At 60.6% G+C, this 57,671-nt stretch carries 51 protein-coding genes (2 of these 51 cut by a window edge); 19 read left to right on the forward strand and 32 right to left on the reverse strand.

The genetic code is table 11. The annotated features are described in order from the left end of the window. The 4 genes from thrC to xerD all read right to left on the reverse strand — a co-directional run. A protein-coding gene (gene thrC, locus A7D21_RS10735) for a threonine synthase (RefSeq protein ID WP_069551681.1) crosses the window boundary here: on the reverse strand, nt 1-1,101 show its 5' portion. It extends 309 nt beyond the left edge of the window; only the first 1,101 of its 1,410 coding nucleotides appear in the window; it begins with the start codon at nt 1,099-1,101; its stop codon lies beyond the left edge, outside the window. Between the two features lie 67 nt (nt 1,102-1,168). Then, on the reverse strand, nt 1,169-2,473 hold the full coding sequence (locus tag A7D21_RS10740) for a homoserine dehydrogenase (protein WP_069551682.1): 1,305 nt from the start codon (nt 2,471-2,473) through the stop codon (nt 1,169-1,171). A gap of 129 nt (nt 2,474-2,602) precedes the next feature. Continuing rightward, on the reverse strand, nt 2,603-3,334 hold the full coding sequence (locus A7D21_RS10745; RefSeq protein ID WP_053257833.1) for a thioredoxin fold domain-containing protein: 732 nt from the start codon (nt 3,332-3,334) through the stop codon (nt 2,603-2,605). Between the two features lie 169 nt (nt 3,335-3,503). Continuing rightward, nucleotides 3,504-4,400, reverse strand: a complete 897-nt coding sequence (xerD, locus tag A7D21_RS10750; protein WP_069551683.1) for a site-specific tyrosine recombinase XerD — start codon at nt 4,398-4,400, stop codon at nt 3,504-3,506. Between the two features lie 107 nt (nt 4,401-4,507). Between xerD and A7D21_RS10755 the strand changes: the two genes are divergently transcribed. Next, on the forward strand, nt 4,508-6,316 hold the full coding sequence (locus A7D21_RS10755) for a sodium:proton antiporter (RefSeq protein ID WP_069551684.1): 1,809 nt from the start codon (nt 4,508-4,510) through the stop codon (nt 6,314-6,316). 1 nt (nt 6,317) lies between these two features. On the opposite strand, the gene A7D21_RS10760 is transcribed toward A7D21_RS10755, so the two are convergent. The 6 genes from A7D21_RS10760 to ffh all read right to left on the reverse strand — a co-directional run bounded on the left by A7D21_RS10760 (nt 6,318) and on the right by ffh (nt 10,385). After that, on the reverse strand, nt 6,318-6,731 hold the full coding sequence (locus tag A7D21_RS10760; protein WP_016977715.1) for an acyl-CoA thioesterase: 414 nt from the start codon (nt 6,729-6,731) through the stop codon (nt 6,318-6,320). An 82-nt stretch (nt 6,732-6,813) separates the two neighbouring features. Beyond that, nucleotides 6,814-7,164, reverse strand: a complete 351-nt coding sequence (rplS, locus tag A7D21_RS10765; protein ID WP_003175895.1) for a 50S ribosomal protein L19 — start codon at nt 7,162-7,164, stop codon at nt 6,814-6,816. A 45-nt stretch (nt 7,165-7,209) separates the two neighbouring features. Beyond that, nucleotides 7,210-7,983: a tRNA (guanosine(37)-N1)-methyltransferase TrmD gene (gene trmD / locus A7D21_RS10770; protein WP_169875616.1), complete on the reverse strand. Its 774-nt coding sequence runs from the start codon at nt 7,981-7,983 to the stop codon at nt 7,210-7,212. Next, a complete protein-coding gene (gene rimM, locus A7D21_RS10775; RefSeq protein WP_003175898.1) occupies nt 7,965-8,501 on the reverse strand; it encodes a ribosome maturation factor RimM in 537 nt (178 codons plus the stop codon). The genes trmD and rimM overlap by 19 nt, the downstream gene beginning before the upstream one ends. Before the next feature lie 5 nt (nt 8,502-8,506). Further along, entirely contained in the window at nt 8,507-8,758 is a 252-nt protein-coding gene (gene rpsP / locus A7D21_RS10780; protein WP_003175899.1) for a 30S ribosomal protein S16, read from the reverse strand. A 250-nt stretch (nt 8,759-9,008) separates the two neighbouring features. Beyond that, nucleotides 9,009-10,385, reverse strand: coding sequence for a signal recognition particle protein (gene ffh, locus A7D21_RS10785; protein ID WP_010207982.1), 1,377 nt, complete (start codon nt 10,383-10,385; stop codon nt 9,009-9,011). A 233-nt stretch (nt 10,386-10,618) separates the two neighbouring features. Here ffh and A7D21_RS10790 point away from each other — a divergent pair, with 233 nt between their 5' ends. The 3 genes from A7D21_RS10790 (at nt 10,619) to A7D21_RS10800 (ending at nt 14,259) form a co-directional block, all read left to right on the forward strand. After that, nucleotides 10,619-11,431 carry an inner membrane protein YpjD gene (locus A7D21_RS10790; protein WP_069551685.1) on the forward strand — a complete coding sequence of 271 codons (813 nt, stop codon included), beginning with the start codon at nt 10,619-10,621 and terminating at the stop codon, nt 11,429-11,431. A gap of 12 nt (nt 11,432-11,443) precedes the next feature. Next, nucleotides 11,444-12,682 carry a transporter associated domain-containing protein gene (locus A7D21_RS10795; RefSeq protein WP_053257837.1) on the forward strand — a complete coding sequence of 413 codons (1,239 nt, stop codon included), beginning with the start codon at nt 11,444-11,446 and terminating at the stop codon, nt 12,680-12,682. A gap of 266 nt (nt 12,683-12,948) precedes the next feature. Then, nucleotides 12,949-14,259, forward strand: coding sequence for an MFS transporter (locus A7D21_RS10800; RefSeq protein ID WP_053257838.1), 1,311 nt, complete (start codon nt 12,949-12,951; stop codon nt 14,257-14,259). 120 nt (nt 14,260-14,379) lie between these two features. On the opposite strand, the gene purT is transcribed toward A7D21_RS10800, so the two are convergent. From purT to A7D21_RS10825, 5 genes are all read right to left on the reverse strand, one after another. Further along, complete coding sequence (purT, locus tag A7D21_RS10805) at nt 14,380-15,561, reverse strand: formate-dependent phosphoribosylglycinamide formyltransferase (RefSeq protein ID WP_014719785.1); 1,182 nt, start codon at nt 15,559-15,561, stop codon at nt 14,380-14,382. A gap of 69 nt (nt 15,562-15,630) precedes the next feature. Continuing rightward, nucleotides 15,631-16,098, reverse strand: coding sequence for a preQ0 transporter (locus tag A7D21_RS10810; protein ID WP_053257839.1), 468 nt, complete (start codon nt 16,096-16,098; stop codon nt 15,631-15,633). A 164-nt stretch (nt 16,099-16,262) separates the two neighbouring features. Then, a complete protein-coding gene (locus tag A7D21_RS10815) occupies nt 16,263-16,478 on the reverse strand; it encodes a DUF1289 domain-containing protein (RefSeq protein ID WP_053257840.1) in 216 nt (71 codons plus the stop codon). Continuing rightward, entirely contained in the window at nt 16,475-16,999 is a 525-nt protein-coding gene (locus A7D21_RS10820; RefSeq protein ID WP_053257841.1) for a gamma carbonic anhydrase family protein, read from the reverse strand. Before A7D21_RS10820 ends, A7D21_RS10815 begins: the two co-directional genes overlap by 4 nt. A gap of 35 nt (nt 17,000-17,034) precedes the next feature. Then, on the reverse strand, nt 17,035-17,637 hold the full coding sequence (locus A7D21_RS10825; protein ID WP_017736785.1) for a CoA pyrophosphatase: 603 nt from the start codon (nt 17,635-17,637) through the stop codon (nt 17,035-17,037). Nucleotides 17,638-17,783: 146 nt separating this feature from the next. On the opposite strand from A7D21_RS10825, the gene A7D21_RS10830 reads away from it, so the two are divergent. From A7D21_RS10830 to nagE, 7 genes are all read left to right on the forward strand, one after another. Then, nucleotides 17,784-18,332, forward strand: a complete 549-nt coding sequence (locus tag A7D21_RS10830) for an NUDIX hydrolase (RefSeq protein ID WP_069551686.1) — start codon at nt 17,784-17,786, stop codon at nt 18,330-18,332. A gap of 41 nt (nt 18,333-18,373) precedes the next feature. After that, nucleotides 18,374-18,877, forward strand: a complete 504-nt coding sequence (locus A7D21_RS10835) for a murein L,D-transpeptidase family protein (protein WP_053257843.1) — start codon at nt 18,374-18,376, stop codon at nt 18,875-18,877. Nucleotides 18,878-19,139: 262 nt separating this feature from the next. Further along, nucleotides 19,140-19,898, forward strand: coding sequence for a GntR family transcriptional regulator (locus tag A7D21_RS10840; protein WP_069551687.1), 759 nt, complete (start codon nt 19,140-19,142; stop codon nt 19,896-19,898). A 10-nt stretch (nt 19,899-19,908) separates the two neighbouring features. Then, nucleotides 19,909-21,015, forward strand: a complete 1,107-nt coding sequence (gene nagA / locus A7D21_RS10845; RefSeq protein WP_069551688.1) for an N-acetylglucosamine-6-phosphate deacetylase — start codon at nt 19,909-19,911, stop codon at nt 21,013-21,015. After that, nucleotides 21,008-22,018, forward strand: a complete 1,011-nt coding sequence (locus tag A7D21_RS10850) for an SIS domain-containing protein (protein WP_053257846.1) — start codon at nt 21,008-21,010, stop codon at nt 22,016-22,018. The genes nagA and A7D21_RS10850 overlap by 8 nt, the downstream gene beginning before the upstream one ends. 29 nt (nt 22,019-22,047) lie before the next feature. Beyond that, the gene (gene ptsP, locus A7D21_RS10855; RefSeq protein ID WP_069551689.1) at nt 22,048-24,558 is read left to right on the forward strand and encodes a phosphoenolpyruvate--protein phosphotransferase; all 2,511 of its coding nucleotides are present in this window, start codon (nt 22,048-22,050) and stop codon (nt 24,556-24,558) included. A gap of 26 nt (nt 24,559-24,584) precedes the next feature. Beyond that, nucleotides 24,585-26,291: an N-acetylglucosamine-specific PTS transporter subunit IIBC gene (gene nagE / locus A7D21_RS10860; protein WP_069551690.1), complete on the forward strand. Its 1,707-nt coding sequence runs from the start codon at nt 24,585-24,587 to the stop codon at nt 26,289-26,291. A 127-nt stretch (nt 26,292-26,418) separates the two neighbouring features. Here the strand turns inward: nagE and A7D21_RS10865 are convergent, their stop codons facing one another. The 5 genes from A7D21_RS10865 to purL all read right to left on the reverse strand — a co-directional run bounded on the left by A7D21_RS10865 (nt 26,419) and on the right by purL (nt 32,504). After that, nucleotides 26,419-26,679, reverse strand: coding sequence for a DUF6124 family protein (locus A7D21_RS10865; RefSeq protein ID WP_069551714.1), 261 nt, complete (start codon nt 26,677-26,679; stop codon nt 26,419-26,421). A gap of 237 nt (nt 26,680-26,916) precedes the next feature. Beyond that, nucleotides 26,917-27,369, reverse strand: a complete 453-nt coding sequence (locus A7D21_RS10870; protein ID WP_069551691.1) for a hypothetical protein — start codon at nt 27,367-27,369, stop codon at nt 26,917-26,919. Further along, nucleotides 27,353-27,991: a DUF6036 family nucleotidyltransferase gene (locus A7D21_RS10875; protein WP_069551692.1), complete on the reverse strand. Its 639-nt coding sequence runs from the start codon at nt 27,989-27,991 to the stop codon at nt 27,353-27,355. Before A7D21_RS10875 ends, A7D21_RS10870 begins: the two co-directional genes overlap by 17 nt. A 300-nt stretch (nt 27,992-28,291) precedes the next feature. Beyond that, nucleotides 28,292-28,603 carry an NGG1p interacting factor NIF3 gene (locus A7D21_RS10880; protein WP_065908663.1) on the reverse strand — a complete coding sequence of 104 codons (312 nt, stop codon included), beginning with the start codon at nt 28,601-28,603 and terminating at the stop codon, nt 28,292-28,294. A gap of 4 nt (nt 28,604-28,607) precedes the next feature. Continuing rightward, nucleotides 28,608-32,504: a phosphoribosylformylglycinamidine synthase gene (gene purL, locus A7D21_RS10885; protein WP_069551693.1), complete on the reverse strand. Its 3,897-nt coding sequence runs from the start codon at nt 32,502-32,504 to the stop codon at nt 28,608-28,610. Between the two features lie 287 nt (nt 32,505-32,791). On the opposite strand from purL, the gene mltF reads away from it, so the two are divergent. Then, a complete protein-coding gene (gene mltF / locus A7D21_RS10890) occupies nt 32,792-34,252 on the forward strand; it encodes a membrane-bound lytic murein transglycosylase MltF (protein WP_053257852.1) in 1,461 nt (486 codons plus the stop codon). Nucleotides 34,253-34,389: 137 nt separating this feature from the next. On the opposite strand, the gene A7D21_RS10895 is transcribed toward mltF, so the two are convergent. The 5 genes from A7D21_RS10895 to treP form a co-directional block, all read right to left on the reverse strand. Further along, complete coding sequence (locus A7D21_RS10895) at nt 34,390-34,668, reverse strand: PTS transporter subunit EIIB (RefSeq protein ID WP_069551694.1); 279 nt, start codon at nt 34,666-34,668, stop codon at nt 34,390-34,392. 2 nt (nt 34,669-34,670) lie between these two features. After that, nucleotides 34,671-37,202: a phosphoenolpyruvate--protein phosphotransferase gene (ptsP, locus tag A7D21_RS10900; protein ID WP_053257854.1), complete on the reverse strand. Its 2,532-nt coding sequence runs from the start codon at nt 37,200-37,202 to the stop codon at nt 34,671-34,673. Between the two features lie 184 nt (nt 37,203-37,386). Beyond that, nucleotides 37,387-38,607 carry a carbohydrate porin gene (locus A7D21_RS10905; protein ID WP_069551695.1) on the reverse strand — a complete coding sequence of 407 codons (1,221 nt, stop codon included), beginning with the start codon at nt 38,605-38,607 and terminating at the stop codon, nt 37,387-37,389. Between the two features lie 72 nt (nt 38,608-38,679). Beyond that, entirely contained in the window at nt 38,680-40,326 is a 1,647-nt protein-coding gene (treC, locus tag A7D21_RS10910; protein WP_069551696.1) for an alpha,alpha-phosphotrehalase, read from the reverse strand. Between the two features lie 124 nt (nt 40,327-40,450). Continuing rightward, a complete protein-coding gene (gene treP, locus A7D21_RS10915) occupies nt 40,451-41,893 on the reverse strand; it encodes a PTS system trehalose-specific EIIBC component (RefSeq protein ID WP_069551697.1) in 1,443 nt (480 codons plus the stop codon). Between the two features lie 251 nt (nt 41,894-42,144). On the opposite strand from treP, the gene treR reads away from it, so the two are divergent. The 3 genes from treR to A7D21_RS10930 are packed head-to-tail and all read left to right on the forward strand — an operon-like array spanning nt 42,145 to nt 44,008. Beyond that, nucleotides 42,145-42,849: a trehalose operon repressor gene (treR, locus tag A7D21_RS10920; RefSeq protein ID WP_069551698.1), complete on the forward strand. Its 705-nt coding sequence runs from the start codon at nt 42,145-42,147 to the stop codon at nt 42,847-42,849. Nucleotides 42,850-42,869: 20 nt separating this feature from the next. Beyond that, nucleotides 42,870-43,640: an APH(3')-II family aminoglycoside O-phosphotransferase gene (locus A7D21_RS10925; protein ID WP_053257859.1), complete on the forward strand. Its 771-nt coding sequence runs from the start codon at nt 42,870-42,872 to the stop codon at nt 43,638-43,640. Nucleotides 43,641-43,696: 56 nt separating this feature from the next. Beyond that, on the forward strand, nt 43,697-44,008 hold the full coding sequence (locus A7D21_RS10930) for a hypothetical protein (protein WP_053258041.1): 312 nt from the start codon (nt 43,697-43,699) through the stop codon (nt 44,006-44,008). 182 nt (nt 44,009-44,190) lie between these two features. Here A7D21_RS10930 and guaA read toward each other — a convergent pair whose 3' ends face one another. The 4 genes from guaA to A7D21_RS10950 all read right to left on the reverse strand — a co-directional run bounded on the left by guaA (nt 44,191) and on the right by A7D21_RS10950 (nt 48,900). Continuing rightward, nucleotides 44,191-45,768, reverse strand: coding sequence for a glutamine-hydrolyzing GMP synthase (guaA, locus tag A7D21_RS10935; protein ID WP_069551700.1), 1,578 nt, complete (start codon nt 45,766-45,768; stop codon nt 44,191-44,193). A gap of 96 nt (nt 45,769-45,864) precedes the next feature. Further along, a complete protein-coding gene (guaB, locus tag A7D21_RS10940; protein ID WP_053257861.1) occupies nt 45,865-47,334 on the reverse strand; it encodes an IMP dehydrogenase in 1,470 nt (489 codons plus the stop codon). Between the two features lie 104 nt (nt 47,335-47,438). Beyond that, the gene (locus A7D21_RS10945; RefSeq protein ID WP_015885727.1) at nt 47,439-47,987 is read right to left on the reverse strand and encodes a hypothetical protein; all 549 of its coding nucleotides are present in this window, start codon (nt 47,985-47,987) and stop codon (nt 47,439-47,441) included. Between the two features lie 145 nt (nt 47,988-48,132). Continuing rightward, on the reverse strand, nt 48,133-48,900 hold the full coding sequence (locus A7D21_RS10950; RefSeq protein WP_053257862.1) for a sulfite exporter TauE/SafE family protein: 768 nt from the start codon (nt 48,898-48,900) through the stop codon (nt 48,133-48,135). A gap of 100 nt (nt 48,901-49,000) precedes the next feature. Here A7D21_RS10950 and A7D21_RS10955 point away from each other — a divergent pair, with 100 nt between their 5' ends. From A7D21_RS10955 to leuA, 4 genes are all read left to right on the forward strand, one after another. Continuing rightward, nucleotides 49,001-49,891, forward strand: coding sequence for a LysR family transcriptional regulator (locus A7D21_RS10955; RefSeq protein ID WP_069551701.1), 891 nt, complete (start codon nt 49,001-49,003; stop codon nt 49,889-49,891). A gap of 10 nt (nt 49,892-49,901) precedes the next feature. Beyond that, nucleotides 49,902-51,281 carry an exodeoxyribonuclease VII large subunit gene (gene xseA, locus A7D21_RS10960; RefSeq protein ID WP_069551702.1) on the forward strand — a complete coding sequence of 460 codons (1,380 nt, stop codon included), beginning with the start codon at nt 49,902-49,904 and terminating at the stop codon, nt 51,279-51,281. A gap of 3 nt (nt 51,282-51,284) precedes the next feature. Continuing rightward, nucleotides 51,285-52,106 (forward strand): peptidoglycan DD-metalloendopeptidase family protein, encoded by an 822-nt coding sequence (locus A7D21_RS10965; RefSeq protein WP_069551703.1) that lies wholly within the window; start codon nt 51,285-51,287, stop codon nt 52,104-52,106. Between the two features lie 427 nt (nt 52,107-52,533). Next, nucleotides 52,534-54,213, forward strand: coding sequence for a 2-isopropylmalate synthase (gene leuA / locus A7D21_RS10975; RefSeq protein ID WP_053257867.1), 1,680 nt, complete (start codon nt 52,534-52,536; stop codon nt 54,211-54,213). Nucleotides 54,214-54,383: 170 nt separating this feature from the next. On the opposite strand, the gene A7D21_RS10980 is transcribed toward leuA, so the two are convergent. The 3 genes from A7D21_RS10980 to der form a co-directional block, all read right to left on the reverse strand. Continuing rightward, nucleotides 54,384-55,175, reverse strand: coding sequence for an amidohydrolase (locus A7D21_RS10980; protein WP_053257868.1), 792 nt, complete (start codon nt 55,173-55,175; stop codon nt 54,384-54,386). Then, nucleotides 55,163-56,311: a pyridoxal phosphate-dependent aminotransferase gene (locus tag A7D21_RS10985; protein WP_069551704.1), complete on the reverse strand. Its 1,149-nt coding sequence runs from the start codon at nt 56,309-56,311 to the stop codon at nt 55,163-55,165. Before A7D21_RS10985 ends, A7D21_RS10980 begins: the two co-directional genes overlap by 13 nt. A 134-nt stretch (nt 56,312-56,445) precedes the next feature. Further along, nucleotides 56,446-57,671: the 3' portion of a ribosome biogenesis GTPase Der gene (der, locus tag A7D21_RS10990; protein ID WP_053257870.1), read on the reverse strand. It continues 244 nt past the right edge of the window; 1,226 of the gene's 1,470 nt are visible here — the last part of the coding sequence; its start codon lies off the right edge, out of view; the stop codon is at nt 56,446-56,448.

Genomic DNA, 57,671 nt, shown 5'->3' on the forward strand with positions numbered 1-57,671 from the left:
CTGTGCATCGTCCACGGCCAGGGAGTCGAACAGCTTGCGGGTTTCGGTCCAGCGTTCTTGCTCGACGCTGAAACCACCACCTTGCTTGAAGCTGTTCATCAGCTCGGCAAGGGCTGCGCCATTGCGACCGTGCATGTCGAACAGCAGGCGTTCGAAGTTCGACGACACCATGATGTCCATGGACGGCGACAGTGTCGCGTGCAGGGTTTCCTTGACGTACTGGTTGCCGCTCATGAAGCGGTGCAGGATGTCGTTGCGGTTGGTGGCGACGATCAACTGGTTGATCGGCAGGCCCATGTTGCGCGCCAGGTAACCGGCAAAGATGTCGCCGAAGTTGCCGGTCGGCACCGAGAACGACACCGAGCGCGCCGGGCCGCCCAACTGCAGGGACGCGTGGAAGTAGTAAACGATCTGGGCCATGATCCGTGCCCAGTTGATCGAGTTCACCGCCACCAGGCGCGTACCTTTGAGGAAGCTCTGGTCAGCGAAGCTGTTCTTGACCATTTCCTGGCAGTCATCGAAGTTGCCTTCGATGGCGATGTTGTGGATGTTTTCACCGAAAATGGTCGTCATCTGGCGACGCTGCACTTCCGACACGCGCTTGTGCGGGTGCAGGATGAAGATGTCGACGTTTTCGCAGTGCTTGCAACCTTCGATGGCGGCCGAACCGGTATCACCGGACGTAGCACCGATGATCACCACACGCTCGCCACGTTTTTCCAGCACGTAATCGAGCAGGCGACCCAGCAATTGCAGGGCGAAGTCCTTGAACGCCAGGGTCGGACCGTGGAACAGCTCCAGCACCCATTCGTTGCCGTTCAGCTGACGCAGAGGCGCAATGGCGCTGTGGGAAAACACGCCGTACGTCTCTTCCAGAATCTTTTTGAAATCCGCATCCGGAATGCTGCCGGTGACGAACGGGCGCATCACCCGGAACGCCAGCTCGTGGTACGGCAGGCCCGCCCAGGAGGCGATTTCTTCCTGAGTAAAACGTGGCAGGTTTTCCGGCACGTACAGGCCGCCGTCAGTGGCAAGGCCTGCCAGCAAAACGTCTTCGAAATTCAGGGCCGGTGCCTGGCCGCGGGTGCTGATATAACGCATGACTGGCTCCTCTAAAACATTCTCGAACAGAGGCCGCCGAACACACGGGGCCCCTGGATCAAATCGGTTAGTTCAAGTGTTCGACGCGAATCCGCACCACCGGGCCCACCACGCCTTGCAGGGCTTCGAGGGCGGCGATGGCATCGTTCATGCGTTGTTCGAGCACGCGGTGGGTCAACAGGATCATCGGCACCTGGCCGTTTTGCTCCTCGACTTCCTTCTGCATGATCGACTCGATATTGATGCCGCGCTCCGACAGGATGCTGGCAACCTGGGCCAACACGCCTGGATGATCCTGAGCCTGGATGCGCAGGTAGTAGGCGCTCTCGCAGGCTTCAATCGGCAGGATCGGGTGGGCCGACAGCGAGTCCGGCTGGAAGGCCAGGTGCGGCACACGGTTTTCCGGGTCGCTGGTCATGGCGCGAACCACGTCCACCAGGTCGGCGATCACCGACGAAGCGGTTGGCTCCATACCGGCCCCGGCGCCGTAGAACAGCGTGGAGCCGGCAGCATCACCGTTGACCATCACGGCGTTCATCACGCCGTTGACGTTGGCGATCAGGCGGTCGGCCGGGATCAACGTCGGGTGCACACGCAACTCGATACCGGCCGGAGTGCTACGCGCCACACCGAGATGCTTGATGCGGTAGCCGAGGGCTTCGGCGTAGTTCACGTCGGCAGTGGTCAGCTGGGTGATGCCTTCGGTGTAGGCCTTGTCGAACTGCAGCGGAATACCAAAGGCGATGGAGGCCAGGATGGTCAGCTTGTGCGCCGCGTCGATACCTTCCACGTCAAACGTCGGGTCGGCTTCGGCGTAACCCAGCGCCTGGGCTTCGGCCAACACGTCTTCGAAGGTACGGCCCTTCTCGCGCATTTCGGTGAGGATGAAGTTGCCGGTGCCGTTGATGATGCCGGCCACCCAGTTGATACGGTTGGCGGACAGGCCTTCACGGATCGCCTTGATCACCGGGATGCCACCGGCCACAGCCGCTTCGAACGCAACAATCACGCCCTTTTCGCGCGCCTTGGCGAAGATCTCGTTACCGTGCACGGCGATCAGCGCCTTGTTGGCGGTGACCACGTGCTTGCCGTTCTCGATGGCCTTGAGCACCAGCGCACGGGCTACGGTGTAACCGCCAACCAGCTCGATGACGATATCGATTTCAGGGTTGGTGGCCACAGCGAAGACATCGTTGGTAATCGCAATACCGGTCGTTTGGAACTGAGGCTTTGGCGTACGCGTGGCAATTTGCGCCACTTCAATTCCACGCCCTGCACGGCGGGAAATTTCTTCAGCATTACGCTGAAGTACGTTCAAGGTGCCGCCACCGACGGTCCCTAACCCACAGATGCCTACTTTGACCGGTTTCACTGAAGAACTCCCCATGAAACGGCCGACTCAAGGTCGGCCGTGGTAAACAGCCGCACAACTGCGGCTCTCAATTAATGCCCCGTCGACTGTTCGACGGGGCATGATCGTCAAAGGCTCGACGATGACTGCTTACTTCGCACCCAGCGCCAGTTTGGCAACTTGTGGCGCAGGCTGGTAGCCCGGAATGACCTGGCCATCAGCCAAAACGATGGCCGGTGTACCGTTCACACCAATCGACTGGCCCAGGGCGAACTGCTTGGAAACCGGGTTGGCGCATTTGGCCGATTTGATTTCCTTGCCATCGACCATTTTGTCCATGGCCGCTTTCTTATCGGCCGAGCACCATACGGCTTGCAGCTGTTCGTCACCCGGCGAGCCCAGGCCCTGGCGCGGGAACGCGACGTAGCGCACTTCGATCCCCATTTTGTTCAGCGCAGGCACTTCGGCGTGCAGCTTGTGGCAGTACGGGCAGGTGGTATCGGTGAACACCGTGATATGAGTCTTGGTCTCGCCGATGGCTGGGTAAACCACGGTTTCAGCCACTGGAATACCGTTGATCAACTTGGACACGCCCAGGCGTTCGGCTTTCTCGGTCAGGTTGACCGGCTTGCCGTCTTTCAACTGGAACAGGTAGCCCTGGACGATGTACTGGCCATCGGCACTGGCGTACAGCACACGGCTGCCTTTGAGCTTGACCTCATACAGCCCGGCCATCGGGCTGGCACTGATGCTTTCAATCGGCGTGTCGAGTTGCAGGTTGGCCAAGCTCTTGCGAATAGTCTGCTCGGCAGCGTCATCGGCGACAACAAAGGTGGAAACCAACGCAATGGCTGCGGCGGCAATAATCTGGGTCAAGCGCATGGGAACTCCTGAAGGCAGATGCAGGGACGGGCGCATGAACACCGATCTGAAAACACGGGGCTGTCAATACGAGCCTGGGCGCCGTCCCCTTTGCGAACCGGCAAAGCCTACCACAGTTGGGCCGGGGGGCAGACTGCGGCAGGTAAATTGGGCCTTTTCCGACGTAATTTTATCCGCGAGGGTGATGCTTGGCGTGCATCTCCTGCAGACGTGCGCGCGCGACGTGGGTGTAAATCTGGGTGGTGGATAAATCACTGTGCCCCAGCAGCATTTGCACCACGCGCAAATCCGCACCGTGGTTGAGCAAATGGGTGGCAAACGCATGGCGCAACGTATGTGGCGAAAGTGTCTTGCCGATTCCGGCCACTTTGGCCTGGTGCTTGATACGGTGCCAGAAGGTCTGGCGGGTCATCTGCTCACCGCGCAGGCTGGGAAACAGCACGTCGCTGGGCCGCCCGCCGAGCAATTCGCCACGGGCATCACACATATAGCGCTCAACCCACACAATCGCCTCCTCGCCCATCGGCACCAGTCGCTCCTTGCTGCCTTTGCCCATGACGCGCAGCACGCCCTGACGCAAATTGACTTGCTCCAGGGTCAGGCTGATCAGCTCAGTCACCCGCAGGCCACAGGCGTAGAGCACTTCGAGCATGGCGCGGTCACGCTGGCCGATGGCTTCACTCAGGTCGGGCGCAGCAAGCAAGGCATCGACGTCAGCTTCCGACAGGGATTTGGGCAATGGCCTGCCGAGTTGCGGCATATCGATTTGCAGGGTCGGGTCGACTGCAATCAGCTTTTCCCGCAGCAGGTGGCGATAAAAGCCACGCACGCCCGATAGAAATCGCGCAGTGGAACGGGGTTTGTAGTTCTGCTCCAACCGCCAGGCCAGGTGATCGAGGATCAACTCACGTCCAGCATTGATCAGCTCGAGGTTTTTCTCCTGCAGCCAGCCGTTGAACAGGGCCAAATCACTGCGATAAGCCTGGCGGGTGTTGTCCGACAGGCCTTTTTCCAGCCACAGGGCGTCGAGGAAACGGTCGATCAGGGGATGGTCAATGGCGGGCATGGGCACTCAAGCAGCGCAGCACAGGGCTTTGCGCAAATTATTTAGTGAACTGTGACAACGGCCACTAGTCTTTCATAGCCCGCTATTTCAAGGAACAGGGAGCTTCAATGAGCGAACAACAGATTCTGCTGGCGTTTGGTGGCATTGGCGTGGCCGCGTTGGCCTGCCAATGGCTCGCATGGCGCCTGAAACTTCCCGCCATTCTTTTTCTGTTGGTCAGCGGAATCCTGGCAGGGCCGGTGCTGGGCTGGCTGAACCCTCAGGAAATGTTCGGTCCGTTGCTGATGCCATTGGTATCCCTGGCCGTGGCACTGATCCTGTTTGAAGGCAGCCTCACGCTGCACCTGTCGGAATGGAAGGAGATCGGCAGCGTCGTGCATCGCCTTGTCACGGTCGGCGCCCTGTCGACATGGGCCGTCATTACCCTGGCTACCCACTGGCTGCTGGGTTTTGACTGGATGCTCGCGCTGCTTTTCGGCACCTTGACCCTGGTGACTGGGCCTACCGTGATTGTGCCCATGTTACGTGTCGTGCGGCCAAAAGCCTCGATCGCCAATATCTTACGCTGGGAAGGCATTGTCATTGACCCGATTGGTGCGCTGCTCGCCGTGGTGGTCTACAGCTTTATCATCGCTCGCGCGTCAGGCGACGGTTTGAGTCACAGCCTGCTGACCTTTGGCGGCGTGATCCTGTGCGGCAGCCTGTTCGGAGTCGCCGGTGGTTGGGTGTTGGGGCAGATCATGCGCCGGCAATGGCTGCCGGAATACCTGCATAACCTGGCTACGCTGGCTGGCGTTCTGGGAATCTTTATCGCCTCTAACGAGGTGATGCATGAGTCCGGACTGCTGGCCGTGACGCTGATGGGCATGTGGATGGCCAATATGAAGGGCGTTGACGTACGTCACATCCTGCACTTCAAGGAAAATCTCAGCGTCCTGCTGATTTCCGGGTTATTCATTCTGCTGGCCGCGCGCCTGGACCTGAACGCCCTGATTGCCCTGGGGCCGTTCGTACTGATCCTGTTACTGATCATTCAGTTTATTGCGCGACCTTTGAACGTCGCCCTTTCGACCTTCGGGTCCGGCCTGAACTGGCGTGAACGTGCCCTGCTGTCTTGGATTGCACCACGCGGGATCGTGGCGGCAGCCGTGTCGGCGATTTTCGCCATTCGCCTGGATGAGGCCGGTCATGAAGGTGCACTGTTACTGGTGCCGCTGACATTCGCCGTGATTATCGGCACCGTCGTCCTGCAAAGCGCCACTGCCCGCCCGTTGGCACGCCTGCTGAAAGTCGCCGAGCCTGCGCCCAGCGGCTTCCTGATCGTCGGCGCGAACGGCCCGGCGCGGATCCTGGGCAAAGCCTTGCAACAACTGGGCAGCCGTGTGCTGCTGACCGACTCCAGCTGGGAAAACATCCGCGCCAGCCGAATGGAAGGGCTACCCACCTACTTCGGCAACCCGGCATCACAACATGCCGAATCGCATCTGGATCTGGTCGGCCTCGGGCATTTGCTGGCGCTCTCACCTTCAGGCGAACTGAACACCCTGGCCGCCATGCGTTTTCGCCACGATTTTGGGCATCGTCTGTTCGCCCTGGCCAGCAGCCAGGAAAGCCGTCGCACCGATAAACACCGGGCCAGCCACGAGCACCGTGGCCATTTGCTGGGCAGCCAACCCCTGAGTTACACCAAACTTGCCAGCCTGCTGGGCCAAGGCGCAGAGCTGTATAGCACCAACCTGACCGAAGGCTTCAGCTGGGAACAGTACCAGGCGCTCCATGGCGACCGCGCGACGCTGCTGTTTGCCCGCGATACCGGCGGCTGGGTACACGTGGTGACCCCGGACAGCAGCTTGAAGCCCGTGGCTGGCTGGACCTTGCTGGCCATGATTCAACCAGAAAACAACACAGCCGAATAAGTCAGTCGGCAAAACCCGGTAAGACCGGCACAGGGCGTTTGTCAGCATCAATTGCCACGAAACTGAACACGCCCTGGATCGCCTTTTCGCGGCCATCGGCACTCATGCTCTCGACGAACACTTCGACTTCGACCTTGAGGCTGGTGTTACCCACTTTGATTACGCGACCGATCAGTTCAACGATGGAGCCGGCTGGAATCGCATGATTGAAATCGATTCGATCAGTGGAAACCGTCACCAGCGGCAAGCGGCAAAAACGCGTGGCGGTGATGAACGACACTTCATCCATCCACGCCAGCGCTGTGCCGCCGAACAGGGTGTTGTGGTGGTTGGTGGTCGGCGGGAACACGGCCTTGGTCACGTGGGTCACGGACAGGTCGGTGCGACGCTGGATTTCTTCGAGGCGGGTGGTCATGGGGAAATACCGGCAAATTGACAAATTTCAGGCACAAAAAAGCAGCCCGTAGGCTGCTTTTTTCTGCATCGGGAAGCTGGACTTAAGCCAGTTTTTCCTTGATGCGAGCTGCTTTACCGGACAGGTCACGCAGGTAGTACAGCTTGGCTTTACGTACGTCACCGCGACGCTTAACGGCCATGCTGTCGATTTGCGGGCTGTAGGTCTGGAAAGTACGCTCTACGCCAACACCGTTGGAGATTTTACGAACAGTGAAAGCACTGTTCACACCACGGTTACGCTTGGCGATTACCACGCCTTCGAACGCTTGCAGACGCGAACGGTCGCCTTCCTTCACTTTCACCTGAACGACAATGGTGTCGCCCGGGGCAAAGGTAGGGATCTCTTTGGTCATCTGCTCTGCTTCGAGTGCAAGGATGATTTTGTTAGTCATGCTGTGCTCCTAAGGTAAGTCGTCGGACCTACCATCGATACGTTGTTAACTATCGTCCCGCGCGAGGATGTATTCCTCGAGCAGCTTCTTCTCTTCTCCAGAAAGCGAGCGGCTTTCCAGAAGATCGGCGCGTCGTTCATAGGTCCGACCAAGGGACTGCTGTAAACGCCAACGCCGGATGTGTGCGTGATTGCCACTTAGCAATACGTCGGGAACACGCTGATCCGCATACACCTCCGGTCGGGTGTAGTGCGGGCAATCCAGCAAACCATCCGTGAAGGAATCTTCCTCCGCGGAGTCCGCATGCCCTAAAGCTCCAGGCAGCAGTCGTGTAACCGCATCTATCAGGACCATCGCCGGCAGCTCGCCGCCAGACAGGACATAGTCCCCAATCGACCACTCTTCATCGACATGAGCGTCAATAAACCGCTCGTCAATGCCTTCATAGCGACCGGCAATCAGGATTAATGCTTCCTCATTCGCCAGTTCGCGAACCCCAGCCTGTTTCAGCTGACGGCCTTGAGGAGACAGGTAAATCACCTTCGCCCTCTCCCCGGCAGCGGCCTTGGCCTGAGCCAACGCGTCTTCCAGGGGCTTGATCTTCATCACCATGCCCGGGCCACCGCCAAATGGGCGATCGTCCACAGTGTGATGTCGATCCGTCGTGTAGTCTCGCGGGTTCCAACAGGTAAGCTGCAAGAGCCCCTGTTTCACCGCCCGACTGGTGATGCCGTACTCGCTGATGGCGGAAAACATCTCGGGAAACAAACTGATCACTTCAATGCGCAAATTAGCCACGCTTAGAAGTCCGCGTCCCATTCCACCTTCATCTCGCCCGCTGCCAGGTCGACGGCCAACACACATTGCTCGGTATACGGCAACAGGCGTTCGCGATCATCCAGGCTGCCAGCGCAAGGCTTGACCACCATTACATCATTGGCGCCGGTTTCCAGAAGATGATCGATTTTCCCGAGCAATTGCCCCAGTTGATCAATAACCTTCAGACCTTCCAGCTGGTACCAGTAGTACTCGCCGTCGGTCAATTCAGGGAACAGGTTACGCGGCACGCAGATCTCATAACCGGCCAGAAGACGAGCTTCTTCACGATCATCAAGACCCTTGAGCTTTGCGACCAGGAACTTATCGCTCCCGCGTCCACTGACCAGCTCGACCTGTTTCACACTCCCTTCGCGCTTGAGCGTCCAGGTTTTGTACTGCAACAGGTTTTCAGTCGGATCAGTAAAGGAATACACCTTCACTTCGCCGCGAACGCCATGAACAGAGTAAATCTTGCCGATAACGATCAAATCATCAGCAACAGCTGGCGTCGCGTTCATATTGCTCAGGCTGCGGCCTTAGCCGAGTCCTTCAACAGTTTTGCAACGCGCTCGGATGGCTGTGCGCCAACGCTCAGCCAGTAGGCTACGCGCTCTTGGTTCACGGACAGACGAACTTCTTGACCACGAGCAACAGGGTTGAAGAAACCAACCTGTTCCTTGTGCGAACCGTCACGCGGGTTGCGGCTGTCGGTTACGGTCAAGTGGTAAAACGGGCGCTTTTTGGAGCCGCCAAGGGCAAGACGGATTGTTAGCATGTGAACATCGTTCCTGTAGTCGGTGCTGCAAATCTAAATGCACAGCGGGCATAGGTGCCCGAAAGGCCGCATATTCTAAGGAATATCCGGACTTTTGCAAATGTCTTTTTCTGGCGCCTATCAGCGTGCCACTCAGATCTGCTATAGAGCCGTCGGTTAAAACGGCGAGTCAGCTCCCGCTAACCGCGGGTTTGCTGGAGATCCCACATCCCTGTGGGTCGGAGCGCAAGCATGCTTGCGCTCGAATACTTTACATTTTGGGCATGCCACCGCCGGGCAACATACCGCCCATGCCGCGCATCATCTTGGCCATTCCGCCTTTGGCGGAGAATTTCTTCATCATCTTCTGCATCTGCTTGTGCTGCTTGATCAAGCGACCGATGTCCTGCACCTGGGTGCCGGAACCCATGGCGATCCGACGTTTGCGCGAACCACTGATCAGTTCAGGGTCGCGGCGCTCGGCCGGGGTCATGGAGTTGATGATGGCTTCCATCTGCTTGAATTGCTTCTCTGCCGCGCCCTGGGCATTGCCCATTTGCGCCAGGTTCACACCGCCGATGTTCGGCAGCTTGTCCATCAGGCCGCCGAGGCCGCCCATGTTTTTCATCTGTTGCAGCTGATCGCGGAAGTCTTCGAGGTCGAAGCCCTTGCCCTTCTTCAGCTTTTTGGCCAGCTTGTCGGCCTTGTCTTTGTCGAGGGTGGCTTCGGCCTGTTCGATCAGGCTGAGCACGTCACCCATGCCGAGGATACGCGAGGCGATCCGCTCTGGGTGGAACGGCTCGAGCGCGTCGCTCTTCTCGCCCATACCGATGAACTTGATCGGCTTACCGGTGATGGCACGTACCGACAGCGCGGCACCGCCACGGGCGTCACCGTCGACCTTGGTCAGGATCACGCCGGTCAGCGGCAATGCGTCGCCGAAGGCCTTGGCGGTGTTGGCCGCATCCTGGCCGGTCATGGCGTCGACCACGAACAGCGTTTCGACCGGGTTGATCGCGGCATGCAGCGCCTTGATCTCGCCCATCATCTCTTCGTCGATGTGCAGGCGACCGGCGGTATCGACGATAACCACGTCGATGAATTTGAGCTTGGCTTCTTTAATAGCCGCGTTGGCAATGTCGACCGGCTTCTGGCTCAGGTCGGACGGGAAGAAGGTCACCCCCACTTCACCGGCAAGCATTTCGAGCTGCTTGATGGCCGCCGGACGGTACACGTCGGCCGACACCACCATCACCGACTTCTTCTTGCGCTCTTTAAGGAAGCGCGCCAGCTTGCCGGCGGTGGTAGTTTTACCCGCACCTTGCAGACCGGCCATCAGCACAACGGCTGGCGGTACGGCGCTGAGGTTCAAATCTTCGTTGGCCGCGCCCATCAGGCTTTCGAGTTCGGCCTGGACGATCTTCACAAAAGCCTGGCCCGGCGTCAGGCTGCGGGACACTTCGGTGCCCACGGCGCGCTCTTTGACCGAGTTGACGAAGTCCTTGACCACAGGCAAGGCCACGTCGGCTTCCAGCAACGCCATGCGTACTTCACGCAGGGTGTCTTTAATATTGTCCTCGGTCAGCTTGGCCTTGCCGGTGACATGGCGCAGCGTCTGCGAGAGACGGTCAGTCAAGTTTTCAAACATGCGCGATCCTTTCAGGCCCTATTCATCGAAATGCAGTGGTGACCGAGGTAATGGCGGCCCAGGCTGTGGTAAATCGCTATTAAAAACAGCGCTCAGCGAGCCTGCGGCGTGGGCAGGTCGCGGATTATAGCGAAGACTGCGCCTGTGCACACCCGCTGTCTGGCCCGGGAGTCTTTCGTGCAGCGCAGGTGTGTGCCAAACTCAGCGCCTTTCGGGCTTGTCTATCAGGATTTATGGTCCCCTTGTCACCCAGTTTGCTACCCAGCTTCGCCGCCGCCCTTTTGTATGCCGCTGCGACTCTCTATCAGGGCACTCGTCTGGCCCAGGGCACAAAAGCGGACAAACGCCTGCTGGTGGGCGTTGGCGTCATCGCCCTGCTGGCCCATGCCGCGAGCCTGTTCACGCATCTGATGACGCCGGTCGGCCTGGGCCTGGACTTTTTCAGCGCTGCCAGCCTGATCGCCGCCGCCGTCATCGCGCTGACGTTGATGGCCTGCTATCGAATCCCCGTCGAGAACCTGCTGGTACTGCTATTCCCCCTCGGCATACTGACGGTGCTGCTGGCGCAATTTGCCCCGACCGGCACCGTGCAGGTCATTGACGAGGAACCGGGCATCCTCGCCCACATTCTGTTGTCGATTCTCGCCTACGGCATGTTCACCATCGCCGTGTTCCAGGCGTTGCTCGTGCTGCTGCAGGACCACCAGCTCAAAAACAAGCACCCGTCCGGGCTGATCAAGAACTTCCCGCCACTGCAAACCATGGAAAGCCTGCTGTTCGGTTTCCTGTGGGCCGGCTGGACACTGCTGTCGCTGTCGCTGATTTCCGGCTGGCTGTTCGTCGAAAACCTGTTCGCCCAGCACCTGGTGCACAAAACCTTGCTGGCGTGCCTGGCCTGGGTCGTGTTCAGCGTCTTGCTGTGGGGTCGCAACCGTCTCGGCTGGCGTGGGCACAAAGCGATCCGCTGGACCCTGGCTGGTTTCTGCCTGCTGATGCTGGCCTATTTCGGCAGCAAGCTGGTTCGCGAATACATCCTGCATATCTGACGGGCAGCGATCATGGACAACTTGCCCCTTGGGCCGATGCTCGCGGTAATCACCTTGCTGGTGTTATGGGCGGCGCTGTTTACCGCCATCGAAGCCGCACAACAACACCTGCTGGCACTGCGCCCTGGTACACGCCAGGGTGACAAGGCGGCCGCCCGCCTGAACTTCCCGCGTAACAGCCTGATCCTGTGCAACAGCTTGTGTCGCGCTGCGGTGGTTATCCTCTGCACCTTGCTGGCGATCTATGCCTGGGCGCAGAACGGCCCGTGGCTCGGCTGGCTGATCTCTTGTGCGATTCTGCTGGTGCTCGCCGACTACCTGCCCCGCGCCCTCGCAGTTCGCCATCCCCAGGCCGTACTGGGCTTTGGCAACACATTGCTGGGCGTGCCGCTGAAATTGCTTTATCCGCTGGCGTGGCTGCTCAATGGCATCAGCCTGCTGCTGCTGCGCCCCTTCGCACGCAAAACCGGCGTGGTGAAAAAAAGCGACGAGCCGCTGCCCGACCACGATGATGAACCGGAGCCCGAGGCCGATCAAAGCCGCAGCCACGGCATGCCCGGCATTCACGCCCTGGACAACATCACGGTCAACGACATCCTGGTACCGCGCAGCGAAGTGGACGGCATCAACCTGGACGATCCGGTTGAAGAGATCATCGAGCAATTGCGCACCTCCCAGCGCACGCGCCTGCCGGTCTTCCACAGTGACATCAACCAAGTCGAAGCGGTGCTCAACACCCGGCAGATCCAACACCTGCTGCCTGATGCCAGCCTGACCAAAGATGCCTTGCTCGCCGCGTGCCACGAACCCTACTTCGTCCCGGAAAGCACCCCGCTGCAACTGCAGTTGCTGAACTTCCACAAGCAGCAACGACGCCTGGGCATGGTGGTGGACGAATACGGCGAAGTGCTGGGTATTGTCACCCTGGAAGACATTCTTGAAGAAATCGTCGGCGAATTCGAAAGCGATCAGGCGGTGGATAACCCGCATGTCGACGCGCAACCCGATGGCCGTTTCATCATCGACGGCGCTGCCTCGATCCGCGAACTGAACAAGAGCCTGGGCTGGCACCTGCCCAGCGACGGCCCCAAGACCCTCAACGGCCTGGTCACCGAAGCGCTGGAGACCATTCCAGATTGCGCGGTGTGCCTGAAAATCGGCCGCTATCGCCTGGAAATCCTCGAAACCGAGGACAACCGCGTCAGCAAGGTGCTGATCTGGCACACCAGCCGGGTGCCGGTCGCCGTATAAGCGCTTGGCACCGTTGATTTGCAGCGTTTGATAGATCGTGATCGAGCCCCTTGTTGTCTGTTCAAACCCCTTCCTATAATCGGGCGGCTTACCCAAGCCCCGCCCGACCGCGTGCTACCCGCACTCAGCGCGTCCAGGCACCGCTTTACCGTGTCTGACCGGTGTTTGCTCCCATCCCGAGCCGCCCCGCCTACACCCCTGATCCTTGGGTGTTCGACCAATAATAATCCGCGTCCAAACGCGCAATGACCGTCAGGGATACTGCCATGAGCACCACCTACAACGAGGCGGCAACCGCCGCCCCGCTCAACTCGACCGCACGGGTCGCGACCGCGAGCATCGTCGGCACCGCCATCGAGTTCTACGATTTCTATATCTACGCCACTGCGGCCGCGCTGGTGATCGGCCCGGTGTTCTTCCCGCAGACGTCCGGCACCGCGCAGATGCTGGCGTCGTTCCTGACCTTCGGCATCGCCTTCATCGCCCGTCCATTGGGCTCCGCGCTGTTCGGCCATTTCGGTGACCGTATCGGGCGCAAGTCAACCCTGGTCGCCTCGTTGCTGCTGATGGGTGTGTGCACCACACTGATCGGCTTGCTGCCGGGCTACGACAGCATCGGCGCCTGGGCCCCGATTCTGTTATGTGTGCTGCGTTTCGGCCAGGGCCTCGGGCTTGGCGGGGAATGGGGTGGCGCGGCATTGCTGGCGACCGAGAACGCCCCAAAGGGCAAGCGCGCCTGGTTCGGCATGTTCCCGCAACTCGGCCCGTCGATAGGTTTTCTGGCCGCCAACGGCTTGTTCCTGATCCTGGCCATGAGCCTGAACGACGAGCAATTCCGCAGCTGGGGCTGGCGCATTCCGTTCATCCTCAGCGCAGCGTTGGTGATGGTCGGCCTGTATGCGCGGTTGAAACTGCATGAAACTCCAGTGTTCGCCAACGCCGTGGCCAAGGAAGCACCGGTAAAAGTGCCGTTGGTGGAACTGTTCAGCCAGCATTGGTTGCCGGTACTGCTGGGCGCGGCGTCGATGGTGGTGTGTTATGCACTGTTCTACATCACCACTGCGTTTTCCCTGAGCTACGGCGTTTCCACCCTGGGCTACAGCCGCGAAACGTTCCTGGGCTTGCTGTGCTTCGCCGTGCTGTTCATGGGCCTGGCCACGCCCTTGGCAGCCTTGGCCAGTGACCGCTACGGGCGCAAGCCGGTGCTGATTGTCGGTGCCGTGCTGGCGATTCTGTCGGGCTTCACCATGGAACCACTGCTGACCCACGGTTCGACCTGGGCGGTGGCGTTGTTCCTGGCGCTGGAGCTGTTCCTGATGGGCGTGACCTTCGCGCCGATGGGCGCCTTGCTGCCGGAACTGTTCCCGACGCGCGTGCGTTATACCGGCGCTTCGGCGGCGTATAACCTGGGGGGAATTGTCGGTGCGTCGGCGGCACCATTTTTCGCGACCAAGCTGGTGGCGATGGGCGGGCTGAGTTATGTCGGCGGGTATGTGTCGGCGGCAGCGTTGCTCAGCTTGATTGCTGTGCTGTGCCTGAAAGAGACGCGGGATAACGACTTGAACAAGGTCGCCTGAAGCCGATCGTTCCCACGCTCCGCGTGGGAATGCCTCTTGTGACGCTCCGCGTCCCGCTTGGGGACGCAGAGCGTCCCGGGCTGCATTCCCACGCAGAGCGTGGGAACGATCGGGTTGGGTTTACAGCTCTACAACAACAGCCTTCGAAGCACGGGTCGCTTTAGCTCGGGCAGCCTCAATCGACTCATCCCGCGCCAACGCCACACCCATGCGGCGCTGGCCGTTTACTTCCGGCTTGCCAAACAGACGCAACGCCGTGTCCGGTTCGCTCAAGGCAGCGCCGAGGTTGGCGAACGCTGTCTGAGTCGACTGCCCTTCCACCAGAATCACCGCCGACGCCGAAGGCCCGAACTGACGGATCAACGGAATCGGCAAGCCCAGGATGGCGCGCGCGTGCAGCGCAAACTGCGAAAGGTCCTGAGAAATCAGGGTCACCAGGCCGGTGTCATGCGGGCGCGGCGACACTTCGCTGAACCACACCTGATCGCCCTTGATGAACAATTCCACGCCGAACAGGCCACGACCGCCCAGCGCCTCGGTGACCGCTTTGGCGACGCGCTCGGATTCCGCCAGGGCAATCGGGCTCATGGCTTGCGGCTGCCAGGATTCCTGGTAGTCGCCCTTCTCCTGACGGTGGCCGACCGGCGCGCAGAAAGTGGTGCCGCCGATGTGGCGCACGGTCAGCAGGGTGATTTCGTAGTCGAAGTCGATGAAGCCTTCGATGATCACCCGACCTTTACCCGCCCGCCCGCCTTCCTGGGCGTAATCCCAGGCTTTCTGCACATCGTCTGTGCTGCGCAGCAGGCTCTGGCCCTTGCCCGACGAACTCATCACCGGCTTGACCACGCACGGGAAGCCCAGGTCTTGCACGGCCTTGCTGTAGTCTTCGAAGGTGTCGGCGAAGTGGTACGGCGAAGTCGGCAGGTCCAGCTCTTCAGCAGCCAGGCGACGGATGCCCTCACGGTTCATGGTCAGCGAGGTGGCACGCGCAGTCGGGATCACGGTGAAGCCTTCGGCTTCCAGCTCCACCAGGGTGGCGGTGGCGATGGCTTCGATTTCCGGCACGATGAAGTGCGGTTTTTCCGCTTCGATCACGGCACGCAGGGCGGCGCCGTCGAGCATGTTGATCACGTGGCTACGGTGCGCAACCTGCATGGCCGGCGCGTTGGCGTAGCGATCCACGGCAATCACTTCAACGCCCAGGCGTTGCAGTTCGATTACCACTTCCTTGCCCAGCTCACCGCAGCCACACAGCAAAACGCGGGTCGCGGTTGGCGACAATGGAGTTCCGATTCGGGTCATCTCAGGTCCTCAGGGGAGCGGATCATGGGGAGAAAGGCCGGCATTTTACATGAACTGCAAAAATTGGCCTCAGTTGGCGACGGCCCGTTTGCGCAGACGCCACGCCATGATCAGCCACACCACCGTGACCCCGGCGAATTTCGACACCAACGCCGTGCCGGCCACCGCTGGCGTCAGCGCGCCGATCAGGCCAAAGAAGATAAAGGTATCAATGGGAATGCTCAGCGCCGAACTTATCCACAGGCGATCATGCAGCGGGCGCTTGGTGATGCTGAACACCAGCCAGTCAATGCACTCGGACACCGCAAACGCCGTGGCGCTGGCCAGGGCGATGGACGGGTCGGAGGTGATATACGACAGCACCAGCGCCGCCAGCATGGCGATGATCGCACCGTGGCCGAAGCGGGTTTGCACCATGTCGCGCAGGATAAACACCAGGCCACCCCAGGCGGACCAGATGACGTCCAGGTGCGGGGCGGTGGAGAAAGCGAAGTTAATCAGCACGACACTGCTGATGTAGGCGATCAGGAAGAACATAGCGCGGGAGACCTGTGGGCAGGGGCCACAGGGTACTTCACATTTTGAAATATGTCGTCTGGAAGGGCCTCTTCGCGAGCAAGCCCGCTCCCACACTTTGACCGTATTCCTACAGGATAAACACGATCAAATGTGGGAGCGGCCTTGCTCGCGAAAGCGGTCTATCAGGCACCCGATTTGCCGGGCATCATCCACACCAACCCACTCGCCTTCGCCCGCTCATGGCACAACCCCAGCACCACCCGGCGCTCTGCGTTGTCCATACGGCTCCAGCGCGTAATCTCATCCACGGTGCGCTGGCAGCCGGTGCAAATATCGTCATCGTCTAACGCGCAGATGCTCACGCACGGCGAGGCGACAGGTCGTTCCAGCGGGTTCATTCTGCTTGCTCAGCCAAATCACGCGCATACCGCTGCGCGTTATGCACATAGTGCGCGGCGCTGGCTTCGAGCATGCGCTTCTGCGCCTCGGTCAGCTCGCGCACCACCTTGCCCGGCGAGCCCATCACCAACGAGCCATCGGGGATTTCCTTGCCTTCACCGATCAACGAATTGGCGCCGATGATGCAATGTTTGCCGATTTTGGCGCCGTTGAGGATGACCGCGTTAATGCCGATCAAGCTGTAGTCGTCGACGGTGCAGCCGTGCAACATGGCGTTATGACCGATGGTCACGCCAGTGCCCAGGGTCAGCGGATAGCCCATGTCGGTGTGCATCACGCTGCCATCCTGCACGTTGCTGTTCTTGCCGATCAGGATCAGTTCATTGTCGCCACGCAACACCGCGTTGAACCAGACGTTGGCGCCCTCCTCCAGCTTGACCTTGCCAACCAGCGTGGCATTCGGTGCCACCCAGCTTTGTGGATGCGTCTCGACGCGGGCGTCGCCCAGGCGGTATTTCATGGTTTGTCCTCACGGCTGGCCATTCAAGCGATGGCTTATATATTGATAAAGCTCTTGGGCGGCTGATGCAGGCTGATCTTGGCGTCGTCATAGAGCAGGTTGATCAGCTCGACAATCATAATCGCCGTCAGCCCCCAGATCTTGTACTCGCCAAACCGATAGCTGGGCACATACCAACTGCGGCCCTGGTAATCGATGCGGTGGGTATGTTCGCGCGGGTCCTGGCGGAAAAACTCCAGGGGCACGCTGAAGACGGCGGCGATCTCGGCATCATTGGCCAGGTATTCGACGTAATCGGGGATGACCCCGACATAGGGCGTTACACGGATGCCGTGCAAGGAGATCAAGGGACTCAACGGGCCGATGACCTCCACCAGGCCGGGGGGCAAGCCGATTTCTTCTTCGGCTTCGCGCAGTGCGGTAAAGATCAGGTCCGGGTCCTCGGGGTCACGTCGCCCGCCCGGAAACGCCACTTCGCCCCCGTGGGTCGACAGGCCGCTGGCGCGCAAGGTCAGGATCAGCTCAGGTTCGTCACTGCGGGTAATCGGCACCAACACCGCAGCCTCGGGGAAACGCCCGTCAGTCTCCAGCGTATGAGGGGTGTGATTGCTTACCCGGCGAAGTAGCTCGTCCAGCATGAGTCATCTCGGTCTGTTGGCTACCTTGCATCATGCACCAAAGCGTGCGGGTGCCCAACCCCAAAACCCGGTGCATGTCGCGAAACGACAACTTGCAGGGCCCTGCCCGTCAAGCCAAGATAGGCCGACTCTCCAGGAACCCCAGCATGAACTTCTGCAGCCAGTGCGGTAAACCGGTTACCCAGCGCATTCCCGAAGGCGACGCACGCCTGCGCTTTGTGTGTGATCACTGCTCGACCATTCACTACCAGAACCCCAATATCGTTGCCGGCACCGTGCCGGTGTGGGGCGATAAAGTGCTGCTGTGCCGCCGCGCCATCGAGCCGCGCCTGGGTTACTGGACACTTCCAGCCGGCTTCATGGAGAACGGCGAGACCGTGGAACAGGCCGCCATGCGCGAAACCCTGGAAGAGGCCTGCGCCCGCGTGCACAACCTGAGCATCTACACCCTGATCGATGTACCGCACATCAGCCAGGTGCATATTTTCTACCGCGCCGAACTGGTCGACCTGGACTATGCGGCAGGCCCCGAAAGCCTTGAAGTGAAGCTGTTCGATGAAGCCGACATCCCTTGGTCAGAGCTGGCTTTCCGCACGGTCGGGCGTACCTTAGAATGCTTCTTCGCTGACCGTCGGCAGCAACTGTTTCCGGTGCGCAGCGAGTCAGTGCCGCCGATGACGCGGCCGGCCGAATAACAACACTCCAGGCAGCACCTTTTCCCAGGGAATCCGTTTTAATGCGTTGGTTGCTCGCTCTTATCTGCCTGTCGTTCGCTAGCCTGTCTTTGGCCTCTTCGGTGGAAACCCTTGGCGGTAAACCTGTCGAAAAAGTCCTGGTGCTCAAGTCCGCCCATCAGTTGCAACTGATCAACGACGGCAAGCCGCTCAAGAGCTATCGGATCTCCTTGGGCAAAAACCCGAAAGGCACCAAGCAGTTCGAAGGTGACCGCCGCACGCCGGAAGGCTTTTATTGGATCGACTGGCGCAAGACCAGCGACCGCTTCAACCTGGCCATGCACATCTCCTACCCGAACATCAGTGACTCCGCCCGCGCGCGCCGCGAAGGCGTGAAACCGGGCAGCATGATCATGATCCACGGGACGCCCGACACCGAGGAATACCCGGAGCAGTGGTTCCACACCCTGGACTGGACCGACGGCTGCATCGGCATGCGCAACGTGGATATGCGCGAAGTCTGGAACCTGGTCAAAGACGGCACCATGATCGAGATTCGGCCGTAATCCGCGACCGTTCGTAAAATAATTCGAAAATAATTCCTGCCCTCGGCAGCGCCTGCCGGTGAATACCAGTTCACCGCGCGGGCTGTGCACTTGTGCGCGCCTTAAAGACCTCTCTAATACCACTTGATGCCAGGCACCATTAAAGCGCCTTTAAACCGGCACCCGCACCGTTTTGGCTGCATTGACATGGTATTTAAGTGGTATTAATTTCCGGCCATTACCGGGCGACAACACTCCAATAACCGCATCGGAAACTTCACAGATGAACCCTATCCTGACGCTGCGCCCCGACGACAAGCAATCCACGCCGCTGTACCTGCAACTGGCCCGCAACCTTGAAGCGGCGATCCATGCCGGCCAGTGGAAATCCGAGCAGGCATTGCCGTCGGAACGCGCCCTCAGCGAGCAGTTGAGCATTTCGCGAGTCACTGCCCGTAAGGCGCTGGAAGTGTTGTTTGCCCAAGGCCTGATCCGCCGCAGCCAAGGCTCTGGCACCTTTATCACGCCGCGCCTGGAGCAGCCGCTGTCACGCCTGTCGGGCTTCAGCGAAATGCTCCGACTCAAGGGCTTTGTGCCCAGCTCCCAGTGGCTGGAGCGCGATATCACCCCGCCAACCCACGAAGAGCTGATCCGCCTGGGCCTGTCGCCCAGCGACAAAGTGGCGCGCCTCAAGCGTCTGCGTAAGGCCGATGACACGGTCATGGCGATTGAAATGACCGCCATGCCCGCCGCTGTCTTGCCGCACCCGCAAGCCATCGGCAATTCGCTCTACGAATACCTGGAAAGCATCGGCAAGCCGATCGTGCGCGCCCTGCAACATATCCAGGCGATCAACGCCTCGGACGAGTTCGCCAAGTTGGTGGGCATTGCCCCCGGCACCGCCATGCTGCTGATGACCCGGGTCGGCTACACCGCCGACAACACGCCGATTGAAATCACCGACACCTACTGCCGCAACGACTACTACGACTTTGTCGCAGAGCTGCGCCGCCACGACTATAGCGCTGAACTGCGCCTCTAGAGAACTGCCCATGTCCGAAGACAACATCCTCACACCCGGTGGCTGGATTCGCGGCCGCCTGGTGCACGCACACGGCAAGGTGGTCGCCATCGAAGGCACGCCGTGCGACCCGGCTGAAAACGATTTGCCGTACCTGCTGCCGGGCTTTATCGACCTGCACGTACACGGTGGTGGCGGCAAAGACATCATGGAAGGCGTCGCCGCCTTCGAGACCATCACCCGCACCCACGTGCGGTTTGGCACGACCTCGCTGCTGGCCACCACCATGACCGCGCCGGTGGACGAAATCTCTCGTGTGCTCGGCCAGCTCGGCACCTTCTGCGAGCAGCGCCCCACCGGCAGCGCCCGTGTACTCGGCGTGCACCTGGAAGGGCCCTACATCAACCCCGGCAAACTTGGTGCACAACCCAACTTCGCCCACACTGCGCTGATGGCCGAGGTCGAAGCCTACCTGCGCCTGGCGCCCATCCGGGTGATCACCATTGCGCCGGAGATCGCCGGCCACGACACCCTGATCCGCGCGCTCAGCCAACGCGGTGTGCGCATGCAGATCGGCCACACCCTGGGCAGTTATGAAGAAGGTGTCGCCGCCCTCGCGGCCGGCGCTACCAGCTTCACGCATTTGTATAACGCCATGAGCCCGCTGCATCACCGCGAACCGGGCATCGTCGGCGCCGCCCTGGCCCACGCCAAATACGCGGAATTGATCCCGGATTTGCTCCACGTACACCCCGGCGCCATCCGCGTGGCCTTGCGCTCGATCCCGTGCCTTTACTGCGTCACCGATTCCACCGCCGCCGCCGGCATGCCCGATGGCGAATACAAGCTGGGCAGCCACACCGTCACCAAATGCCTGGGCGGCGTACGCCTGGCGGACGGCACGCTGGCGGGCAGCACCCTGACGATGGACCAGGCGCTGCGCAACCTGGTGAAAATCGGCCTGCCCATCAGCGAAGCCTCACAACGCCTGTCGCAATTTCCTGCGGATTACCTGGGCCTGGAAGAACGCGGGCGCCTGCAACCGGGCAGCTTTGCCGACTGCGTGCGCATGGACCGCTCCCTGACACTCACCGACGTAATGGTCGAAGGAGAAACCATTGACTTCAAAAATGCTTGAAGAGGCCCTGGCCTCCTGTGACGCCGTCGCGGCGCAACTGCAACGCCTGCACCCGATGCTGGAAGAAGTCGCCGGGCGCCTGCGCCGCCAGCCGCCGCAAGTGGCGATGACCATCGCCCGTGGCAGTTCAGACCATGCCGCCAGTTACTTCGCCTACCTGGCCATGCAGCATGTGGGCATTCCGGTGGCGTCGTTGCCGATGTCGGTGGTGACCTTGTTGCAGGCGCCGCTGAAAGTCAGTGGCCAGGTCGCGTTCGGTTTCTCCCAATCGGGGCAAAGCCCGGACCTGGTCAACAGCCTGCGCCTGCTGCGCAAACGCGGCGCCTTGAGCATTTCGATGGTCAACGCCGAAGACTCGCCGCTGGAAGCCGCCTGCGAATTCCATGTGCCGTTGTGCGCCGGGCCGGAACACAGCGTGGCCGCCACCAAAAGCTTTATCGCCACCCTCAGCGCCAGCGCGCAGCTGATCGGCCACTGGAACCAGGACCTGTTGCTGCTGCAAGCCTGCCAGGCGTTGCCCGCCGGCCTGCGTGAGGCCGCCACCCAGGACTGGCGCGCAGCGGTCGAGGCCTTGCGCGCCAGTCAGCGGCTGATTGTCATCGGCCGCGGCGCCGGTTTTGCCATCGCCCAGGAAGCCGCACTCAAGCTCAAGGAAACGTCGGCGATCCAGGCCGAAGCCTTCAGCAGTGCCGAAGTGCGTCACGGGCCGATGGCTTTGATCGACCAAGGCTACCCGTTGCTGGTGTTCGCCCCACGCGGTGCAGAGCAGGCCGGCTTGTTGAGCCTGGCCGCTGACATGCGCCAACGCGGCGCCCGCGTGCTGCTGGCCGCGCCGGACGATATCAGCGAGCGCGACCTGACCCTGACCCGCGCCGAACACCCAAGCCTTGACCCGATCCTGGCGATCCAAAGCTTTTACGTAATGGCTGCGGGCCTGGCTGAAGCGCGGGGCATGGACCCGGACCAGCCGCGTCACCTGAGCAAAGTTACCCGCACTCACTGAGTAGCGTTTTCCTGATGAGTACCGTGCCCATGTCTTACAACAATAATGAATTGACCCTAAGCGCCCCACTCAGTGGCCCGGTGCTGACCCTGGGCAACGTTCCCGACGAAGTGTTCGCCAGCGGCGCCATGGGCGACGGTATTGCCATCGACCCGCTGAATGACTGCCTGCACGCGCCCTGTGACGGGGTGATTATCCATGTCGCCCGCACCGGGCATGCGCTGACGATTCGCGCCGAAAATGGTGCCGAGGTGCTGATGCATGTGGGCATCGACACCGTGGAGCTGAATGGCGAAGGGTTTGCGCTGCTCGTGAAGGAAGGCGCACGGGTGAGTCAGGGCCAGGCGCTGGTGCAGTTTGATCTGGACCGTATCGCACGCCAGTGCAAAAGCCTGATCAGCCTGATCATTCTGACCAATGGCGAGCGCTTTGAGCTGCGGCCGGTAGCGGGAAAAACCGTCAAGGTGGGTGAGCCGTTGCTGCACATTGTTGCGCGCTCGGCAGCGCTGTCGCCGGCGGCTGTGGATAACTCGGTCACCGAAGTGCGCGCCAGCGTGCGCATTACCCACCGTGGCGGTTTGCATGCCCGCCCCGCCGCCCTGGTGCGCAAGACCGCGCAAGGGTTCAGCAGCCATGCAGAGCTGCACTTCGCCGGTAAGTCGGCGCCGTGCGACAGCCTGATTGGTTTGATGGGGTTGGGCATTGGTGAAGGTGATGAAGTGCGGATCACCTGTCGCGGCAAGGATTGCGAGGCGGCGTTGCAGGCGTTGGTGGCCGCACTCTCGGTGGCTGTGAGTGAAGAACACCACGCGCCGGTAGCCGTGGCACCGCGTCGGGTGAGCACCGAAGCCGGTGTGTTGCAAGGCGTGTGCGCCGCGCCCGGTCTGGTCTGCGGGCCGCTGTTTCGCCTCACCGGTATCGAACTGCCGCAAGACACGGGCAACCATGTCGCCGACGAACAACTGCAGCGCCTGGACACCGCGCTGGAGCACGTGCGCGGCGAAATCCGCATTACCCTGGAGCATGCACGGCAACGCAAGAATGTCGAAGAAGAAGACATCTTCGCCGCCCACCTTGCGCTATTGGAAGACCCCACGCTGCTGGACGCCGCCACTGGCGCCATCGAACACGGCAGCGCCGCCACCCACGCCTGGCGCGATGCAATCCAGGCGCAATGCGCAGTGTTGCTGGCCCTGGGCAAACCGCTGTTTGCCGAGCGCGCCAACGACCTGCGCGACCTGCAACAACGCGTACTTCGTGCGCTGTTGGGGCAAGCCTGGCACTTCGAATTGCCGGCCGGTGCGATTGTCAGCGCCCATGAACTGACCCCCTCCGACCTGCTGCAATTGAGCGCGCAAAACGCCGTAGGCATTTGCATGGCCGAAGGCGGCGCCACGTCCCACGTCGCGATTTTGGCCCGCGGCAAAGGCTTGCCGTGTGTGGTCGCGCTGGGCGCCGAAGTGCTCGATGTGCCCCAAGGCCAACGCGTGGTGCTGGACGCGGCCAACGGTCGCCTGGAACTGGCACCCAGCGAGGCGCGCCACGCTGAAGTGCACCAGATTCGCGATGCGCAAACCCTGCGCCGCCAACAGCAACAGGCCTTCGCGCAGGAACCGGCGCGCACCACCGATGGCGTGAGCATTGAAGTCGCTGCCAATGTCGCCTCCAGCGCCGAAGCCCAAGTGGCGTTTGAAAACGGCGCCGATGGCGTTGGCCTGTTGCGCACCGAATTCCTGTTTGTCGACCGCCGCACCGCGCCGGATGAGCAGGAGCAACGCCAGGCCTACCAGGCCGTGCTGGACGCCATGGGCGACAAGTCGGTGATCATCCGCACCATCGACGTGGGCGGCGACAAACAGCTCGACTACCTGCCGCTGCCGGTTGAGGCCAACCCGGTGCTGGGCCTGCGCGGCATTCGCCTGGCGCAGGTACGCCCGGACGTGCTCGACCAACAACTGCGCGCCCTGCTGCAAGTGTCTCCGCTGGCGCGTTGCCGCATCCTGCTGCCGATGGTCAGCGAGGTGGATGAACTGCTGCAGATCCGCCAGCGTCTGGATGAACTCTGCGCGGAGCTGGAACTGACCCAGCGCCCGGAACTGGGCGTGATGATCGAAGTGCCCGCCGCCGCGCTGATGGCCGACCAACTGGCCCAGCACGCGGACTTCCTGTCCATTGGCACCAATGACCTGTCCCAGTACACCCTGGCCATGGACCGCGACCACGCCGGCCTCGCCGCCCGGGTCGATGCGCTGCACCCGGCCTTGCTACGGCTGATCGCCCAGACTTGCGCGGGGGCGGCCAAACACGGGCGTTGGGTCGGTGTGTGCGGCGCCCTGGCGTCCGACCCGCTGGCCACGCCGGTGCTGGTTGGCCTGGGTGTGAGTGAACTGTCCGTCAGCCCGCCGCAAATCGGAGAAATCAAGGACCGTGTCCGCCACCTGGATGCGGCGCAATGCCGGCAATTGAGCCAGGGCCTGCTCGACCTGAGCAGCGCCAAAGCCGTTCGCCAAGTCTGTCAACACCACTGGCCGCTGAGCTGAAAACAACAAGAATAGGGAGACACGCCATGTACCAACACTTTATCGAAGGCTTGCAACGCCTCGGCCGCGCGCTGATGCTGCCGATCGCGATTCTGCCGATCGCCGGCCTCTTGCTGCGCCTGGGCGACACCGATCTTTTGAACATCGCGGTGATGCACGATGCCGGGCAAGCAATTTTCGCCAACCTGGCGCTGATCTTCGCCATCGGTATTGCGGTGGGTTTTGCCCGCGACAATAACGGCACGGCAGGTTTGGCCGGGGCGATTGGTTACCTGGTGATGATCTCCACGCTCAAGGTGATGGACACCACCATCAACATGGGCATGCTCGCCGGTATCGCCAGCGGCTTGATGGCCGGTGGGCTGTATAACCGCTTCAAGGACATCAAGCTGCCGGAGTACCTGGCCTTCTTTGGTGGGCGACGGTTTGTGCCGATTGTCACCGGGTTTTCGGCGGTCGCCCTGGGGGTGATCTTTGGCCTGATCTGGCCGCCGATCCAGCACGGCATCAACAGTTTTGGCGTGCTGCTGATGGAAAGCGGTAGCTTTGGTGCCTTCGTGTTTGGCGTGTTCAACCGCCTGCTGATCGTCACCGGCCTGCACCATATCCTCAACAACATGGCGTGGTTTGTGTTCGGCAGCTTTACCGACCCAACCACCGGCGCCATCGTCACCGGCGACCTGACCCGCTATTTTGCCGGCGACCCGAAAGGCGGCCAGTTCATGACCGGCATGTTCCCGGTGATGCTGTTCGGCCTGCCCGCCGCGTGTTTGGCGATGTACCGCAATGCACTGCCGGAACGCCGCAAGGTCATGGGCGGGATTTTCCTGTCGATGGCGCTGACCTCGTTTTTGACCGGCGTGACTGAGCCGATCGAATTCGCGTTTATGTTCCTCGCACCATTTTTGTACCTGATCCACGCGGTGCTCACCGGCCTGTCGATGGCCGTGACCAACATGCTGAATATCCACCTGGGCTTTACCTTCTCCGGTGGCTTTATCGACATGGTGCTCGGTTGGGGCAAATCCACCAACGGCTGGCTGGTATTCCCGGTCGGGTTGGCTTACGCGGTGATCTACTACAGCGTGTTCAACTATTGCATTCGTCGGTTCAACCTGAAGACACCGGGGCGTGAAGACATCCAGGTGGTGCAGGCTGAGGTGATGACCGATAACCAGCGGGCCAGTGCCTACATCCGCGCACTCGGCGGTGCAGAGAATTTGCTGAGTGTCGGCGCGTGCACTACACGTCTGCGCCTGGACATGGTGGATCGCAACAAGGCGGTGGATGCGCAGTTGAAAGCACTGGGCGCCATGGCTGTGGTTCGGCCGGGTAACGGCGGGAGTTTGCAGGTGGTCGTAGGGCCGATGGCCGACAGCATTGCGGATGAGATCCGCCTGGCGATGCCGTCGTTTGTTGCCAGTGCGCCGGTGGCCGCCCAGCCTGTGGATAAACCGGTTGCGGTGAATGTGCAGGAGGCCGAGAAGTGGCTGAATGCTTTAGGCGGCCGCACGAATGTGCGCCAGCTGGAAGCGGTGGCGATGACCCGGTTACGGGTGGAACTGGGGGATGATTCGGTGCTGTCTGAAGAGGACCTGACTGCGCTGGGTTGCCAGGGTGTGAGCCAACTGGACAGCGGGGTTTGGCACCTGTTGATTGGTGACAAGGCCTTGGGGTTGGGTGAGGCTTTGGAGCGGTTGGTCGGTGGCCGCAAGGTCGGTGCCAGGGTTTAGAAATGTAGCGGCGGCTCTGGCCTCTTCGCGAGCAAGCCCGCTCCCACATTTTGATCGGTGCCCGACGTGGCAATGCGGTCAAATGTGGGAGCGGGCTTGCTCGCGAATGGGCCTCATAGGCACCCGATCACTTCTGTTCAGGCACCTCAACTAAATCCAACACCCGATCCACCATCAACTGGATACCCTCCAGCATCCGATGAATCCCCAGCACCGCATCACGCTGCGGGCCGTCGATGTCAAACGCCAGATTGCCCGCCAGCGCCTGCACGGATGCCAGGTCTTGGGAGGCATTGGCGAGCAGGGTTTCGCTGTTCAGGTTGGGGAGTACGGAGAAGATTTGCTCGGTTGGTTGATCGCCTGCTAGGTGGGACGCAGCTTTAGGCATGGTTATATCAAGTCGTAAGTTGTCGCTGATCATCGTAAAACTCCATACAGAAATAGGCTCCTGGTGAAATTTTCAGGCTTGCAGTCCCGGTCGCCACATTGGCAGCGACCCGAGAAGACTAGTGCCGCCAGTTCCTAGGGACAACCTGAAAGCCCTGTAGGAAGTCTCCGAGACTTGAAGATATCGCAGGCAATAAAAAACCCGGTCCAAGCCGGGTTCTTTGTTTGTAATCTACGCCTAAGCAGATGCCGCACGCTGTTCGGCTTCGTAATGGCGAGTCTGGAAAGGCATCAGCGCTTGAGCCTTCAACCCCAGCCCCTCACTCAACCCCCAAGACACCGCCAATTCATCACGACGGCTGCGCAGCGCAACAGCGCCTTGTGGTTGCACGTTTTGCTTGGCAGCAGAAGCCGAAAACAATTCAAGCGCCTTCAACGCTTCCATTACCCGGGAATCCGTCGCACATGAAAAGCGCGTGAAGCGCTCAAGCAAGTAACCTGCGCGACGAAGCTCCACCTCACTGGAATGCGCCTTCAGAAAAGCCCTCACCTCACCCACAAGGTTCGCGTCCGAGTACCAAACCGCTTTTGCTGCACAGACAAGCGCCGCGTCATCAGCCTGATTCAAAGGGCTTTTGACCAGCGTATCCAAGGCGGATGAGAGGACGGGCGCGTTAAAAGGCTTCGTCAACTTCAGTCTCCAGGTAGTCGTGCAGAATATTGTTCAGAATGGATCTAGGTGATTCTTTGTTGCCAACAGACATATCAATCGCCTGCAATGCCAATCGACGGAACTCAGTGGCAAGGATGAAGCCTGCCCTGAGCAACACCATGATGTCGCTTACATCCTGATCCGTAGCTCTGCCCAATTTGGAGATCGCAATATCGATAGGCGCAGCAATGTGCAGATGCAGTGCAGACTCGTGAGGAAATTCCTCAAGGGGAATACTTCGTTCCCAGTAGTCTTCGTGAAGCGGGCCAAATGCAGTGTTGTATTGAAGATCGTAGTTCAGCTCCATGACGCGGCCGGATTGCTCATCGAAAAATGCTTCTGGAAACTCCGCCAGCAATGTCCGTAGACGCAATGTGTCTCGAGTATTCGCGCAGTAAATCTCTGCATCCACATCAGTGGAAACTCGATGGTGCGTATACAAATGGACAGCACAGCCACCAAAGACAATAACCTTCACCGCGCCGGGCTTGGCGCCCTCAACCATCAACTCCACCTCGATGGACTTGAACATTGAAATCAAAGCCTGGCCCAGTGGGGTACTCGTATTGAGGCGAGGAGCGACGGTATCTGGAAAATCCATTATTAATCTCAAGCCGGTGCAGCATTGCCGAACGGGTCTTGAGTTCAAATCCCGATCACTGATTGGTCAGTGACCGAGGAAGGCTATTGAGGCGAGTTCCTAGGGACAACCTGAAAAGCCTGCGGGAAAGATCTGATGCGCCTGTCCCGGCGCCATCGCAGGCAAGCCAGCTCCCACATTTTGAACGTATTCACAGATCAAACTGTGGGAGCTGGCTTGCCGGCGATTGGCCCTTGCAAACAACAAAAAACCCGCTGACCAAACTGGCCCAGCGGGTTTCTTGTTTCTGCAATCTGCGAATCAAAAATCCGCCAACTGCCACACCTCATACGCCGGTGTCTCATAGGGATGGCTCAGTTTCAACGCGGCTACAACCGCCACGATCAACTCATCCGCCACCACCAGCTCAACTTTCCATTCTTCAACCACTTCAACCTGGCCGACTTGCCCGATAAACGGCTGGCTGCCGTCCAACGCGCGAAATTGGCCCTGGCCCAGCACTTGCCAGGCGCAGCTGTCGTAGTCGCCGATGCGCCCGCCGCCAGCGGCGAAGACGGCGGTTTTCACCGTCTCCACATGGCTGTCGGGCACAAAGAAGCTGAGCTTGTACACCGCCTTAGTTCACCCACACGCGAGCGTTGCGGAACATGCGCATCCAGGCGCCGTCTTCGTTCCACTCTTCCGGGCGCCACGAGTTCTGCACGGCGCGGAACACCCGCTCCGGGTGCGGCATCATGATGGTCACGCGACCGTCGCGGCTGGTAAGGCCGGTGATCCCGCGCGGCGAGCCGTTCGGGTTGGCCGGGTAGCTTTCAGTGACCTTGCCGTGGTTATCGACGAAACGCATGGCCACGCAGCCGGACAGGTCGGCTTCCAGCAAGGCTTCTTCGCTGGAGAATTCAGCGTGACCTTCACCGTGGGCGATGGCGATCGGCATACGCGAGCCGGCCATGCCTTGCAGGAAGATCGAGTTGGACTCTTGCACCTGCACCATGGCGACACGGGCTTCGAACTGCTCGGAACGGTTACGCACAAAGTGCGGCCAGAACTCGCTGCCCGGGATCAGCTCGTGGAGGTTGGACATCATCTGGCAACCGTTACACACACCCAGGGTGAAGCTGTCGTTGCGCTCGAAGAAGCCCTGGAACGCATCGCGCGCACGGCTGTTGAACAGCGCCGACTTGGCCCAGCCTTCACCGGCACCCAGCACGTCGCCGTAGGAGAAACCGCCGCAGGCCACCAGGCCTTTGAACTCATTGAGGTCAACACGACCGGCGAGGATGTCGCTCATGTGCACGTCGATCGCATTGAAGCCGGCGCGGTCGAACGCGGCCGCCATTTCCACCTGGCCGTTGACGCCCTGCTCACGCAGTACGGCCACTTGTGGGCGGATGCCTTTCTTGATGTAAGGCGCGGCGATGTCCTGGTTAACGTCGAAGCTGAGCTTGGTGCTCAGGCCCGGGTTGTCTTCTTCCAGGATCACGTCGAATTCCTGCTCGGCGCAGTCGGCGTTATCGCGCAGGCGTTGGATCTGGTAGCTGGTCTCGGCCCACTGGCGTTGCAGCAGACGGCGCTGGCCGGCAAACACGGTATCGCCGTTGAAGGAGATGTTGATTTCGCCGTTGTTGATCGGCTGGCCAATCACCGCCACGCAGTCGTCCAGGCCAGCGGCGCTGAATTGTGCGAGTACGTCCGGGGTAGCGTCCTGGCGAACCTGGATCACGGCGCCCAACTCTTCGTTGAACAGGATGCCGTTGATCTCGGCGGCATCCTCGGCAACGCTGTCGAGCACGATGTTCAGGCCGCAGTGACCGGCGAAGGCCATTTCCACCACGCTGGTCAGCAAACCACCGTCGGAACGGTCGTGGTACGCCAGCAGGTGGCCGTCGGCGTTCAGGCCCTGGATCACCGCGAAGAACGCTTTGAGGTCTTCAGCGTCATCCACGTCCGGCGCGTGCTTGCCGAGCTTGCCGTGGGTTTGCGCGAGGATCGAGGCGCCCATGCGGTTCTGGCCACGGCCCAGGTCGATCAGGATCAGGTCGGTGGTGCCCTTGTCCATGCGCAGCTGCGGGGTCAGGGTCTGACGGATGTCGGTCACCGGTGCAAAACCGGTAACGATCAGCGACAGCGGCGAGGTCACGCTCTTGTCGGTGCCGTCTTCGTTCCAACGGGTGGCCATGGACATGGAGTCCTTGCCCACCGGAATGGTGATACCCAGCTCGGGGCACAGCTCCATGCCGACGGCCTTGACGGTGTCGTACAGGCGCGCGTCTTCACCCGGGTGGCCGGCAGCGGACATCCAGTTGGCCGACAGTTTGATGTCGGACAGCTTGCCGATGCGGGACGCGGCGATGTTGGTGAGGGTTTCACCAATGGCCATACGGCCCGACGCCGGAGCGTCCAGCAAGGCCAGCGGCGTGCGCTCGCCCATGGCCATGGCTTCACCGGTGTAGACGTCGAAGCTGGTGGCGGTGACGGCCACGTCGGCCACCGGCACCTGCCATGGGCCAACCATTTGGTCACGGGCAACCAGGCCGGTGATGGTGCGGTCGCCGATGGTGATCAGGAAGCTTTTGCTCGCCACGGCCGGGTGGTGCAGCACGCGTTCGATGCTGTCGGCCAGTTCCAGCGTGCTTGGGTCGAAGTCATCGCCCAGTTCGGCTTCACGTACCGCCGAACGGTGCATGCGCGGGGCTTTGCCCAGCAGCACTTCGAGTGGCATGTCCACCGGGCTGTTGCCGAAGTGGCTGTCGGTGACCGTCAGTTGCGGCTCGGCAGTGGCTTCGCCGACCACGGCGAACGGGCAACGCTCGCGTTCGCAGATGGCCTGGAAGCGCGCGAAGTCTTCAGGGCCGACGGCCAGCACGTAGCGTTCCTGGGATTCGTTGCTCCAGATTTCGTGCGGGGCCATGCCCGGCTCGTCGTTTGGAATGTTGCGCAGTTCGAAACGGCCACCACGGTCGCCATCGTTGACCAGTTCCGGGAGGGCGTTGGACAAACCGCCAGCGCCGACGTCGTGGATGAAGCTGATCGGGTTCTTGTCACCCAACTGCCAGCAACGGTCGATGACTTCCTGGCAACGGCGTTCCATTTCAGGGTTTTCACGCTGTACGGAAGCGAAGTCCAGGTCCGCCGAGCTGGTACCGGTGGCCATGGAGGAAGCGGCGCCGCCGCCCAGGCCGATCAACATCGCCGGGCCGCCGAGTACGATCAGCTTGGAGCCGACCAGAATCTCGCCTTTCTTGACGTGTTCTTCACGGATGTTGCCCATGCCGCCGGCCAACATGATCGGCTTGTGGTAGCCGCGCACTTCGTCGCCACGCGGGGTGGTGATGGACTGCTCGAAGGTACGGAAATAGCCGGTCAGCGCCGGGCGCCCGAATTCGTTGTTGAACGCGGCGCCGCCCAGCGGGCCTTCGATCATGATGTCCAGCGCGGTCACAATGCGCTCGGGCTTGCCGTACGGCACTTCCCACGGCTGTTCGAAGCCCGGGATCTGCAGGTTGGACACGGTGAAACCGGTCAGGCCCGCCTTTGGCTTGGCGCCACGGCCGGTAGCCCCTTCGTCACGGATTTCGCCACCGGAGCCGGTGGCGGCGCCCGGGAACGGGGCAATCGCGGTCGGGTGGTTGTGGGTTTCAACCTTCATCAGGATGTGCACCGGCTCCTGCACCGCGCCGTACTGGCGGGTTTCAGGGTCCGGGAAGAAACGCCCGGCGACGGAGCCGACGATGACCGAAGCGTTGTCCTTATAAGCCGACAGAACGCCTTCGCTGTGCATCACGTAGGTGTTCTTGATCATGCCGAACAGGCTTTTTTCCTGGCTTTCGCCGTCAATGTCCCAACTGGCGTTGAAGATCTTGTGACGGCAATGCTCGGAGTTGGCCTGGGCGAACATCATCAGTTCGATGTCGTGCGGGTTGCGCTTCAAGCCGTTGAAGGCGTTGACCAGGTAGTCGATCTCGTCCTCGGCCAGGGCCAGGCCCAGTTCGGTGTTGGCTTTCTCGAGGGCGGCGCGGCCACCGCCCAGCACGTCAATCGCGGTCAGCGGCTTGGGCTCGGCGTGGCTGAACAGACCGCCAGCCTGTTCCAGCTGGCTGACGATGATCTGGGTCATGCGATCGTGCAGGCTGCTGGCGATCAGCTCGGCCTCGGCATCGCTGAACTGGCCGGCGACGTAGAAAGCGATACCGCGTTCCAGGCGCTGGATTTTTTCCAGGCCGCAGTTACGCGCGATATCACTGGCCTTGCTCGACCAGGGCGAGATGGTGCCGAACCGCGGCAGAACCAGGAACAAGCGGCCGTTTGGCTCTTGAACGGGAACGCTGGGGCCGTACTTCAGAAGGCGTGCGAGCACTTGCTGTTCGTCGGCGGTCAAGACGCCGGTAACGTCGGCGAAGTGAGCAAATTCAGCATACAAGCCTGTAACAGCTGGAACCTTTTGGCTCAGTTGCTCAAGGAGTTTGCTGTGGCGAAAGGCAGAAAGGGCAGGAGCGCCGCGCAGGATCAACATCTTCGGGACAGCCTCGGGAAGGGGGTGTGCTTTGAGGCCGTGCATTCTAGCGTAAACCGCCGCCAACGGCACCCGAAACGGCACGGCTGGCGGCTGCCGAACGTCAGTTGGCACGGATTGCACGCTATCGGGGCGTTTTCCAGGGCTTTGCGCGCAGTTATTTTAACCGTCACAAACCCTCGCCAACCCACGTTTCTGCGGGCTTCAGCCCGGTTTTGCGGGCGCTAGCAGACAAGTCCCCTGCTGTCGAGATATGGCGCCGAGGGTCGTTTGCGTATACTGCGCAGATGTTCTCCCCAACTGCTTTACGCCCGCGATACGCCAAATGGCTCATCGCAACCGGACTCTTCCTGATGCTCAGCGCCTGTGTTGATAAGCCCAGCACGCTCGAGCGAATCAAGGAGGATGGCGTATTGCGGGTGATTACCCGGAACAGCCCGGCGACGTATTTCCAGGACCGCAACGGTGAAACCGGTTTCGAGTACGAACTGGTCAAGCGTTTTGCCGATGACCTGGGGGTAAAGCTGGAAATCGAGACCGCTGACAACCTCGATGACCTGTTCGGCCAATTGGGTAAACCCAAGGGCCCGGTCCTGGCCGCCGCCGGCCTGGTCAGCAGCGAGCAGCGTGCACAACAGGTGCGCTTCTCCCATCCGTACCTGGAAGTGACGCCGCAGATCATCTACCGCAACGGCCAGTCTCGCCCGACCACCCCGGCGGACCTGGTGGGCAAGAAGATCATGGTGCTCAAGGGCAGCACCCACGCCGAGCAATTGGCCGAGCTTAAAAAGCAGAACCCTGCGATTGAATACGAAGAGTCCGACGCTGTTGAAGTGGTCGACCTGCTGCGCATGGTGGACGAGGGGCAAATCGACCTGACCCTGGTGGACTCCAACGAAGTCGCGATGAACCAGGTGTACTTCCCCAACGTGCGCGTGGCATTCGACCTGGGCAATGCCAGCAACCAGAGCTGGGCCGTGGCGGCAGGAGACGACAACAGCCTGCTCAACGAAATCAACAGCTACCTCGACAAGGTCGAGAAGAACGGCACACTGCAGCGCCTTAAAGACCGCTATTACGGGCATGTCGATGTACTCGGCTATGTCGGTGCCTACACCTTCGCGCAGCATTTGCAGCAGCGCCTGCCCAAGTACGAAAAGCATTTCAAAGCCTACGCCAAGGAAGAGAAAGTCGATTGGCGCTTACTGGCAGCCATCGGCTATCAGGAATCGCTGTGGCAGCCGGCTGTCACCTCCAAGACCGGCGTGCGCGGCCTGATGATGCTGACCCAGAACACCGCCCAGGCGATGGGCGTGTCCAACCGTCTGGACGCCAAGCAAAGCATCATGGGCGGCGCCAAGTACCTGGCCAAGATCAAGGATGAACTGGACGACAGCATCGCCGAGCCGGACCGCACCTGGTTCGCCCTCGCCGCCTACAACGTCGGCACCGGCCATCTGGAAGATGCGCGTACGCTGGCCAAGCGAGAAGGCCTGAACCCGAACAAGTGGCTGGATGTGAAGAAGATGCTGCCGCGCCTGGCGCAAAAGCAGTGGTACAGCAAGACCCGCTACGGCTATGCGCGCGGCGGTGAGCCGGTGCACTTTGTGGCGAACATCCGGCGCTACTACGACATCCTCACGTGGGTGACCCAGCCGCAGCTGGAAGGCAACCAGGTGGTCGATGGCAACTTGCACGTGCCGGGTATCGACAAGACCAAGCCGCCTGAAGACACCCCGCAGCTGTAAATAATCTCTATAAACACCACAAACCTAATGTGGGAGCGGGCTTGCTCGCGAAGGCGGTGTGTCAGGCTATATATCTGTAGCTGATACACCGCATTCGCGAGCAAGCCCGCTCCCACATTTTTGATCTGCGCCTGGCTTCAGAGGCCGGTGAGCAGATGCACCACGCCGCCGGTCAACACCATCACCCCCGGAATACCCGCGGCCTTCAGCGCCTGCGTATCCAAGCGCCCGGCATCCAGCAGTTGCACGCGCACCCGCGTCAGCGCCACGCGCTGCTGCGACTTGAGATTATCCGCGCCACCCAACGCATTCAGCATAGCGGCCGACAACAGACTCGGTGTCGGCGCCACCACCGTCTCGGCAATCAGATCCGGGGTCAGCGCTTTCCAAAACGCCCGCTGCAATTTCTCGAACATGCTCAGTGCTCCACGACAGGTGAGGTTTCAACGGTGGCTGCGTGATAGAGGCGCAGGGCCTCGCGCACTTGGGCCGCTTCTTCCAGGCCCAGCACCTGGCGGGCGATGATCTGGCAGTCGGCCAGGTCCAGCTCGCGCACGGTGGCCTTGATGGTCGGGATCAGCGGTACGCTCACCGACAATTCATCCACGCCAAGTCCCAGCAACACCGGCACCGCCAGCGCTTCCGACGCCAACGCGCCGCACACGCCAACCCACTTGCCATGCGCATGGGCGGCCTTGACCGTGGTGGCGATCAAGCGCAGCACCGACGGATGAAAACTGTCGGCCTGGCTGGCCAGCCGTGGGTGGTCGCGGTCCATCGCCAGTGTGTATTGGGTCAGGTCATTGGTGCCGATAGAGAAGAAATCCACATGCGGCGCGAAAACGTCCGCCATCAACGCGGCAGCAGGCACTTCGATCATGATCCCCAGCTTCGGTAGCTCGCTGAGCCCCATTGCCAGCGCTTCTTCTTGAAGAATTTTGCGTGCCAGGTGCAGCTCCGACAGCAGGCTGACCATCGGCAGCATGATATGCAGCCGCGCCAACCCGGCACTCGCCAGGATCGCGCGGAACTGCTCGCGCAATAACGCGGGGCGTTCCAGGCACAGGCGGATACCGCGCAAACCGAGGAAGGGGTTGGTTTCGCTCTCCATTGGCACGTAGGCCAATGGTTTGTCGCCACCGACATCCAGCGTGCGCACCACCAGATTGCGCTCGGTGCCCAGGGCGCGGGCGATGGCGCTATATGTACCGGCCTGCTCTTCGGGGCTCGGTGCGCGATTGCGGTCCAGGTAGAGAAACTCCGAGCGCAGCAGGCCGACGCCCTCACCGCCCAGGCTCAGCGCCTGCTCCACCTCCTGCAACGACGCGACGTTAGCCGTGACCTCAACGTGATGACCATCGCGTGTGGTGGCCGGCAAGGCCGCCTGTGCCACTTCGCGTTGACGGCGCAGCACCTGCTGATGGCGCGCCGCCTGCAGTTGTTCAATTTCAGCCAGGTCCGGGTCCAGGTGCAGCTCGCCCTTGTCGGCGTCGAGCAGTACCTGTTTGCCGTTGGCCAGCGTCAGCACCTGCACTGGCACACCGCAAATAGCCGGAAGACCCAGTGCCCGGGCGAGGATTGCAACATGGCTGGTCGCGCCGCCGCCGACCGTGACAAACCCCAGGACCTTGCGCGTGTCCAGGCTGGCGGTCTGTGACGGGGTCAGTTGCTCGGCGATCAGGATGGCTTGCTCAGGCAAGTCCCAGGCACGCTCCTCGACACCAAGGATCAGTTTAAGCACGCGCTGGCCGACATCCGCCAAGTCTGCCGCACGCTCGGCGAGCAGCGCGTTGCCCAGCCCGTGGAATAACGTGGCGGTGTTTACCGTGGCGCGGTTCCATGCAAAGGCAGCGCTTTTGCCATTGGCCAGCAGGGCATGGGCTTGCTCCAGCAGGGTTGGATCCTCAAGCAACTCCTGATGGGCGCGGAAGATCTCCGCTTGGGCGCTGCCGGCGGCCTTGGCCTGCAAGGCTTGCAGCGCCTCGCTTGCCGCCAGCAGGCCACGCGCCAACACGGCTTGTTCGGTCGCCTCGCCTGCGCCCTCTTCAGCAATCTGCAGCTCAGGCTCGGCCACTTGCACCACCTGGCCAAACGCCGACCCGGGGGACGCACATACGCCCCGCAGCAAGGTCGCCGACGACACTGGCTCAACAGCCTCGACCTCCTCGGCCGGTGCCGCGATCGCCTCGCCACACCCTTGCGCCAGCAGCGCGACCAATGCGGCAATCGCGGCCTCGGCATCGTCACCCGCCGCACTCACCTGCAAGGTATCGCCCTGTACGGTTTGCAGCGCCATGATCGCCACCAGCGACTTGGCGTTAGCGCTCTGGGTTTGCTTGTGCAGGTAAATGCTGGAACTGAAGCCTTTCGCCGCCTGGGCAAAGACCGCCGCAGGGCGGGCGTGCAAGCCGTTGGTATTGGGCAAGGTCAGCGGCTTGGAAAACCGAGCATCGCCCTCCTCCTCAATGACTTCTTGAGCGCGCTCCCCCGGCGATAACCGCAACAGCGGCTGGCCGGCGTCCACCCCAACGCCGTCCTCGGCCAGCAGCGTAAACGGTTCGCCACTGACCACCAGCATCAAGGTCAGCAAACTGCGCGCATTGAGCGCCACGTAGTCGGCATCGAACTCAATCAGCGGCTGCCCGGCCTCCACCCGCTGGCCCTCCTGCACCAGTCGGCGAAAGCCCTGACCCGCCAGGTTCACGGTGTCCAGGCCGATATGCATCAGCACCTGGACGCCGTTGTCGTCGGTAACGCTGACCGCATGCCCACTGTCCTGGATATTGCTGATTACCCCAGCCAACGGTGCGCACAGGGTTTGCGAGGTGGGATCGATGCACAGGCCGTCACCGATCACGCGACTGGAGAACACCGGGTCGGGCACCTGATCCAGCGCCAGCAGCACCCCGGACAGGGGCGCCAGCAGTTCCAGGGGTTGAGTTGTGGTCATGACTTCACCTGCTGTTTGGTTCTGTAAAAATCATAGGGTGGATGTGAGTCCTGGGATGACGAAGATCAAATGTGGGAGCGGGCTTGCTCGCGAATGCGGTGTATCAGGCGACACATGTATTGGATGACCCACCGCTTTCGCGAGCAAGCCCGCTCCCACATTTAGTCCGCGTACATTTACAGATTTACTTCCACCAGTATTCGACCTGCACACCCACATTCGACCCATGCCGCGCCGTACCGTACGCGCCGGTGTCGGACAACGCCGAACCTGCCGCCAGTTCATTCGCCGCGCGCTTGGCCGCTTCGTTCCAGGTTGCATAGGTGTAGTACAAACGCACCTCTGGTCGCGCCCAGAAATCCGGGCCGTTGGGCGACCAGGTCGGGGCGAAGGTAAATTTGCTCAACTTGCGCGTACCACCGGCGGCCTCAACCTGATCGTGCCCAAGTTCGGTGACCAGTTTGAACTGCTCGCTGATGGCGTACGCCGGGCGCACGCCGATGGACATCCAGGTCTGGTCCTGGCTGCCAGGGCGAATGTCTTTCTGGTACACCGCCTCGATCTGCCCGCCGAAACGCGGGGTCACCTGCCAGTCAAAAAACTCCACGGCGCGGTAGCTTTTGCTGCTCTTGTCCAGCGCGGTGTCGCCGGTATAACCCAAGCCCGTGCCGGGCCCTTCGCCATACTGCAAGGCGAATTTGTTCTTACCGCCAAGGAAAGGTTTTTGCACGTGCTGCGCGGTGATTGCCCAACCGCTGTTGGCCTCACGCCCGCCGGCTTTTTCGATGTAGCTCAAGCCGAACTCCAGTTCACCGCCGGGGTTGGTCTTGAAGCCGGCGACGTTGAAGTCGTGACGGGTCGCGTATTCCTTCTGGTACAGGTTGTCCTTGCGCGAGAGGGCGTAGCTGTACTTGAGGTCACCGATCAACACGTCCTCGATACCGCCGCCGGTGGCGCTCTGGTTCCAGTAGTAGAAGTCGGAGATATGGATGTCGTTACGTTTGTAGTAACGCCGGCCGGCCCACAACGAACCGCCATTGAGGCTGGGCAGGTTGGACCACTGCGCATACATCTGCGGCATGCGCGCCGAGCCATTGTCTTCACCCTGGAATTTCAGGGCGCGATCGTACTTGTTGTACAGGGACGCCATGGCATCGACGCTGAGCACCGAGCCGTCATCGAGGGTCAGCAGGTCCTGGCGCAATTCAAATTCAGCGTACTGCTCGCATTCGTTACCCAGGCGGTATTTGGATTGCGCGCCCGGCAGTTGGAAACACTGTTGCTTGCCACTGCCCGTCGACGTGCCCGCGCCGCTGCGCAAATAACCGGCAAATTCGAGCGCCTGAGCGGCAAAAGGGGCGGTGAGACACGACGCAATAAGGCCCAGCTTTATTGTTGTTTTCATGAAGCACTCCGATATTTTTATTATGTTTTGGTGAAGCGCCCCTGCACTCCCATACAGGGGTTCAAGCGGGTCTCAGTCCTTGAGGTGCAGCACAAACGATTCATAAGGTCGCAACACCACCGTGCTCGAACACAACGCGCAGTCGGGGTAATTGCTGATCAGCAGGCGTTGCTCGTTCGCCGCGCTGATAACGCCTTCCGGCAGTTGGATTTCACAGGGCTTGGCGTAAAAGTTGTTGAGGACCAGCAAGCGCTCGCCATCGCCTTCGCGCAGGTACGCCCAGACCTGGAGATGGTCTTGCAGCAGTTGGCGATAAACGCCCTTCTGGATCAGCGGCTCGTGGCGACGCAACGCAATCAGCGCGCGGTAGTGATGCAACACCGAATCAGGGTCATCCAGCTGGCGCTCGACGTTGATCTGCGCCGCGTTGGCCGGAATCCCGATCCACGGTTCACCACGGCTGAAACCGGCATTGGCCTGGGTGCTCCACTGCATCGGCGTGCGGCCGTTGTCGCGCGATTTCTGCATGATCGCCGCCATGCTCGACGCTTCGGACTCACCGGCATCGCGCTTGAGCCGGAAGATGTTCAGCGTCTCGACATCACGGTACTGATCAATCGTGTCGAACCCCGGATTGGTCATGCCCAGTTCTTCACCCTGGTACACATACGGCGTGCCCTGGAGAAAGTGCAGCGCAGTGGCGAGCATCTTGGCCGAGACCACGCGGAACTCACCGTCGTCACCAAACCGCGAGACCACCCGCGGCTGGTCGTGGTTACACCAGAACAGCGCGTTCCAGCCGCCACCGGCCTGCATGCCCAACTGCCAGTCGGAAAAAATCTGCTTGAGTTGCAGGAAATCGAAGTCGGCCTTTACCCACTTTTGCAGGTTCGGGTAATCCACTTTCAGGTGATGAAAGTTGAAGGTCATCGACAGCTCTTTCGACGCAGGATTCGAATAGCGGATGCAGTGTTCCAGGCTGGTGGACGACATCTCGCCGACGTTGATCAGGTCATGGCCTTCGAAGACTTCGCGGTGCATCTCCTGCAGGTATTCGTGCACGTGCGGGCCATCGGTGTAGAAGCGCCGGCCGTCGGTGTTGTCTTCGGGGAAATCGGCGGGCTTGGAGATCAGGTTGATCACATCCAGGCGAAAACCGCCCACGCCTTTGTCACGCCAGAAGCGCATCAGCTTGAACACTTCGGCACGCACTTTGGGGTTGTCCCAATTCAGGTCAGCCTGGGTGTGGTCGAACAGGTGCAGGAAGTACTGGCCGGTTTGCGCCTCGTATTCCCAGGCCGAACCGCCGAACTTGGACTCCCAGTTATTCGGCTGGTCGCGCCAGATATAGAAGTCGCGGTACGGGTTGTCGAGGCTGCTGCGCGCCTGCTGGAACCACTCATGCTCGATGGAGGTGTGGTTGACCACAATGTCGAGCATCAGCTTGATGCCGCGCTTGGCCGCTTCGCTGATCAACAGGTCGCAGTCGGCCATGGTCCCGTAGCTGGGGTCGATGGCGTAGTAGTCGCTGATGTCGTAGCCGTTGTCGCGTTGCGGCGAGCGCAGGAACGGCGTGATCCACAGGCAATCCACGCCCAACCACTTGAGGTAATCGAGTTTGTCCACGATGCCCAGCAGGTCACCGGTGGGATTACCCGCGTGGCTGTGAAAGCTTTTCGGGTAGATCTGGTAGATCACCGAGTGTTGCCAGTCTTGCATGGTGGACTCCTTCAATTAAGTTGTGTGTTGGCTTTGAGGGCCTCATCGCGGGCCAGCCCGGCTCCCACTTTGATGTGTGAACACATTCAAATGTGGCAGCTGGCTTGCCTGCGATAGCGATCGATCAAGCGACGCGATACCCCGGCCGCACAATCTTCAGGCTCAACGCACAGGTCAGAACAAACGGCACCACCATCGCGATGACCATGCCGATGACAAAAACCGGGATGTACTGCGGAAGAATCGAGATAAACGCCGGCAAACCACCGACGCCGATGGCCGAGGCGGTCACCTTGTTCAACGACAGGAAAATGCTGCCCAGCGCCGAGCCCAGCAGCGCGGCATAGAACGGAAACTTGAAGCGCAGGTTCACCCCGAACATTGCCGGCTCTGTGATACCGAAGTAAGCGGAAATCGCCGAGGTCGAGGCCATGCTTTTGTCCCGCGCGTTGCGGGTCATGTAGAACACGCCGAGCGCAGCGCTGCCCTGGGCCAGGTTGGACATCACGATCATCGGCCAGATAAAGGTGCCGCCCTGGGTCGAGATAAGCTGCAGGTCCACGGCAAGGAACATGTGGTGCATGCCGGTGATCACCAGCGGCGCATACAACAGGCCGAAAATCGCTCCGCCGACCATCGGCGCCAGGTCAAACAGGGTGACTACACCCTCGGTGATCAGGATGCCGAGGTGGCGGGTGACCGGGCCGATGACTGCCAGGGCCAACACGCCGGTGACGACGATGGTGGTGATGGGCACAACGAGCAGTTGAATCGCATTCGGCACCCGTGCGCGCAGCCATTTTTCAATCACGCTCATCACGTAGGCCGCCATCAGGATTGGCAGGATCTGCCCCTGGTAGCCGACCTTTTCGATCTTGAACCAGCCGAAAATATCGAAGTAAGGCAGGCTCTGGCCGTCGAGCCCGGCGACTGCCTTGCCGTAGTTCCACGCGTTGAGCAGATCCGGGTGCACCAGCATCAGGCCGAGCACGATGCCGAGGATTTCACTGCCGCCAAACCGCTTGGCCGCCGACCAACCGACCAGCGCCGGCAGGAACACGAACGAGGTGTTGGCCATCAGGTTGATCAGGCTCCACAAGCCATCCAGGTTTGGATAGGCCTCCAGCAGCGTCTTGCCCTCGATGAACATGCCTTTGGCGCCCATCAGGTTGTTCACGCCCATCAGCAGGCCGGCAATGATCAGTGCGGGCAGGATCGGCATGAACACGTCAGAAAATACGCGCACCAGACGCTGCATCGCGTTGGTCTTGTCGGCGCCCTTCTTCTTCACGTCGGCAATGGTGGCGGCGGCGAGGCCGGTCTGTTCGCGCAGGGCGGCGTAGACCTTTTCCACTTCACCCGGGCCGATCACCACTTGGAACAAACCACCGGTGAAGAACGAGCCTTTGACCAGATCGACCTGGTTCAACGCACTGCTCTTGACCAGGCTCGGGTCCTTGAGCGCGAGGCGCAGGCGCGTCACGCAGTGGGCAGCTTGCTCAAGGTTGTCGCTGCCTCCGAGGTTCTCGAGAATCTCGCGGGCGATATTCGAATAATCGTGGCTCATGCTTGGTATCCACTTTGATTTTTTTATTTGGGGGCAGTCATTGGCAGCACGCCGAGGGCAAAAATACTCGTCTGTACGAGTTAAAGCAATAACTCGTCTGTACGAGTTAGGAAATGTTTATTTTTCTGAGTTTGAAGTCAGACATTTCTCTTATTCCACGTGGGTCCAATGGACAAAGCCCACCTCTGCCACTAAGGTTCCTGCCTCGAACACCGTTCACCCTTCATCACGTCGGGCACAGAGCCATCGCTATGAGCAAATACAACCAGATCTATACCGATCTGCTTGCCAACATCACCACTGAACGCCTGCAACGCGGCACGCGCCTGCCCTCCGAAACCGAACTGATGGACGCCTATCAAGCCAGCCGTGGCACCGTGCGCCGCGCTATCGAGCAGTTGCAGGAACGCGGGTTTGCGCAAAAAATCCACGGCAAGGGCACCTTTGTGTTGTCGCCCAACCCCATCGAGTTCCAACTGGGCGGCATCGTCAGCTTCCACGAAACCCACGCTGACCTGGGCGATGACGTACGCACCGAAGTCGTCGACTTCAGCCAGTTCCCGCTGGAAGGCTCACTGCTGCAACACATCGAAGCCGAGCCCGGCACGTTGATCACGCGTATCAAACGGATACGGCGTATCGGCGGCAAACGGGTGATTCTCGACATCAACCATTTCGTCGCTGACCTGATCCCAGGCCTGGACCGTGACATCGCCGAGCAGTCGATCTACGCGTTTATCGAGCAGACGCTGGAGCTGCAAATCAGCTACGCCCAGCGCACCATCGAAGCGCTGCCGCGCAGCAAAGACGACCAGGCGCATCTGGATCTGGATGGGCAAAGCCATGTGATTGTGGTGAGCAACCAGACGTTTTTGCAGGATGGGCGGCAGTTCGAGTACACCGAGTCACGGCATACGTTGGATAAGTTTTACTTTTCGGATATCGCCCGACGTTGAAGCAAGAAAGGGTGAGTGCCGTGAATATTCCAAACAAATGGCGTGAACAGTTCCCGCAAGCACTGATTGAGCAACAAGCCATTGGTGAATCACGGGCTGACGTGTTTCGCCTGCGCCAGAGCGGTAGTGCGGACCTGTTCCTGAAGGCCGAGCCCGTGGAAGAACAGGGTGAACTTGCGGACGAAATCAAACGCCTTCGCTGGTTACAACAGGTTAATTTGCCTGCACCCGTTGTGCTGGATGCGCTGACAGACAACCACCACCACTGGCTATTGATGACCGCCGTACCGGGGCGGGATCTGGCCAGCGCCACCACGCTGTCCGCCGCCCAGACCATCGACATCCTGGCCACCGCCCTGCTTAGATTGCACCAAGTCCCCATCGCGCAATGCCCCTTCGATCACGCCCTCAAGTCGCGCATCGCACGCGCACAGCAGCACGTCAGTGCCGGGCTGGTCGATGAGACCGACTTCGACGACGAACGACTCGGGCGCAGCGCCGAGGATGTACTCGCCGAACTCATGTCCACCCAGCCAAACACCTATGATCCAGTGGTGGCCCACGGTGACGCCTGCCTGCCGAACTTCATGGCGCAAGACGGCCGCTTCAGCGGTTTCATCGACTGCGGGCGCCTGGGCGTCAGCGACCGTTATCAAGACCTGGCGCTGGCGGCACGTAGCATCGAGCGTAACCTTGGGCTGGAATGGGTAAAGCCATTTTTTGAGCGTTATGGGGTTGAGCCTGATGAGCAGCGCGTGAGGTTCTACTGCTTGTTGGATGAGTTTTTCTGAAAACTCACCCCACGGCATCTCATACTTATCGGAGTCAAAACATGAAGAATAACGCCATGTGCACGAGAAGCTTGCTGCTGAGTTTTTGCGCTGTGTTACTGGTTGGCTGCACAGGCAGAGGCTTTCAACCGCCGCCGCCGGAATTTACCAATTGGAAGAAGGCCGGGATGTCTGAAAAGGACGTCAAGAGCGCGATGACCGCCTGCGGCTATATCAACCTCACAGGGACGGGGGACACGACGCCGATTGACCAGGTACTCACGCAGTTTTATTGCATGAAAGACGCAGGTTTCAAGCGCACCGATAACATTGACCTGTGCAAGGAAGGCCGCATCGGCGAATCACCGGTGTGCGAAGGCCGCCGGTAATCCACGATCTACGCGGGCTGTACAGCATCGCTGGGATGTCGGCGCTAGCAGCGCTGGGCAGTGGCGCGTTGTTGACCGCCAACATCAGCGAGCCAGGGGGCCCCAAAAAGCCAAAAGCCCGCAATTAAGCGGGCTTCAGGTTATTTTTTGCTAGTGGGTCCCGGGTAATGCCGGGCGTACCATTATTCCCACTCAATCGTCGCCGGCGGCTTGCTCGACACGTCGTACGTCACGCGCGAAATGCCTTCGATCTCATTGATGATACGGCCGCTGACAGTTTCCAGCAGTTCGTACGGCAGGTGTGCCCAACGTGCGGTCATGAAGTCGATGGTTTCTACGGCACGCAGGGCCACAACCCAAGCGTAACGACGGCCATCGCCTACAACCCCAACCGATTTCACCGGCTGGAACACCACGAACGCTTGGCTGACTTTGTGGTACCAGTCGGCTTTGCGCAGTTCTTCGATGAAGATGTGGTCGGCGCGACGCAGCAGGTCGGCGTATTCCTTCTTCACTTCACCCAGGATGCGCACGCCCAGGCCCGGGCCTGGGAATGGGTGACGGTAGACCATGTCGTACGGCAGGCCGAGTTCCAGGCCCAGACGGCGGACTTCGTCCTTGAACAGTTCGCGCAGCGGTTCTACCAGCTTGAGGTTCATTTCCTCAGGCAGGCCACCCACGTTGTGGTGGGACTTGATCACGTGGGCCTTGCCGCTTTTGGCGCCAGCCGACTCGATCACGTCGGGGTAGATGGTGCCCTGGGCGAGGTACTTGATGTTGTCCAGTTTGTTGGACTGGGCATCGAAGACGTCGATGAAGGTGCGGCCGATGATCTTGCGCTTCTTCTCTGGGTCGGACTCGCCGGCCAGGTTATTCAGGAACTGCTCTTCAGCGTTGGCGCGGATCACTTTGACGCCCATGTTCTCAGCGAACATGGCCATCACTTGCTCGCCTTCGTGCAGGCGCAGCAGGCCGTTGTCGACGAACACGCACGTCAGCTGGTCGCCGATGGCTTTGTGCAGCAGCGCGGCAACCACGGAGGAGTCAACGCCGCCGGACAGGCCGAGCAGCACGTTGTCGGTGCCGACCTGGGCACGCACGTTGGCGATCGCGTCTTCAGCGATTTTCGAAGGGGTCCACAGGGCTTCACACTCGCAGATGTCGAGGATGAAGCGCGACAGGATGCGACCGCCTTGCTTGGTGTGGGTCACTTCCGGGTGGAACTGCACGCCGTAGTAGCCGCGCTCGTCGTTGAACATGCCGGCGATCGGGCAGCTCGGGGTGCTGGCCAGGATGTGGAAGTCTTCCGGCATCTTGGTGACCTTGTCACCGTGGCTCATCCATACGTCGAGGCCAAACAGGCCGTCGGCGTCGATGTGGTCTTCGATGCCGTCCAGCAGGCGGCTTTTGCCGACCACGTCGACACGGGCATAACCGAATTCACGCAGCTCGGAACCTTCAACCTTGCCGCCCAGTTGCTCGGCCATGGTCTGCATGCCGTAGCAGATACCGAAGACGGGCACGCCCAGTTCAAATACGGCTTGCGGGCAGCGCGGGCTGTTGGCTTCGTGCACGGACTCGGGGCCACCGGCGAGGATGACGCCTTTAGGTGCGAATTCGCGGATCGCTTCGTCGTCCATGTCGAACGGGTGCAGTTCGCAGTACACACCGATTTCACGCACGCGGCGGGCGATCAGCTGGGTGTACTGGGAACCGAAGTCGAGGATCAGGATGCGGTGGGCGTGAATGTCGAGGGCCATAGGGTCAGTCTCGTCTATGCAATTCGGTGAAGAAAATCAGAAACAACTCGGGGCTGAATAAAACAGCCCCGGTTACTTAACATTTTGCTGAAAGCATCAACCTACGCGGTAGTTTGGCGCTTCCTTGGTGATCTGCACGTCGTGGACATGGGATTCAGCCATGCCGGCGCCGGTAATCCGCACGAACTCTGGCTTGGTGCGCATTTCTTCGATGTTGGCGCTGCCGGTGTAGCCCATCGAGGAACGCAGGCCGCCCATCAGTTGATGGATGATCGCGCTCAGGGTGCCCTTGTAAGGAACACGGCCTTCGATGCCTTCCGGAACGAGCTTCTCGGCGCCTGCCGAGGAGTCCTGGAAGTAGCGGTCGGAAGAGCCTTGCGCCTGGGACATGGCGCCCAGCGAACCCATGCCGCGGTAAGCCTTGTACGAACGGCCCTGGAACAGTTCGATCTCGCCCGGCGCTTCTTCAGTACCGGCGAACATCGAGCCCATCATCACGCAGGAGGCACCCGCAACGATGGCCTTGGACAGGTCACCGGAGAAACGGATGCCGCCGTCCGCGATCAACGGAACGCCAGTGCCTTCAAGGGCAGCGGCGACGTTGGCGATAGCGCTGATTTGCGGCACGCCCACACCGGCGACGATACGCGTGGTGCAGATCGAACCAGGCCCGATACCGACCTTGACCGCATCGGCGCCGGCTTCGGCCAGGGCCTTGGCGGCTGCGCCGGTGGCGATGTTGCCGCCGATCACCTGCACGTCAGGGAAATTCTGTTTGACCCAGCGAACGCGGTCGATCACGCCTTTGGAGTGACCGTGGGCAGTGTCGACCACCACCACGTCAACACCGGCAGCGACCAGGGCCGCAACGCGGTCACCGGTGTCTTTACCGGTGCCGACTGCCGCGCCAACGCGCAGACGACCTTGGTCATCCTTGCTGGCCAGCGGGTAGGCCTTGGCTTTTTCGATGTCGTTGACGGTCATCATGCCTTTGAGGGCAAATTTGTCATCGACGATCAGCACGCGTTCGATGCGGTGCTTGTGCAGCAGCTCGCGCACATCGTTCTTGTCGGCGCCTTCCTTGACCGTGACGAGACGCTCTTTAGGCGTCATCACTTCGCGGACGGTGACTTCAAGGCGGTTCTCGAAACGCACGTCACGGGAAGTGACGATGCCGACCAGGTCGCCATCGTGCAGCACCGGAACGCCGGAGATGTTGTGCAGGCGGGTCAGGTCGAACAGGTCACGGACGGTGGCGTCGGCTTCGATGGTGATCGGATCTTTCACCACACCGGCTTCGTAACGCTTGACCTTGCGCACTTCGGCAGCTTGCTGCTCGATGGTCATGTTCTTGTGGATGATGCCGATGCCGCCTTCCTGAGCCATGGCAATTGCCAAACGGGCTTCGGTGACGGTGTCCATGGCAGCAGAAACCAGGGGAATATTCAGCTCGATGCCACGGGTTAGGCGGGTCTTGAGACTGACTTCGTTAGGAAGTACCTCGGAATAACCGGGCACTAGGAGAATGTCGTCGAATGTCAGAGCTTCTTGGCTGATACGCAGCATCGCGGGGGCTCCCGAGCGGGAAAATGGAAGCGCGCCATTATATACATGCACCCCGTCAGGCTCAATGTAAAACTCTGACAAACTTGGTAATACTGATAGATGGATTAAAGCTCGACTTTGACCCAACTCATCTTCTGGTCCAACCAATCGGCAAATTCGTCGATAAAGCTCTGCTTGAACCCCGCCTCCGCCCAGTTGTTGAAAATGAATCCCAGGTTGGAAAACCCGCATTCCTGCAGGAACAGAAACCCGTTGATGTCATCTTCATGCCCACACAGCGGGCAGGTGAAATTGTCGGTGTGACCGGGCATCCAGTCTTCCAGGCTTTCGAACAGCGCCTCGCCGACTTCCTTGAGGCATTCCGGGCAGCCGGCCTCTTCGAGAAAGCCTTTGGCCGGGGTATAGATGCAGCGCTTGTAGATGATCTCGAGGCCGTTGATCGGCTCGTTGAACGGCAGCGCTTCGGGGTGCAGCACCACGGCGCGGGCGCCATCGGCCAGGGCGTAAGCCATGCGGTTACCGGTGCGGCCACAGGTGGTCAGTTCTTCCTTGATGATGTTCTTGCGCACCAACCAGCGCACAATCGCCCGCGCGCGGGGTTCGTGGACGGGCAAGGTGGAGATTTTCGGGACAAGGATACTTTGCGAGTTCATGAGAGTCCTGCGGTGTGGCTACTGGCCTCATCGCGGGCAAGCCCGCTCCCACATTTGACTGCGTTCACAAATCAAAAATGTGGGCGCCGGGCTTGCCCGCGATGAGGCCCTGAAGGCTGGCAGCTTAATCCCTGCCCCACACAGGTCAAGTGCTCAAGTACCGCCCGATCAACGCAATGCCACTGGCCAACACCAGCCACGTCACCAGCCTTACAAAGGCTTCACGGGACATGCGCATCGTCAGCCGGCGCCCGCACCACAGCCCCAGCGCCATCGCCGGCAACAGGCACAGCGCCAATATCAACAGCGGCACGTCAGCATACACCCCGGCAATCAGAAACAGGCTCAGGCGCACCACCGTGCTGCAACTGATCAGCGCACTTTGCGTGGCGCGCGCCGCGTCCTTGGGTAAACGGCTGTTCAGGTAGATCGCATATAAAAAGCCGCCACTGCCAAACAACGCACCAAACAGCCCGCCGACGGTGCCCATGGGAATCGACCAACCTTTGGAAAGTTGTGTGGGCCGCGCCTTCACCGACAAGCTGTAGATCGCATAGACGCTGATAAACATGCCCATCAGCAGCAGCAACAGATCCGAATGCAGGTTGAGCAAAAAGATCACGCCTAGCGTGCAACCGATTGCCATGCACGGCAGCAACCGCAGCAGCTCGGGCTTGTTTACATCTCGCCGCGATTGCAGCAGGTTGCCAAAGGCGGCGACAAAATCCAGCAGCACCAGCAGCGGAATGATCTTCGACAGTGGCATAAACACGATCAGGATCGGCCCCGCCACCAGCGCCGTGCCAAACCCGGCGATACCAAACACGACGTAGGCCACCACCACGCCGAGGCCGATCACCAGCCAATCAACACCGCCAAACGACCACTCACTCATCAGCTCAACCGGGCTCATGGGCACGTCCTTGTAAAGAGAAGGCCACCACTTTAGCCATCGTCGAGTGTTGCGACTAATATCTTCAAAGCCCTCCACCCATCTCGAAAAGGCATGACGTGTGATCTCCACTCGCCAACTGCGCTACTTCGTCGAAATCGCCGACAGCGGCAGCTTCAGCGCTGCGGCCGAGCGCCTGTTCGTGGCGCAATCAGCCCTGAGCCGACAGATCAAGGAGCTGGAAGCCCAGCTGCAAACCCCCTTGTTCGAACGCACCGCGCGCCACCCTCGGCTGACGGCGGCCGGTGAAGCCTTCTACCCTCGGGCGCGCAACCTGCTGAGCGAGTTGCTCAAAGCCGGTGAAATGGCGACGCAGGTGGGTAAGGGTAAACTTGGCACGTTACGCCTGAGCCATTCGAGTACCGTGCCGATGAGCGGGCCATTGCTGCAAGGCATCAGCACCTGGCTGGCGCGCTGCCCCGGCGTGTCGATGGATATCGTCAAACTGTCCTCTGAAGCACAGCTGGAGGACATTGCCGACGGTCGCCTGGACGTCGGGCTATTGCGCTTGCCGGTGTTGCGCCAGCGCGAAGGTGTGCGTGTGACGCCTTTATATAGCGAACAGCTGTTGCTCGCGGTGCCGCCGGATCACCCGTTGGCGCACCGCGACACGCCGGTGGAATTGGTGCAGCTCAGGGACGAAGCGTTTATCTCTGTCCCTCACCCCCAACGCGGCGGCCTGAGTTATCTGTCAGCCGAATTGTGTATGCGTGCCGGCTTTTTCCCCAAGGCTGCGCGGGTGATGTCGCGCAAGACCACCCAGCTGCAATTGATCCAGGCCGGCTTCGGCATTGCCTTGTTACCAAAATCCATGCAGGCCATCGCCCCCGCCAACGTGCACTTTTTGCCCCTGGCCGACCCGGACTGCCTCAGTACCGTGGCGCTGGCCTGCGCGCAAACGCCGAGCGCGCTGGTCGAGCAATTCTGCCAAACCTTGCACGAATGCCTATAAACTGCCGCCCATGATTAAAGATCCTTTTGCCCGTCTGGGCCTGGACCGCGAAGTCCTGACTGTCAGCCAGCTCAACGGCCGCGCGCGGGTGTTGCTGGAAGACGTGTTCACCAATATCTGGGTCGAAGGCGAGATCTCCAACCTCGCCCGCCCGGCCTCCGGCCACGTGTATTTCACCCTCAAGGACAGCGGCGCCCAGGTGCGTTGCGCGTTGTTTCGCAACAATGCCGCCAGGGTGCGCCAGGCATTGAAGGACGGCCTGGCGGTCAAGGTGCGCGGCAAGGTCTCGCTGTTCGAGGGCCGTGGCGACTACCAGTTGATCCTCGACACCGTGGAGCCTGCCGGCGATGGTGCGCTGCGCCTGGCCTTTGATGCGCTGAAGGAAAAACTCAGTGCCGAAGGCCTGTTCAGCGCCGAACGCAAGGTGCCGTTGCCGGCGCACCCGCGGCGCATCGGCATTATCAGTTCGCCGACCGGCGCGGTAATCCGCGACATCATCAGCGTGTTTGGCCGCAGGGCGCCGAACGTTGAACTGACACTGATCCCTACGGCGGTACAAGGCCGCGAAGCCGTGTCGCAGATTGTGCGCGCCCTCAAGCTGGCCGATGCGCGAGGCTTCGATGCGCTGATCCTGGCCCGTGGCGGTGGTTCGCTGGAAGACCTGTGGTGCTTCAACGAAGAAGCCGTGGCGCGTGCCGTGGATGCCTGCGTGACGCCGATCGTCAGTGCCGTCGGCCATGAGACCGATGTGTCGATCTGCGACTTCGTCGCCGACGTGCGCGCGCCGACCCCTTCCGCTGCCGCCGAATTGCTCGCACCCGACGCCAGCCACCTGGTGCGCCAGGTCGAAAACCTGCACCGCCGGCTGGTGATGCTGATGCGCAATCGCCTGAGCCACGACCGCCTGCGCCTTGAGGGCATGGCTCGGCGCCTGCGCCACCCGGGCGAACGCCTGCGCCAACAGGCCCAGCGCCTCGACGACCTGGACATGCGCATGCGCCGCGCCTTCGAGCGCAGCCTCAATACCCGTCGCGAACGCTTGATCCGCCTGGAAACCCGCCTCGCCGGCCAACACCCCGGCCGCCAGTTGGCCCTGCTGCGCCAACGCCTGGACAGCCTCGCCGAACGCCTGCCCCGCGCCATGCGCGAAGGCCTCAAGGCGCGCCGTCTGCAACTGCAAAGCCAGGTGCAGACGCTGCAAGTGGTCAGCCCGCTGGCGACTCTCGGCCGGGGTTACAGCATCCTGCTCGACGAGCGTGGCCAGGCGATCCGCAACGCCGCGCAAACCCATACCGGCCAGCGCCTGACCGCACGCCTCGGTGAAGGCCAACTGCAGGTGCGAGTGGAAGATAACCACCTGACGCCCGTTACCCTTTCATTACTGGATTGATTGATGCCACGTTTATTGAGCTTGTTGATGCTGTTGTGCCTCACCTTCACCGCCCATGCCGAAAGCTACATCACCCGGCTGCTGAACAAGCCGGTGCCCGGTGGCGTCGCGGTGGTTGACCTGGGCGCCTCGCTTGCGGCCCCGAAAGCCACCTATCAGGGCAAACCGGTATTGGTGGTGAAGGAACAGGACACGTGGCTGGCGATTGTCGGCATTCCATTGACCGTCAAACCGGGCAACGAACGCATCAGCAGTGGCGGCCAAACCTTGCCGTTTGTCGTCGGCTACAAGAAGTACCCCGAACAACGCATCACCCTGAAGAACAAACGCCAAGTCAACCCGAACCCTGCGGACGTCAAACGCATCGAAAGCGAGATCCCTTTACAGCTGGGCGCCTATCGCACGTTCAGCCCCAACACGCCGAGCAACCTGCTGCTGGACAAACCCGTCAATGGCCCACTCTCCAGCAAGTTCGGCGTACGCCGTTTCTTCAATGGAGAAGAGCGCAATCCCCACGCCGGGCTTGACTTCGCAGTGCCCACCGGCACGCCGATCAAGTCACCGGCTGCGGGCAAAGTCATTCTCACCGGCAACTACTTCTTTAATGGCAATACCGTCTTCGTTGATCACGGCCAGGGCTTTATCAGCATGTTCTGCCATTTATCGAAGATCGATGTGAAGACCGGCCAAGCGCTGGCACGGGGTGACGTAGTCGGCAAGGTTGGCTCAACCGGCCGAGCGACCGGGCCTCACCTGCACTGGAACATCAGCCTAAACGAAGCACGGGTCGACCCGGCGATCTTTATCGGCGCGTTCCAGCCCTGATGTAAATAGTGCGCATACCGGCCTCATCGCGGGCAACCCCGGCTCCCACCGAGAATCGCGTTTACCTGTGGGAGCCGGGCTTGCCCGCGATGGCGCCAGGCCTGCCAGCACAATTGCGCACCCGATAGAAACCACGCAATTAAAAGCAACACTCACCTCTAGAATCGCCATAAAATCTCGCCCTATCGCCAGATTAGAGAACTTCTCTCAATTTTTCTCGACTGCTTGCCATCTTTCACCCCGGCGGTTAGGGTTGAGCTTATGAAAACCTCTCACACCCTCATTCAGCTCCGCCAGCACCGCAGCCTGTGCCTCGTCAGCGCACGACTGCCAGGCTGAATCGTTCTGCCTCGTCCCCAGCTTCGCCCCCAATAACAGATTTACGGCAGGCCGCCTTTTCTCGGCCCTTACCACAAAGGATTTTCCGATGAGCATGCTCAAAGACCCGTCTTCGAAGTACCGTGCGTTCCCGACCATCGATATCCCCGACCGCACCTGGCCGTCGAAAACCATCACCGAAGCGCCGATCTGGTGCAGTTCCGACCTGCGTGATGGCAACCAGTCGCTGATCGAGCCGATGGACGCGGTGAAAAAGCTGCGCTTCTGGAAGACGCTGGTCGCCGTTGGCGTGAAGGAAATCGAGGCCTCGTTCCCGGCCGCTTCGCAAACCGACTTCGACTTCGTGCGCACCCTGATCGAAGACAACCACATCCCCGAGGACACCACTATCCAGGTGCTGACCCAGGGCCGTGAAGACTTGATCGCACGCACCTTCGAATCGCTGCGTGGCGCGAAGAAAGCCATCGTGCACTTGTACAACGCGACCTCGCCGTCGTTCCGCCGCATCGTGTTCAACCAGGACAAGGACGGCATCAAGGCCATCGCGGTCAACGCGGCCAAGCTGTTCGTCAAATATGCCGCACAGCAGCCGGAAACCCAGTGGACCTTCGAATACTCCCCGGAAACCTTCAGCGCCACCGAGCTGGAGTTCGCCAAGGAAGTGTGTGACGCGGTGATCGAGGTATGGAACCCGACGCCAGAGCACAAGATGATCCTCAACCTGCCAGCCACGGTTGAATGCGCCACGCCGAACATCTATGCCGACCAGATCGAGTGGTTCGGCCGCCATATCAACCGCCGTGACAGCGTGATCATCAGCCTGCACACCCACAACGACCGTGGCACCGGCGTGGCCGCCACCGAGCTGGGCCTGATGGCCGGCGCCGACCGTGTCGAAGGCTGCCTGTTTGGCAACGGCGAGCGTACCGGCAACGTCGACCTGGTCACCGTGGCCTTGAACATGTACACCCAGGGCCTCGACCCGCAACTGGACTTCTCCGACATCGACGGCGTGCGCAAAGTCGTCGAGGAGTGCAACCAGATCCAGGTACACCCGCGCCACCCGTACGTGGGCGATCTGGTACACACCGCGTTCTCCGGCTCCCACCAGGACGCGATCCGCAAGGGTTTCACCCAACAGAAAGCCGACGCACTGTGGGAAGTACCGTACTTGCCGATCGACCCGGCCGATATCGGTCGCAGCTACGAAGCAGTGATTCGTGTGAACAGCCAGTCCGGCAAAGGCGGCATCGCCTACCTGCTGGAGCAGGAATACGACATCAGCTTGCCGCGCCGCATGCAGATCGAATTCAGCCAAGTGGTACAGGCTGAGACCGATCGCGTCGGCCTGGAAATGACCGCACCACAGATTTACGCCTTGTTGCAGCGTGAATACCTGCAAGCCAACACGCCGTATGCGCTGGTCAGCCATCGCCTGCAGGAAGAGAACGGCAACAGCACGGTGGAAGTGGAAGTCTCGGGCAAAGGCCAGGGCGAAACCAACCTGCGCTGGCACGGCAAGGGCTACGGCACCCTCGAAGCGCTGGTTGCCGCGCTGCCGATCAAGGTCGAGATCATGGACTACAACGAACACGCCATCGGCGCCGGCACCAATGCCAAAGCCGCGGCCTACATCGAACTGCGTGTGAATGGCGAGCGCCCGGTGCACGGCGTGGGGATTGATGAAAACATCACTACAGCCAGCTTTAAAGCGGTGTTCAGCGCCCTGAACCGTTCGTTGAGCCAGTTGGAAGCGAAAGCGGCGTAAGCCTTACCGCTGAACTGCAAAGGCCCCTGAGTGAGAACTCAGGGGCCTTTTTGTTGAACCTTGAAAATGCGCTGGCTGTGAGGGCCTCATCGCGGGCAAGCCCGGCTCGCACATTTGACTGTGTTCACAAATCAAAATGTGGGAGCGGGCTTGCTCGCGAAAGCGGTCTGTCAGACAAACTCAAAAATATCAGCGTCGAGATTCGCCGGAAACTTGGTGCGATACGCCGCCAACTCCGCAGCATTCAGGCACACCTGAAACACCCCGTCCGCCTCCCCTGCGCTCAGCAGCGTCTCACCCTGGAAATCCAGCACCTGACTGTCCCCTGTGTAGGCAAAACCTTTGCCATCGGTACCCACCCGATTCACGGCCGCTACGTAGCACAGGTTCTCGATGGCTCGCGCCGGTAACAGCCGATTCCAATGCTGGCGTCGCGCACCCGGCCAGTTGGCGGTATACAGCAGCAGATCCGTGTCCTGCGCATCTCGACTCCACACCGGGAAACGCAGGTCGTAGCAAATCAGCGGACGAATACGCCAGCCCTTCAACTCAAACAGCACCTGACGCTCGCCCGGCGTGTAATGGTCGTGTTCGCCCGCCATGCGGAACAGGTGGCGCTTGTCGTAATGCAGCACCTCGCCATCCGGCCGCGCCCATAACAGGCGGTTGCGGTGGCTGCCGTCGGCGGCCTGGATGATCACGCTACCCGTGATCACCGCCTTATATTTCGCCGCCTGCGCCTGGAGCCAGTGCTGGGTCGGGCCGTTTTCCCGTTCTGCAAGGGTCTGCGACTCCATTGAGAAACCGGTGGTAAACATCTCCGGCAACACAATCAGATCGGCGCCCTTGGCCTGTTCCAGTAGCAACTCAAAATGTTCAAGGTTGGCCTGACGGTCATGCCATACCAGACTGGTCTGGACCAAGGCGATATTCAGGTCGGGTAATGCACTCAGATCACGCATAGTTTTTCCGCCGCGTGCTGCAGCGTCTCCTCGCGTTTGGCGAAACACAGGCGCACCAGGCGCTGGCCTTCGGGCGGGTGCTGATAAAACACCGACACCGGAATCGTCGCCACGCCGTGCTCGCGGGTCATCCACAGTGACATGGCAACGTCATCCAGGTCCGGGCGAATCTGTGCGTAATCCACCAGTTGGAAGTAGGTGCCGGTAACCCGGGTAAAGCTGAAACGCGACGGCGCCAGCAAGTCGCAGAACAGATCACGCTTGGCCTGGTAAAAAGCCGGCAGCTCTTCGACGTGTTCCGGGTGTTCGGCCATGAAGTCAGCCAAAGCGTACTGCAAAGGCGTCACGCCGCAGAAGTTGACATATTGATGCACCTTGCGCAGTTCAGCGGTAAGTGCTGGAGGCGCAACCACATAACCGGTTTTCCAGCCGGTGACGTGGTAAGTCTTGCCGAAGGAACTGACCACAAACGCCCGCTGATAAAGCTCTGGGTGGGCCAGCACGCTGACATGGTGCAGGCCGTCGAACACCAGGTATTCATAGACTTCATCGCTGACCAGGTAGATATCACGGTCGCGGATCAGTTCAGCCAATTGATCCAGTTCGGCGCGGCTGATCAGCGCACCGGTGGGGTTGTGCGGGGAATTAAGGATGATCATGCGCGTACGCGGCGAGAGCGCAGCCTTGAGCTTCTCAAAGTCCAGGGCGAAGCCTTGCAGGCTCAGTTGCACGTGCACGCAGCGACCACCGGCCAACTCAACCGAGGGCTCATAGCTGTCATAGCTGGGGTCGAACACAATGACCTCATCGCCGCTGCGAATCACCGCCTGAATTGCGCAGAAAATTGCTGCCGTGGCGCCTGGCGTGATGGTCACTTCACTGTCGGGGTTGACCGCGGCGCCATAGCTGCGGGCGATCTTGGCCGCCACTTGCTGACGCAGGGCCGGCAAGCCGGTCATCGGTGAATATTGGTTATGCCCACTGGCAACGTGTTTGCCCACCGCATCAAGCAACGCCTTCGGGCCATTGAAATCAGGAAAGCCCTGGGACAGGTTGAGCGCGCCGGTTTCGGCAGCGAGTTGCGACATGGTGGTGAAAATGGTCGTGCCGACATTCGGCAGCTTGCTGGTGATCATCGGAGGCCCCTGCAGGTGAGCCCCAAGTTTTAAGCTGCCGGCCGCGTGGGGTCAAGGCACAAACCGCCAGGCACAAAAAAGGGCTCCATAGGAGCCCTCTCTTGCAGCGTGCAGCCTACAACGTGAAGCGGCGGTTATTTCTTGTCGCGGCGCTTCTTGTCAGCCTTTTTGTGGTGAGTCATCAAACGACGCTTCTTGTTCACCTGACGGTCAGTCAAGGTGTTCTTGTTGCCCTCGTATGGGTTCTCGCCACCCTTGAACTCGATACGGATCGGCGTACCGACCAGTTTCAAGACACGGCGGTAGGTGTTTTCCAGGTAACGCACATAGGACTTTGGCACCTTCTCGATCTGGTTACCGTGAATCACGATAATCGGCGGGTTGGCACCACCCAAGTGGGCGTAACGCAGTTTGATGCGGCGGTTGTTGACCATCGGCGGTGCGTGCTCGCCGACGGCGTCTTCCAGGATCTGGGTCAGACGGTTGGTCGGCCAGCGGGTAACCGCGGACTTGAACGAGTTCTGTACGGAAGCGTAGAGGTTGCCCACGCCGGTGCCGTGCAGTGCCGAGATAAAGTGGATATCGGCGAACTCAACGAAGAACAGGCGACGCTGCAGCTCGATCTTGACGAAATCGCGCTCGCTCGGCGTCATGCCGTCCCACTTGTTGATTGCGATCACCAGGGCGCGACCGGCTTCCAGGGCAAAGCCCAGCAAGTTGAGGTCGTGGTCCACCACGCCTTCGCGGGCGTCCATCACGAAGATCACCACGTTGGCGTCTTTGATCGCCTGCAGGGTTTTGACCACCGAGAACTTTTCAACTTCCTCGTGGATCTTGCCGCGCTTGCGCACACCGGCGGTGTCGATCAGCGTGTACTTCTCGTCGTTACGCTCGAACGGGATGTAGATACTGTCACGGGTGGTGCCGGGTTGGTCATACACGATGACCCGGTCTTCACCGAGCATGCGGTTAACCAGCGTCGACTTGCCGACGTTCGGGCGACCAATGATGGCGATCTTGATACCGTCTTTTTCGCTCGGGCCAGGAATGCGCTTGGCTTCCTCACCTTCGGCGACGATCTCTGCTTCGCCCTCTTCTTCTTCGTCGTCATCCTTGGGGAAGTCGCGCAAGGCGATTTCCAGCATCTGGGTGATGCCGCGACCGTGCGCACCGGCGACCGGAATCGCGTCGCCCAGGCCCATCGGGCTGAACTCGGCACGGGCAGCCTCAGGATCGATGTTATCGATCTTGTTGGCGACCAAATAGGACCGCTTGTTGCGCTTGCGCAGGTGCTCGCCAATCATCTGGTCGGCAGCGGTGTAGCCCGCACGGGCGTCCACCAGGAACAACACGACATCGG

This window comes from Pseudomonas sp. AP19 (genome assembly GCF_001728855.1).
Taxonomy (GTDB): domain Bacteria; phylum Pseudomonadota; class Gammaproteobacteria; order Pseudomonadales; family Pseudomonadaceae; genus Aquipseudomonas; species Aquipseudomonas fluorescens.

Excerpts from the sequence above, each read along its gene's own strand:
- A7D21_RS10790 (WP_069551685.1), top strand. The coding sequence starts at position 10,619 with ATGGTCCCCTTGTCACCCAGTTTGCTACCCAGCTTCGCCGCCGCCCTT.
- A7D21_RS10875 (WP_069551692.1), bottom strand. The coding sequence starts at position 27,991 with ATGGATTTTCCAGATACCGTCGCTCCTCGCCTCAATACGAGTACCCCA.
- A7D21_RS10930 (WP_053258041.1), top strand. The coding sequence starts at position 43,697 with ATGTGCACGAGAAGCTTGCTGCTGAGTTTTTGCGCTGTGTTACTGGTT.
- guaA (WP_069551700.1), bottom strand. The coding sequence starts at position 45,768 with ATGGCCCTCGACATTCACGCCCACCGCATCCTGATCCTCGACTTCGGT.
- A7D21_RS10820 (WP_053257841.1), bottom strand. The coding sequence starts at position 16,999 with ATGAAATACCGCCTGGGCGACGCCCGCGTCGAGACGCATCCACAAAGC.
- treC (WP_069551696.1), bottom strand. The coding sequence starts at position 40,326 with ATGCAAGACTGGCAACACTCGGTGATCTACCAGATCTACCCGAAAAGC.
- A7D21_RS10945 (WP_015885727.1), bottom strand. The coding sequence starts at position 47,987 with ATGAACTCGCAAAGTATCCTTGTCCCGAAAATCTCCACCTTGCCCGTC.
- nagE (WP_069551690.1), top strand. The coding sequence starts at position 24,585 with ATGTACCAACACTTTATCGAAGGCTTGCAACGCCTCGGCCGCGCGCTG.
- A7D21_RS10950 (WP_053257862.1), bottom strand. The coding sequence starts at position 48,900 with ATGAGCCCGGTTGAGCTGATGAGTGAGTGGTCGTTTGGCGGTGTTGAT.
- purT (WP_014719785.1), bottom strand. The coding sequence starts at position 15,561 with ATGACCCGAATCGGAACTCCATTGTCGCCAACCGCGACCCGCGTTTTG.
- A7D21_RS10815 (WP_053257840.1), bottom strand. The coding sequence starts at position 16,478 with ATGAACCCGCTGGAACGACCTGTCGCCTCGCCGTGCGTGAGCATCTGC.
- ptsP (WP_053257854.1), bottom strand. The coding sequence starts at position 37,202 with ATGACCACAACTCAACCCCTGGAACTGCTGGCGCCCCTGTCCGGGGTG.
- A7D21_RS10745 (WP_053257833.1), bottom strand. The coding sequence starts at position 3,334 with ATGCGCTTGACCCAGATTATTGCCGCCGCAGCCATTGCGTTGGTTTCC.
- treP (WP_069551697.1), bottom strand. The coding sequence starts at position 41,893 with ATGAGCCACGATTATTCGAATATCGCCCGCGAGATTCTCGAGAACCTC.
- A7D21_RS10755 (WP_069551684.1), top strand. The coding sequence starts at position 4,508 with ATGAGCGAACAACAGATTCTGCTGGCGTTTGGTGGCATTGGCGTGGCC.
- rimM (WP_003175898.1), bottom strand. The coding sequence starts at position 8,501 with ATGAACGCGACGCCAGCTGTTGCTGATGATTTGATCGTTATCGGCAAG.
- A7D21_RS10800 (WP_053257838.1), top strand. The coding sequence starts at position 12,949 with ATGAGCACCACCTACAACGAGGCGGCAACCGCCGCCCCGCTCAACTCG.
- A7D21_RS10980 (WP_053257868.1), bottom strand. The coding sequence starts at position 55,175 with ATGCGTGATCTGAGTGCATTACCCGACCTGAATATCGCCTTGGTCCAG.
- rpsP (WP_003175899.1), bottom strand. The coding sequence starts at position 8,758 with ATGCTAACAATCCGTCTTGCCCTTGGCGGCTCCAAAAAGCGCCCGTTT.
- guaB (WP_053257861.1), bottom strand. The coding sequence starts at position 47,334 with ATGCTGCGTATCAGCCAAGAAGCTCTGACATTCGACGACATTCTCCTA.
- A7D21_RS10835 (WP_053257843.1), top strand. The coding sequence starts at position 18,374 with ATGCGTTGGTTGCTCGCTCTTATCTGCCTGTCGTTCGCTAGCCTGTCT.
- mltF (WP_053257852.1), top strand. The coding sequence starts at position 32,792 with ATGTTCTCCCCAACTGCTTTACGCCCGCGATACGCCAAATGGCTCATC.
- A7D21_RS10825 (WP_017736785.1), bottom strand. The coding sequence starts at position 17,637 with ATGCTGGACGAGCTACTTCGCCGGGTAAGCAATCACACCCCTCATACG.
- rplS (WP_003175895.1), bottom strand. The coding sequence starts at position 7,164 with ATGACTAACAAAATCATCCTTGCACTCGAAGCAGAGCAGATGACCAAA.
- ffh (WP_010207982.1), bottom strand. The coding sequence starts at position 10,385 with ATGTTTGAAAACTTGACTGACCGTCTCTCGCAGACGCTGCGCCATGTC.
- A7D21_RS10760 (WP_016977715.1), bottom strand. The coding sequence starts at position 6,731 with ATGACCACCCGCCTCGAAGAAATCCAGCGTCGCACCGACCTGTCCGTG.
- nagA (WP_069551688.1), top strand. The coding sequence starts at position 19,909 with ATGTCCGAAGACAACATCCTCACACCCGGTGGCTGGATTCGCGGCCGC.
- xseA (WP_069551702.1), top strand. The coding sequence starts at position 49,902 with ATGATTAAAGATCCTTTTGCCCGTCTGGGCCTGGACCGCGAAGTCCTG.
- ptsP (WP_069551689.1), top strand. The coding sequence starts at position 22,048 with ATGTCTTACAACAATAATGAATTGACCCTAAGCGCCCCACTCAGTGGC.
- treR (WP_069551698.1), top strand. The coding sequence starts at position 42,145 with ATGAGCAAATACAACCAGATCTATACCGATCTGCTTGCCAACATCACC.
- A7D21_RS10795 (WP_053257837.1), top strand. The coding sequence starts at position 11,444 with ATGGACAACTTGCCCCTTGGGCCGATGCTCGCGGTAATCACCTTGCTG.
- A7D21_RS10810 (WP_053257839.1), bottom strand. The coding sequence starts at position 16,098 with ATGTTCTTCCTGATCGCCTACATCAGCAGTGTCGTGCTGATTAACTTC.
- A7D21_RS10840 (WP_069551687.1), top strand. The coding sequence starts at position 19,140 with ATGAACCCTATCCTGACGCTGCGCCCCGACGACAAGCAATCCACGCCG.
- A7D21_RS10850 (WP_053257846.1), top strand. The coding sequence starts at position 21,008 with ATGCTTGAAGAGGCCCTGGCCTCCTGTGACGCCGTCGCGGCGCAACTG.
- A7D21_RS10865 (WP_069551714.1), bottom strand. The coding sequence starts at position 26,679 with ATGCCTAAAGCTGCGTCCCACCTAGCAGGCGATCAACCAACCGAGCAA.
- A7D21_RS10905 (WP_069551695.1), bottom strand. The coding sequence starts at position 38,607 with ATGAAAACAACAATAAAGCTGGGCCTTATTGCGTCGTGTCTCACCGCC.
- A7D21_RS10965 (WP_069551703.1), top strand. The coding sequence starts at position 51,285 with ATGCCACGTTTATTGAGCTTGTTGATGCTGTTGTGCCTCACCTTCACC.
- xerD (WP_069551683.1), bottom strand. The coding sequence starts at position 4,400 with ATGCCCGCCATTGACCATCCCCTGATCGACCGTTTCCTCGACGCCCTG.
- leuA (WP_053257867.1), top strand. The coding sequence starts at position 52,534 with ATGAGCATGCTCAAAGACCCGTCTTCGAAGTACCGTGCGTTCCCGACC.
- A7D21_RS10895 (WP_069551694.1), bottom strand. The coding sequence starts at position 34,668 with ATGTTCGAGAAATTGCAGCGGGCGTTTTGGAAAGCGCTGACCCCGGAT.
- purL (WP_069551693.1), bottom strand. The coding sequence starts at position 32,504 with ATGTTGATCCTGCGCGGCGCTCCTGCCCTTTCTGCCTTTCGCCACAGC.
- A7D21_RS10830 (WP_069551686.1), top strand. The coding sequence starts at position 17,784 with ATGAACTTCTGCAGCCAGTGCGGTAAACCGGTTACCCAGCGCATTCCC.
- trmD (WP_169875616.1), bottom strand. The coding sequence starts at position 7,983 with ATGGGACGCGGACTTCTAAGCGTGGCTAATTTGCGCATTGAAGTGATC.
- A7D21_RS10985 (WP_069551704.1), bottom strand. The coding sequence starts at position 56,311 with ATGATCACCAGCAAGCTGCCGAATGTCGGCACGACCATTTTCACCACC.